At 44.3% G+C, this 57671-nt stretch carries 50 protein-coding genes, 2 tRNA genes, 1 pseudogene and 1 riboswitch (1 of these 54 only partly in view); of the genes and pseudogenes, 30 read left to right on the top strand and 23 right to left on the bottom strand.

The window, feature by feature from the left end; translation table 11 throughout:
• Positions 1 to 291 precede the first annotated feature (291 nt).
• Positions 292 to 1581: an LPS export ABC transporter permease LptF gene (locus JMX03_RS00550; RefSeq protein WP_201597668.1), complete on the top strand. Its 1290-nt coding sequence runs from the start codon at positions 292 to 294 to the stop codon at positions 1579 to 1581.
• Positions 1581 to 2807 carry an LPS export ABC transporter permease LptG gene (lptG, locus tag JMX03_RS00555; protein ID WP_201593827.1) on the top strand — a complete coding sequence of 409 codons (1227 nt, stop codon included), beginning with the start codon at positions 1581 to 1583 and terminating at the stop codon, positions 2805 to 2807. Before JMX03_RS00550 ends, lptG begins: the two co-directional genes overlap by 1 nt.
• A gap of 215 nt (positions 2808 to 3022) precedes the next feature.
• On the opposite strand, the gene JMX03_RS00560 is transcribed toward lptG, so the two are convergent.
• The 8 genes from JMX03_RS00560 to recN all read right to left on the bottom strand — a co-directional run bounded on the left by JMX03_RS00560 (position 3023) and on the right by recN (position 10156).
• On the bottom strand, positions 3023 to 3643 hold the full coding sequence (locus JMX03_RS00560) for a class I SAM-dependent methyltransferase (RefSeq protein WP_201593828.1): 621 nt from the start codon (positions 3641 to 3643) through the stop codon (positions 3023 to 3025).
• A gap of 240 nt (positions 3644 to 3883) precedes the next feature.
• Entirely contained in the window at positions 3884 to 4822 is a 939-nt protein-coding gene (gene xerD, locus JMX03_RS00565; protein ID WP_201593829.1) for a site-specific tyrosine recombinase XerD, read from the bottom strand.
• 24 nt (positions 4823 to 4846) lie between these two features.
• Entirely contained in the window at positions 4847 to 6064 is a 1218-nt protein-coding gene (locus tag JMX03_RS00570) for a methyltransferase (protein WP_201593830.1), read from the bottom strand.
• A gap of 58 nt (positions 6065 to 6122) precedes the next feature.
• Positions 6123 to 6449, bottom strand: coding sequence for a sulfurtransferase TusA (gene tusA, locus JMX03_RS00575; protein ID WP_201576349.1), 327 nt, complete (start codon positions 6447 to 6449; stop codon positions 6123 to 6125).
• Positions 6450 to 6530: 81 nt separating this feature from the next.
• Entirely contained in the window at positions 6531 to 7010 is a 480-nt protein-coding gene (locus tag JMX03_RS00580) for a hypothetical protein (RefSeq protein WP_201593831.1), read from the bottom strand.
• 105 nt (positions 7011 to 7115) lie between these two features.
• Positions 7116 to 7625, bottom strand: coding sequence for a Holliday junction resolvase RuvX (ruvX, locus tag JMX03_RS00585; RefSeq protein ID WP_201577653.1), 510 nt, complete (start codon positions 7623 to 7625; stop codon positions 7116 to 7118).
• 191 nt (positions 7626 to 7816) lie between these two features.
• Positions 7817 to 8380 carry a YqgE/AlgH family protein gene (locus JMX03_RS00590; RefSeq protein ID WP_201576342.1) on the bottom strand — a complete coding sequence of 188 codons (564 nt, stop codon included), beginning with the start codon at positions 8378 to 8380 and terminating at the stop codon, positions 7817 to 7819.
• A 96-nt stretch (positions 8381 to 8476) separates the two neighbouring features.
• A complete protein-coding gene (recN, locus tag JMX03_RS00595; protein WP_201593832.1) occupies positions 8477 to 10156 on the bottom strand; it encodes a DNA repair protein RecN in 1680 nt (559 codons plus the stop codon).
• Between the two features lie 768 nt (positions 10157 to 10924).
• Here recN and ppnP point away from each other — a divergent pair.
• On the top strand, positions 10925 to 11260 hold the full coding sequence (ppnP, locus tag JMX03_RS00600; protein ID WP_201576334.1) for a pyrimidine/purine nucleoside phosphorylase: 336 nt from the start codon (positions 10925 to 10927) through the stop codon (positions 11258 to 11260).
• Between the two features lie 242 nt (positions 11261 to 11502).
• On the top strand, positions 11503 to 12273 hold the full coding sequence (gene rlmB / locus JMX03_RS00605) for a 23S rRNA (guanosine(2251)-2'-O)-methyltransferase RlmB (protein ID WP_201593833.1): 771 nt from the start codon (positions 11503 to 11505) through the stop codon (positions 12271 to 12273).
• On the opposite strand, the gene coaE is transcribed toward rlmB, so the two are convergent.
• The 4 genes from coaE to pilB all read right to left on the bottom strand — a co-directional run bounded on the left by coaE (position 12236) and on the right by pilB (position 17019).
• Positions 12236 to 12919 (bottom strand): dephospho-CoA kinase, encoded by a 684-nt coding sequence (gene coaE / locus JMX03_RS00610; RefSeq protein ID WP_374220378.1) that lies wholly within the window; start codon positions 12917 to 12919, stop codon positions 12236 to 12238. The two genes, rlmB and coaE, sit on opposite strands and share 38 nt — an antisense overlap.
• Positions 12920 to 13084: 165 nt before the next feature.
• The gene (locus JMX03_RS00615) at positions 13085 to 13984 is read right to left on the bottom strand and encodes a prepilin peptidase (protein ID WP_201593834.1); all 900 of its coding nucleotides are present in this window, start codon (positions 13982 to 13984) and stop codon (positions 13085 to 13087) included.
• A 37-nt stretch (positions 13985 to 14021) separates the two neighbouring features.
• Entirely contained in the window at positions 14022 to 15245 is a 1224-nt protein-coding gene (locus JMX03_RS00620) for a type II secretion system F family protein (protein ID WP_201576322.1), read from the bottom strand.
• Between the two features lie 67 nt (positions 15246 to 15312).
• Positions 15313 to 17019: a type IV-A pilus assembly ATPase PilB gene (pilB, locus tag JMX03_RS00625; RefSeq protein WP_201593835.1), complete on the bottom strand. Its 1707-nt coding sequence runs from the start codon at positions 17017 to 17019 to the stop codon at positions 15313 to 15315.
• 400 nt (positions 17020 to 17419) lie between these two features.
• Between pilB and tpiA the strand changes: the two genes are divergently transcribed.
• The 17 genes and pseudogenes from tpiA to JMX03_RS00710 all read left to right on the top strand — a co-directional run bounded on the left by tpiA (position 17420) and on the right by JMX03_RS00710 (position 33529).
• On the top strand, positions 17420 to 18250 hold the full coding sequence (gene tpiA, locus JMX03_RS00630) for a triose-phosphate isomerase (RefSeq protein ID WP_201593836.1): 831 nt from the start codon (positions 17420 to 17422) through the stop codon (positions 18248 to 18250).
• Positions 18251 to 18490: 240 nt separating this feature from the next.
• On the top strand, positions 18491 to 18799 hold the full coding sequence (secG, locus tag JMX03_RS00635) for a preprotein translocase subunit SecG (protein WP_201576312.1): 309 nt from the start codon (positions 18491 to 18493) through the stop codon (positions 18797 to 18799).
• Between the two features lie 243 nt (positions 18800 to 19042).
• Positions 19043 to 19127 (top strand) — tRNA-Leu (locus JMX03_RS00640).
• A 138-nt stretch (positions 19128 to 19265) separates the two neighbouring features.
• A tRNA-Met gene (locus JMX03_RS00645) sits at positions 19266 to 19342 on the top strand.
• 455 nt (positions 19343 to 19797) lie between these two features.
• Positions 19798 to 20298: a ribosome maturation factor RimP gene (gene rimP / locus JMX03_RS00650; protein WP_201576309.1), complete on the top strand. Its 501-nt coding sequence runs from the start codon at positions 19798 to 19800 to the stop codon at positions 20296 to 20298.
• Positions 20299 to 20476: 178 nt separating this feature from the next.
• Positions 20477 to 21961, top strand: coding sequence for a transcription termination factor NusA (gene nusA / locus JMX03_RS00655; RefSeq protein ID WP_201576306.1), 1485 nt, complete (start codon positions 20477 to 20479; stop codon positions 21959 to 21961).
• Between the two features lie 190 nt (positions 21962 to 22151).
• Complete coding sequence (gene infB / locus JMX03_RS00660) at positions 22152 to 24884, top strand: translation initiation factor IF-2 (protein ID WP_201593837.1); 2733 nt, start codon at positions 22152 to 22154, stop codon at positions 24882 to 24884.
• Between the two features lie 159 nt (positions 24885 to 25043).
• Complete coding sequence (locus tag JMX03_RS00665) at positions 25044 to 25433, top strand: ribosome-binding factor A (protein WP_201576300.1); 390 nt, start codon at positions 25044 to 25046, stop codon at positions 25431 to 25433.
• A gap of 9 nt (positions 25434 to 25442) precedes the next feature.
• The gene (gene truB, locus JMX03_RS00670; protein WP_201593838.1) at positions 25443 to 26489 is read left to right on the top strand and encodes a tRNA pseudouridine(55) synthase TruB; all 1047 of its coding nucleotides are present in this window, start codon (positions 25443 to 25445) and stop codon (positions 26487 to 26489) included.
• Positions 26490 to 26838: 349 nt separating this feature from the next.
• Positions 26839 to 27363 carry a type 1 glutamine amidotransferase domain-containing protein gene (locus tag JMX03_RS00675; protein ID WP_201576296.1) on the top strand — a complete coding sequence of 175 codons (525 nt, stop codon included), beginning with the start codon at positions 26839 to 26841 and terminating at the stop codon, positions 27361 to 27363.
• A gap of 71 nt (positions 27364 to 27434) precedes the next feature.
• Positions 27435 to 27596, top strand: a complete 162-nt coding sequence (locus JMX03_RS00680) for a hypothetical protein (RefSeq protein WP_201576295.1) — start codon at positions 27435 to 27437, stop codon at positions 27594 to 27596.
• A gap of 110 nt (positions 27597 to 27706) precedes the next feature.
• Entirely contained in the window at positions 27707 to 27880 is a 174-nt protein-coding gene (locus JMX03_RS00685; protein ID WP_201576294.1) for a hypothetical protein, read from the top strand.
• Between the two features lie 319 nt (positions 27881 to 28199).
• Positions 28200 to 28466, top strand: coding sequence for a 30S ribosomal protein S15 (gene rpsO, locus JMX03_RS00690; RefSeq protein ID WP_201576293.1), 267 nt, complete (start codon positions 28200 to 28202; stop codon positions 28464 to 28466).
• A 636-nt stretch (positions 28467 to 29102) separates the two neighbouring features.
• Positions 29103 to 31217, top strand: a complete 2115-nt coding sequence (pnp, locus tag JMX03_RS00695) for a polyribonucleotide nucleotidyltransferase (protein WP_201597670.1) — start codon at positions 29103 to 29105, stop codon at positions 31215 to 31217.
• Between the two features lie 492 nt (positions 31218 to 31709).
• A complete protein-coding gene (locus JMX03_RS14860; RefSeq protein ID WP_227695062.1) occupies positions 31710 to 32234 on the top strand; it encodes a hypothetical protein in 525 nt (174 codons plus the stop codon).
• Positions 32235 to 32375: 141 nt separating this feature from the next.
• Positions 32376 to 32465, top strand: a pseudogene (locus JMX03_RS15385) (transposase); the annotation flags it as partial.
• 143 nt (positions 32466 to 32608) lie between these two features.
• Entirely contained in the window at positions 32609 to 33529 is a 921-nt protein-coding gene (locus JMX03_RS00710) for a glutaminase (protein WP_201576276.1), read from the top strand.
• An 85-nt stretch (positions 33530 to 33614) separates the two neighbouring features.
• Here the strand turns inward: JMX03_RS00710 and JMX03_RS00715 are convergent, their stop codons facing one another.
• The 5 genes from JMX03_RS00715 to JMX03_RS00735 all read right to left on the bottom strand — a co-directional run bounded on the left by JMX03_RS00715 (position 33615) and on the right by JMX03_RS00735 (position 38061).
• Positions 33615 to 34169: a hypothetical protein gene (locus JMX03_RS00715; RefSeq protein ID WP_201593839.1), complete on the bottom strand. Its 555-nt coding sequence runs from the start codon at positions 34167 to 34169 to the stop codon at positions 33615 to 33617.
• A 150-nt stretch (positions 34170 to 34319) separates the two neighbouring features.
• Positions 34320 to 34895: a hypothetical protein gene (locus tag JMX03_RS00720; RefSeq protein WP_201593840.1), complete on the bottom strand. Its 576-nt coding sequence runs from the start codon at positions 34893 to 34895 to the stop codon at positions 34320 to 34322.
• A gap of 28 nt (positions 34896 to 34923) precedes the next feature.
• Positions 34924 to 35466 (bottom strand): ATP synthase subunit B family protein, encoded by a 543-nt coding sequence (locus JMX03_RS00725; RefSeq protein WP_201593841.1) that lies wholly within the window; start codon positions 35464 to 35466, stop codon positions 34924 to 34926.
• 133 nt (positions 35467 to 35599) lie between these two features.
• A complete protein-coding gene (locus tag JMX03_RS00730) occupies positions 35600 to 35857 on the bottom strand; it encodes a YheV family putative metal-binding protein (RefSeq protein WP_201593842.1) in 258 nt (85 codons plus the stop codon).
• Positions 35857 to 38061 (bottom strand): M3 family metallopeptidase, encoded by a 2205-nt coding sequence (locus JMX03_RS00735; RefSeq protein ID WP_201593843.1) that lies wholly within the window; start codon positions 38059 to 38061, stop codon positions 35857 to 35859. The genes JMX03_RS00730 and JMX03_RS00735 overlap by 1 nt, the downstream gene beginning before the upstream one ends.
• Positions 38062 to 38630: 569 nt before the next feature.
• Between JMX03_RS00735 and JMX03_RS00740 the strand changes: the two genes are divergently transcribed.
• From JMX03_RS00740 to JMX03_RS00755, 4 genes are all read left to right on the top strand, one after another.
• Positions 38631 to 39743: an AOC03_06830 family ribosome hibernation factor gene (locus tag JMX03_RS00740; protein WP_201593844.1), complete on the top strand. Its 1113-nt coding sequence runs from the start codon at positions 38631 to 38633 to the stop codon at positions 39741 to 39743.
• A gap of 285 nt (positions 39744 to 40028) precedes the next feature.
• Positions 40029 to 41177 carry an IS200/IS605 family element RNA-guided endonuclease TnpB gene (gene tnpB, locus JMX03_RS00745; RefSeq protein WP_201593845.1) on the top strand — a complete coding sequence of 383 codons (1149 nt, stop codon included), beginning with the start codon at positions 40029 to 40031 and terminating at the stop codon, positions 41175 to 41177.
• Between the two features lie 218 nt (positions 41178 to 41395).
• On the top strand, positions 41396 to 42169 hold the full coding sequence (locus tag JMX03_RS00750; protein ID WP_227695073.1) for an endonuclease/exonuclease/phosphatase family protein: 774 nt from the start codon (positions 41396 to 41398) through the stop codon (positions 42167 to 42169).
• An 84-nt stretch (positions 42170 to 42253) separates the two neighbouring features.
• Positions 42254 to 43261, top strand: a complete 1008-nt coding sequence (locus JMX03_RS00755) for an NADP-dependent oxidoreductase (protein WP_201593846.1) — start codon at positions 42254 to 42256, stop codon at positions 43259 to 43261.
• 11 nt (positions 43262 to 43272) lie between these two features.
• Here JMX03_RS00755 and JMX03_RS00760 read toward each other — a convergent pair whose 3' ends face one another.
• The 3 genes from JMX03_RS00760 to JMX03_RS00770 are packed head-to-tail and all read right to left on the bottom strand — an operon-like array spanning position 43273 to position 46746.
• Positions 43273 to 43890: an alpha-ketoglutarate-dependent dioxygenase AlkB family protein gene (locus tag JMX03_RS00760; protein ID WP_201593847.1), complete on the bottom strand. Its 618-nt coding sequence runs from the start codon at positions 43888 to 43890 to the stop codon at positions 43273 to 43275.
• An 8-nt stretch (positions 43891 to 43898) separates the two neighbouring features.
• Entirely contained in the window at positions 43899 to 44798 is a 900-nt protein-coding gene (locus JMX03_RS00765; protein ID WP_201593848.1) for an alpha/beta fold hydrolase, read from the bottom strand.
• Between the two features lie 31 nt (positions 44799 to 44829).
• Positions 44830 to 46746 (bottom strand): ABC transporter ATP-binding protein, encoded by a 1917-nt coding sequence (locus tag JMX03_RS00770; RefSeq protein WP_201593849.1) that lies wholly within the window; start codon positions 46744 to 46746, stop codon positions 44830 to 44832.
• Positions 46747 to 47093: 347 nt separating this feature from the next.
• On the opposite strand from JMX03_RS00770, the gene JMX03_RS00775 reads away from it, so the two are divergent.
• Positions 47094 to 47972 carry an EamA/RhaT family transporter gene (locus tag JMX03_RS00775; protein ID WP_201593850.1) on the top strand — a complete coding sequence of 293 codons (879 nt, stop codon included), beginning with the start codon at positions 47094 to 47096 and terminating at the stop codon, positions 47970 to 47972.
• A 350-nt stretch (positions 47973 to 48322) separates the two neighbouring features.
• Positions 48323 to 49213 (top strand): fructose bisphosphate aldolase, encoded by an 891-nt coding sequence (locus JMX03_RS00780; protein WP_201576245.1) that lies wholly within the window; start codon positions 48323 to 48325, stop codon positions 49211 to 49213.
• Between the two features lie 92 nt (positions 49214 to 49305).
• Here JMX03_RS00780 and thiC read toward each other — a convergent pair whose 3' ends face one another.
• The 3 genes from thiC to argH form a co-directional block, all read right to left on the bottom strand.
• Positions 49306 to 51423: a phosphomethylpyrimidine synthase ThiC gene (gene thiC, locus JMX03_RS00785; RefSeq protein ID WP_227695076.1), complete on the bottom strand. Its 2118-nt coding sequence runs from the start codon at positions 51421 to 51423 to the stop codon at positions 49306 to 49308.
• Between the two features lie 244 nt (positions 51424 to 51667).
• A riboswitch (TPP riboswitch) is annotated at positions 51668 to 51812 on the bottom strand.
• Positions 51813 to 51933: 121 nt separating this feature from the next.
• Positions 51934 to 52224 (bottom strand): oxidative damage protection protein, encoded by a 291-nt coding sequence (locus tag JMX03_RS00790; protein ID WP_201576241.1) that lies wholly within the window; start codon positions 52222 to 52224, stop codon positions 51934 to 51936.
• Positions 52225 to 52581: 357 nt separating this feature from the next.
• Positions 52582 to 53955: an argininosuccinate lyase gene (argH, locus tag JMX03_RS00795; protein WP_201577640.1), complete on the bottom strand. Its 1374-nt coding sequence runs from the start codon at positions 53953 to 53955 to the stop codon at positions 52582 to 52584.
• Positions 53956 to 54140: 185 nt separating this feature from the next.
• Between argH and JMX03_RS00800 the strand changes: the two genes are divergently transcribed.
• The 3 genes from JMX03_RS00800 to hemC all read left to right on the top strand — a co-directional run.
• Positions 54141 to 55214, top strand: coding sequence for a histidine kinase (locus JMX03_RS00800; RefSeq protein ID WP_227695084.1), 1074 nt, complete (start codon positions 54141 to 54143; stop codon positions 55212 to 55214).
• 507 nt (positions 55215 to 55721) lie between these two features.
• The gene (locus tag JMX03_RS00805) at positions 55722 to 56459 is read left to right on the top strand and encodes a LytR/AlgR family response regulator transcription factor (RefSeq protein WP_201593852.1); all 738 of its coding nucleotides are present in this window, start codon (positions 55722 to 55724) and stop codon (positions 56457 to 56459) included.
• Between the two features lie 298 nt (positions 56460 to 56757).
• On the top strand, positions 56758 to 57671 hold the 5' portion of the coding sequence (hemC, locus tag JMX03_RS00810) for a hydroxymethylbilane synthase (protein WP_201593853.1). 94 nt of this gene lie beyond the right edge of the window; the window shows 914 of its 1008 coding nt (coding positions 1-914); the start codon lies at positions 56758 to 56760; its stop codon lies off the right edge, out of view.

Below are 57671 nucleotides of genomic sequence, written 5' to 3' on the forward strand. Positions count from 1 at the left end.
ATTTTCTAAAGAATAAGTGCTTAACTTTATTTATTTGATTTCAGGGGTTTATGTGTTTTTTTTGTCTTATTACTTTCCATTTAATAATAGCTGACGAGTAAGATTTAGGTAATGTTTTCAAACACATTTCACAGCCATTTTTTACAAAAACATGCTAGCATTAGCGGTTACGCCTAAGCGTCTATGAGAGCCGAAAACTCAACTAAATTTTCTGATACATGCCGCGACCCTTGCAATGAGCGCGCGACTGCCAACTGTGAAGAGTACTTATTTGTGATATTACGCCGTTATATGACCCGTCAAGTTGCCTCAACCACTGCTTTGGTATTGGGGTTTTTGGTGGTGATGATGCTCGGTGGTCGCCTGATACGTTACTTTGGTATTGCTGCTGAAGGAAATTTGGATATTGGTTTGTTATTTACCATTATTGGTTATAATTTGCCGTATTTTTTGGAGCTTATCCTACCGTTAGCGTTTTTTATTGCCTTAATGCTGGTGTTTGGTCGCCTCTATGTTGATCAAGAAATGGCCGTTATTAATGCCAGTGGCGTCTCGCGTGGTAAGCTTGCCCGGCTGATGACACCATTAATACTGGCATTATTTGTTGGCGAAGCAGCATTGTCAGTAGTAGGTAAGCCGTGGGGTGTGCGCTCATCGGAGAGTGTCTGGCAGCAACAAGCATTGACCAGTGCCTTTGATTTGATTCGTCCCAAGGAGTTTATCAGTAGTGGCAATTACCATCTCTATGTCGGTAGTCTCAGCGATGACAAAAAACAACTGCAAGATGTGGTGCTGATTCAAACTGAGCCTGCCAAAAAAGGCAGCGCTCCTAAAAACCCTCCTACTACAGATGTAAACGTCTCAAGCACTGCAAATAACTCTGAATCACTTGATGAGCTACCCATCCCAGAGCTGCCCAAAGCGTTAATCGATACGGGCAATGAAAAAGTCAGTAAAGATACCATTACCCTCGCTAAGCGTGCCGTGCAAGTAGACAATAGTGGCAGCGGCGTGACGCAGTTGGATCTGTTCCAAGGTCGTCGTTATGAAGTGGGTGCAGGCAGTCTTAAGTATAATCAGGTGGGCTTTGAGCGTTATCGTATTACCTTGACTGAATCTTCCAAAGAGATCGTCACTGAAAGTAATATCGAGACCCAAAAGATAGGCGCACTTTGGCAAGTGGCGACTGGCGGCGTGCCAGATAGCAGTATCGATACCTTGCGAGCAGCACAAGGCGAGCTTGGCTATCGTTTTGCCCTGCCTTGGCTGATGATTATCGCTCCTATGTTGGCAGTGCCGCTCGCGCAAGTGCGTCCACGGCAAGGGCGTTGGTTGCGTCTGTTTCCCTCTATTTTATTATTTGTTAGCTGTGCGCTAGGGATTATCTCTCTTAAAAACGCCGTGAGCAAAGGCAGCGTCAGCGTGTGGGCATATGCATGGTTGATAGTAGGATTCATGGCATTGGCACTATATATGAACTGGGGCAGCCGATTCCAGCATCGATTACGCGTGAGCCTAGAAGACAAGGCATTAGGATCTAGCGATCATCCAGCAAAAGACTCTCATGGAGGTCAAGCATAATGCGCTCCTGGACATCTAAAGCCCAATCCTCGCAAGGCCAATCTACTGCCAGTCGCTCAGCCAACCTAAAAGTGCTTGGCTGCTATGTAAAGACCAATGCACTGCTGGCGATCATCGCTGCCGTCGTTGGGCTGTGGGCATTACAGATCCTCTTTACCTACTTATCTGAGCTTGAAGATCTGAGCGACAGCTACACCATGTCAGATGCGCTCAGGTATATTCTTTATCGTTCACCTTATTTTTTAGAGCAGTTTATCCCGACTGGGGCGCTACTTGGTGCGGTCGTGGGTTTGGGGCTACTGGCCAATAAAAGCGAGTTGGTAGTCATGCGCGCCGCTGGGGTTAGCATCTATCGCATCGTCGGTTGGGTGCTGCAACCTGCGCTGATTTTTGTGTTATTGGCTCTAGGCATCAATCAGTTTGTACTACCGCATTCCAATCAGTTAGCAAAAGAGATTAATGACGAAGACAGTAGCTCATTGGTCACCTCTGTCCGTGGCTATTGGACGGTGCAGCCGCGTTTTCAAAGTACAAATGAAGGTAGTATAGGTGGCGATGCTCAGCCTGATGGCAGTGATATCTTGTACATTGATTATGCCGATGTACAAGGCAATATCGGCACTGTGAAGCGTTGGCACTTAGACAATGATGGCAGATTGCAAACGGCGATTCGTGCCGAAGGCGGGCAATATAGTGGACGTGTCGCAGCGCCTACCGCCAGCACCGAGCCAAGTGAGCAATATCGTTATGAATGGCAGCTAAACGATATGACTGAACTGACAATCAATCAAGGCTTTGAGAGTAGCCAAACCAAGAGCGCCTCAGACACTTTGAGCTTGCCATTCGCGCCCGAGTCCGTTTATCTGCTGACTCGTGTGGCGGAGGATCTATCTCTAACTCAGCTATATGATCATCGCCAATTGATGCGCCAACAGGGCAACCGCTCCTTAGAGCATGAGCTGTCATTTTGGCAAAAGCTGCTGTCACCTTTGTCTATATTATCGTTGGTTATTGTCGCTTGTTCCTTTGTCTTTGGCTCGCTGCGTACCCATAGCTTGGGCTTGCGAATCGTGGTGGCATTATTGTTTGGTTTGTTATTCAGTTATATCCAAGACTTGGTTGGTTTCGTCTCATTGGCGACAGGCTTTTCGCCACTGCTGATGGTGCTGTTGCCGATTATCGGTAGTGCGATTTTGGGTGGGTACTTGCTTAAGCGGCAGATGTAAGATGATTTTATAAGTTACCTGCAATGTGACAATATTTGATGGTGTCAGGTGACATATATCATTGCGCAATATGATAAAAAACATTCGACTCCGATTGTTCGCAAGCTCACAAAGTCGCTCATTTATTTTTATCATGTTGCAAATGTTTATAGAAAATAAAAAGCACGCTAAATCTGATTTAGCGTGCTTTTTCATGTCGTTTTAAGGATTAAAATCTAGTCTTTAACCGCCATAGTAATGGTATAAGTTTTGCCTTGTTTGACCTTTTCGCTATTGCCAAAGACCTCAGTAAACGAGCGTTTCATAAACTGGCGCAAGCCATTAATCGTCACTACATAAAAACGCCCACCTTGACGCATACGCGCATAGGCATCGAGGAAGTATAGATAATGCTGCTCTTTACCTACTTTGGCTGGCAAGTTGGACATCACAAGGCTAAAGTCTTTGTCTTTTGCCACGTGATTAAAGCCGTTTGATAAATGCACATCGACATTTTTTAGACCGTTTTTCTCGCAATTCAGACGCGCATATTCCACCGCCATAAAGTCTTTATCGATTAACGTATGCAGGCCATTCGGACATTCACGCGCCGCTGTCATACCAAGCACACCATAACCACAGCCCAAATCTATCGAATCATCATCCGCTTGAAAGTCCACATAATCAAGCAGCATCAAGCTGCCGTCATCGAGCTTTTGCGGTGAAAATATGCCCCAGGTGGTGGTAAAGTCAAACGGCTTGCCCAATACGTCTTGGCGAAAATGAATGTCTTCGCGCCAGTGTTCAGCGTTTTTTAATAGCTCAGCAGGGGGGCGGTGATTTGTAGAATGGCTCATGGGATTCTCGGATATTGGATAAATAAAAAGGTTGATATGCTATGGCAGGTATTGTAGCGAGAAAAGGGCAGGTTTGCAGCTAGGGATTGATAGAATTTTAGCGAGGTTTTAAGAAGAGTAAAGAGAGGGTGCGCTCAGCGCACCGATAAACGAAGTAAGTTTGGTACAAACATCGTTGGGTCTCGTTCCTCGACGCCAACCTGCAAAAATCAGGTTAGCAGTGCTTCGTTTTAACGATTCTTACCCTCTAGGATGATGCTCGGCATGTAATTTTTGCAATCTTGCTGTCGCCACATGAGTATAAATCTGCGTGGTGGATAAATCACTATGTCCTAGCAATAACTGTACGCTACGAAGATCAGCGCCATGATTGAGTAGATGAGTAGCAAAGGCATGGCGTAAGGTATGCGGTGATAACTCTTTATCAATACTGGCAACTTTGGCGTACTTCTTTAATAGATACCAAAAGTTTTGCCGCGTCATATAACCGCCTTGCGCGGTCAAAAACACCGCTTGGCAATTCCCAGATTTTAAATGAGCGATTAAATCACCACGGCCATGAGACAGATAATCCTCCAGCGCATCCGCAGCATATTCACCTAATGGCACTAGACGTGTTTTATTACCTTTACCCGTGATTTGTAGCCAACCAGAATTTAGATTGACTTGTTCTAATGACAGATTAATCAACTCGCTAACACGCAGACCGCACGCATAGAGCACTTCTAGCATAGCTTTATCACGCAGGCCGAGCGCCGTGCTGGTATCAGGCGCAGCGAGTAAATTATCGACATCCGCTTCGCTTAAATCCTTTGGCAAGGGGCGTCCAAGCTTCGGGCTTTTGATACGCTCGCAAGGATTGTCTTCACGCAAATTACTGGCAATCATCCATAGGTAAAACTGCCGCAAGCTTGAGAGCATGCGTGCTTGAGTACTTGGCGTTTTGCCATCTTGGATGAGGGTAGAGAGACAGTGCAGCACGTCATCAGGCTGCCATTTCGTCAGGGCAATAGGACTGGTGAGCTCGCAAGAACGCAGGTCGCGGACATAAGCGTTACGCGTACGTGTTGCCAGACCGCGCGCCAGCATTGCTTGCCGAAACTCAGTGATATAAGCGGGTTCGTCATCGACGGCTAGCGCTTTAGGTTGTCGCTGTTGTACGGCACGGTCGCGGCTCATAAAACGATACTCAATGATTGAACGTTAAACACGCTGCAAGCACCATAACGAGGTGACTTCCGCACTTCGTGCTGCAAACAATGGATCAGTGTTGTCTTGGCTGCGACCATGCTTAGGTTTGGTATCGAGACGGTATTTTACTGCTAAATCGCTATCCGCAAACCAACCCAATAACTCATCACGCGTACGCAGTTGCAAATGCTCAGCCAAGTCCGACAGAATCAACCAGGCTTCTCCTTGCTCGGCTAAATGAGATTTCGCGCCCTGCAACAACCCACGCAGCATTGCACTATTGGCATCATAAACGGCGTACTCTAAAGGCGAGCTGGGCTTAGCAGGCAACCAAGGTGGGTTACAAACGATCAGATTGGCGAGTGGCGCATCAGTCGGATACAAATCCGCTTGTTGCAACTGGACGTTAGATAGCCCTTGGCGAGTAAAGTTTTCATTTGCACAGGCCAAAGCACTCGGATTTAAGTCCGTCGCAATCACCTGATTTATACCGCGCTGCGCTAAGATAATCGCCAGCAAGCCAGTGCCAGTACCGATATCGTAGGCGATATCATTAACTGCTGGTAGTGGCGCATCGAGGAGCAGCTGTACGTACTCATGACGGGTTGGTGCAAAGACACCATAATGCGGGTAAATCGATATACCTAAGCTTTCAATTGGTACACCTTTTTCGCGCCACTGCGCTGCACCAAGCGCCCCTTGTAGATCACGAAACGACAGCACGCACGACTCATCCATCGCCTTATCTAACTGGCCAAAAGCCGCCATACAGGCCGCACTGACCTCCGGGGCGCGGCGTAACTTACTGACATAATCAGCATCAAGCTCTAATAACAAGCGGCTCAATATGCGCGAACGCTGGGCTTGGATTTGGCGCTGTTGATGAAATAGGTTAGGTATGGCTACCGAATCAGTCGTGGATTTGGCAGACTCATTAGCCTTAGCAGCTTTTTTCATTTTGCGCTGCTGGGAGCGCTCATTGGTACGCTCGATACGCCGTTTGAGTGCTTGTAGTAATTGCCGAGCATTATGAAAATCACCGCGCCACAGTAGTGACGTGCCTTCGCACGCTAAGCGATAAGCTTCATCCGCCGTCGTTTTATCATCGACTAATACAATCCGCGCAGGCGGCGTATGATTGCTTGCAGACAACCAGCGGACTGTATATAAGCTTTCGCTGCCGTTTTTGTTTTCGAGCCACTGCACATACTGCTTTTCTGTTTGTAACACGTAGCCTACCTTTTATGAAAATATGTTCTCTATAAAGTACTGAGTCTTGGCTGTCTTATTAAGCGCTCTTTTTCTTTACTAAATAACGATAAAGTGTGGCGCTTATTGGCGCATTATCATCGTCAGCGACAGTGATTTCGTCAGGATCGACGTCTAAAATCACATTTTCAGCAAGCGTCTCTTGTTGGACAAGCGTGTGCCCCAGATGACGACAAAAATTAGGAATGTCACGAGTCGTTGCAGGGTCTGTGGCGAGTATTTCAATCACTGCGCCCGCATCGGCTTTACGAATGGTTCGATGTAGCATCATGACTGGCTCGGGGCATATCAGCCCTTGGGTATCTAAATGATGTTGAATCGTGGTATCAGATATTGAAGGTGTCATAGTCTTAGTTTGAGTCGATAAAGTAAAGTTAAAGTGTTTGCTATACAGCCCATTAGTAGGGATGTTTACCGCTTAGCTGCTTTACGCCTCTTCAATAATGTCAGCTTCTGCTTCGGCTTCCAAAAAGTTAAAAAAGCGCTTAAAGCTCACCTTGAATAAGAAGGCCACACCTACCCAACAAGCCAGTCCCAGCCAAGCAGTATCAGCAAATAGTAGCCCGCCAATCAATACGACGGCGGAGACACCGATGCTTAGTGCAATCATCGATGGCTGATTTAAGCGATAGCGATAAATCACTAACGCATCATAAATGGCAATGGGAATGGTGAGTGCAATCAAGGCATATGGCAGATTATAAAACAGTTGATACAGCAGCTGATTGTCATGAAATGCTTTGATACTGGCAATGGTGCCAAAGACCATAAAGGCGAGAATAGCGGCATAAATGAGATAGATCGCTATTTGGTTGGCACGCTGTGCGCCTTTGATACGAGCAATAGCAAGCGGAGCAAAGCCATGTTGCGTCTTGCTTTGCAAGGGTTGGTCTGAGGCATTGATCATAACAGTCAGTCGTTTATCAGTATGTGATTATAAGTGTGCGATTAAAAAGCACTTGCTCGGATGCCATAGCGTTGCATAGTAAAACGGCCTGAGCTCAATGCTTGCTTACTCTGTCTTAATAGCACTAATCGCAACGGCGCTATTAGGATCAGCGAAGTAGGCGGACAGCAGGATACAGGCAGAGATGTCATCAATTGGGTCGCGAGGATCTTGGATCCAGCCTTGCTCCCATGCCAGCTCACGTGCTGCCACTGATGTCAGACGCTCATCACATAGCTTCACGGTCACAGGTAAGTGTTGCTCCATGATGCGATGTGCTAAACGGCGTGCAAACTTATGCGCACGTTTGGAGAGCATAGAGCTGCTACCATCCATGTTTAGTGGTAGTCCAACCAATACTTGCGTGACGCCCCATACTTTTATGATACCCAGCAGATTGTCCCAATCTGGTTGGCCGTTGTCCATCGCCAAAATATCAAAAGCGCGTGCGGTCTCGGTGATGGTATTACCAAGCGCCATCCCCATCTTTTTGACACCATAATCCAGCGCTAAAATCAGATGGTCTTTTGGTGTTGGATCCGTTTGACAAGTATTGGTAGCATGCTCAGCGGACATATCCGTCTCTGCATTGATATCTGTGTCTGTGTTAAAGGTATTGTTGACCATAGTAGCCGCTTTCCCTGTTGTCATTGAACTTATAGCGCTCAGTATGACGTTATGTGTTGGACTTTAGCAAAAGCAATAGATCTCATTAGCCACAGAATAACTGTCTGATATTGGTCGTGACTAATCATAGCTAGTCATAGTTAGGCATGACCAATATCAGTGCTTAAGTAGTCAAAGTTCACGCCGATTTTATCCGCCGCTGACTGCCAACGCTCTTCAAATGGGGTATCAAACAATAAGTTTAAATCAGCAGGGCACACTAACCAGTCGCCATTTTTAAGCTCGTTTTCTAGCTGTTTTTTGCCCCAGCTGGCATGTCCCAAGCACAGATGGTAATGACCAACGCCTTGACCAGCAGCGATACGCTTGAGAATGTCTTGACTGGTGGTAATACAGACGTTCTCTGATATCGCAAAAGAAGACGCCCATTCTGGTTGGCCAGTATGCAGCACAAAGCCTACTTCAGGGTACATCGGACCACCCTCTAGCGCCAAATCTTCCATCACTTGTGGATCAGTCACCTCAATGTCTAAGTCTTCTAATAGCTTGCCGACACGTGATTGCTCGATTGGACGATTCACCATCAATCCAAGTGCACCTTGTTTGTCGTGGCGACAGATATAAATCAGCGCGCGCTCAAACCGTGGGTCTGGCAGCTCAGGTGATGCAATCAAGAAGTGATGGGTCAAGTTAGCTTTAGACATAGATACAGGCACAGTTTAAAGGAGATGAGACACTACTATATGGTGATTGTCAGCAGAAAATCAACAGAGGTTTGATATTCGCGTCGCCGTTACCGATTATTTGATATCAATCAGTAAGCTGCGCGCGTGATCACGGGTGACATCAGTGATGGTCACACCGCCTGACATCCGTGCCAGCTCATCTACCTGGGCATCTTTATCCAATATCACCAACTCGCTTTGGGTTTGTTCATGATGATGCTTTTGTACCAAAATATGCTGATGCGCTTGCGCGGCAACCTGTGCTTGGTGGGTAATGGCTAATAGTTGCTGCGTCTGTCCTAGCGCACGCAATAGCTCGCCAACGACTTGCGCGGTGCCGCCGCTGATACCGACATCGACCTCATCGAATACTAGCATGGGTTTGGCGGCATTGTTATCGGCATTGGTCGCTTGCAATACTTGCATCACTAGTGCCATTCGTGACAGCTCACCGCCTGAGGCAATCTTATGTAGTGGCTGCATTGGCATGCCAACGTTGGCACTAAAGAGCAAGTCGATATCAAAGCAACCTTGGGCACTGTAGACGCTAGGGTCTGCTTTTTTGGTAAAGACGAACTCGCAGCGTGCATTGGGCAGGGCAAGCGGCTGCAATTGTTCAATAAGCTGCGCGCAGATACTCGGTGCGGCTTTTTCGCGCTTTTTATTCAGTTCAGTTGCTCGTTTGAGATATGCTTGCCAAGCGTCATCAATTTGTGCCGCCATTGCATCGCTACTGGGCTCGTTCTCTAATTGTTCTAGCTGTTGTTGCCAAGCTTTCGCTTCAGCGATTAAGTCGACTGCTGGCAAGCTATGCTTGCGCGATAAGCGGTGACCAAGGCTGATAAGGTTGTCTAACTCTTGTAAGCGTTCAGGGTCTGGCAGTTGCTGCTCAGCATAGTCCGAAAGTAGAGCAGTCACTTCAGTAATTTGCTGCTGTGCCAAATGCAGTTGCTCAGATGCTTGCCCAAAGGTTTGACTGACACCGATTTGATGGTTACACAACTTGATGGCTTGACCAAGCAAGGTCATGACGTCAGGCTCATCAGTATCATTGTCAAGTAAATGCAGGCCATGACTGGCCTCTTGCATCAAAGCTTCAATATTGGACAGCTCCTCGTGCTCCGCTTCAATATCATGATAATCGACAGCCAGTAGCGGTGCGATATCAGCCAGTTGACTTTGGAGTAGCTCGATACGGTCTTGGCGCTGCGCTTCTCGGCTGGCTAGCTCATCTGCTTGGCGTTTGAGCTGTTGATAGTGTTGATAGCTACTGGCTGTTTGTGCTGCTAATGTCGTCAGCTGCGCCATTTCATCCAGCCATTGCACCACGAACTGCGGCTTGAGTAGCGCCTGCTGTGCGTGTTGGCTATGAATGTTGACGAGTAGTGTGCCAAGACTTTTTAGCTCAGCCAGACTGACTGGCGTACCATTCAGCCAAGCTTTTGAGCGACCATTGCTACTTAATTGCCGACGAATCAATACTTCTGGCTCATCCAAAGAGCGATCATGCGCGGCAAACCACTCTGCCACCACAGTATTGTCTGCTACATCAAATTGCGCGTAAATATCTGCATTTGCAGCACCATGTCTTACCATCGCGCTGTCTGCTCGGTCGCCTACACATAGTGCTAATGCATCGAGTAGTAGTGACTTGCCAGCACCAGTCTCACCGGTAATGACATTAAAGCCCTCAGCAAAGCTCAGCTCATGCTCACTAATGAGTGCAAACTGGTATAAGGTTAGTGATAACAGCATCAAAGCCTCTCATGGCAGACGGTTAATATCGGATAACAGGTGTTTAAATGTGGTTTAATCATCTAGTCATCGTTTAAATAGAGCAATATAAAAAGTAAAAATGGATTAAATAGCTATGGATATTAGTAGTGGCTGCTATAGAGTTAGTGTATAGCTAATCTATAACTAACGCTCAGTATATAGTATCAAAATCTGCTTAATATAAATTTTATCGCGGAAAAAGTCTATTTGCTCTTGGGATAAACCAGTTTTCAGAAACGTTATACTATTGATCAAATCCATCACGATAAGATGAAAGATAACCATGGTGAAGCGTATATTCTGTAAAGGTTTGACGATTAAGCTGAAGTAGATACGCTAATTAATTAGTAATAATAGCTGTATTAAGCGCTGTCTAATAAGCTATAGTTAAGCACACTGACCCCAAATATTAATCATGATTTACAGGCGTGCTGTAACAAACTTTACAGATATAATGTGGTAGCATAATCTCACCTAATCGTAATATCTGGCCACACTGAACACACATATTAACGCATGCGCTAATGGTTCAATCACGATAAAGTGGGATTTTATCATAAGATTAGGCAGTAAAATCAATATTTTAGGAGTCGGGTGCCACAATAGCAGCTCTTTAAAAGACCATAGCTATAGTGAGGATTCAAGAGTGTCCATAGTGCTTTGATGTGACTAGTGAATCTCTTAACCTCCCTAAAATAAGTCACTTATTTTTTAGTTTTGCAATAATTATTTGATAAGGAAGCCACTATGTCAGCGGCACAGTTTACCAATGTGACAGTCAATGCTCAGGCGACGATATCTTATGATGGTCGCTGCTCCAGCCATACCATTATGTTTGAGGATGGTCGACACAAGACTTTGGGTGTCATTCTACCGTGTGATAATACCATCGAGCAGTATCAGTTCAGCACCAATACCTCTGAGCGTATAGAGATCATTAGCGGGGAGTGTGAAGTTAAGATTAGTGGTGATGAAGAGTTTAGCTACTACCGTGCTGGCCAGTCTTTCGTAGTCGAAGGTAATAGTAGCTTCAATTTACGTACTGATGAGATCGTGCAATATGTCTGCCATTTAGAAGGCTGATAATAGCGAATATATAGGGTATTAACTTATTGACTGTTAAAAGGATTATTCCTTCAGTTAGACAGTAATCGTTAAGCTAACTCATCAAGCAGGCTAGCTCATCAAGCAGATAGTCACACAGCTAAGCACACTACAATCAAGAAACAAATAATATCCTATAGATTTTATTTGTTTCTTTTTTTGTTCAAAATTGTTTTATTCACGCTTCTTTTATTCGAACGTTTCTATTAGGTTTATCTATTATGGCAAAACCCAGTTACTTTTATGGTATTCATGCGATTGAAGCCTTACTTGCGCATCGTCCACTGGATGCACTGAGCTTATTTGTGCAGCAAGGACGCGAGACCGACAGCCATGTGCAAGAGATTATGGCCGCTGCAAAAGCGAATGGCGTCAGTCTACAACCAACGCAAAAAGACAAGCTCACGCAATTATGTGGTAGCCCGCAGCATCAAGGCGTTGTCTTACATGCTCGCCCATTAGGCTTTGCTAATGAAGGCTTATTAGACACCCTCACGGCCAATGACCATTGTCTATTGTTGGTACTCGATCAGATTACCGATGCCCACAACTTCGGTGCTTGCCTGCGTACAGCAGTGGCGATGGGCGTGGATGCGGTTATCTGTCCGAAGCACCATGCCGCCAGCTTGACACCGACGGTTGCGAAGGTCTCTGTAGGAGCCGCTGAGATGATGCCTATTATCAGCGTTACCAACCTAGCACGGACGTTATCGCAAATTAAGCAAGCGGGCGTCTTTGTATTCGGCACCGCACTGAGTGCAGATGCCAAACCAATACATGCTGCAGATATGACTGGCAAGACTGCTTTAATCATGGGGTCGGAGGGCGAAGGGATGCGACGCTTGACTACTGAGAGCTGCGACGAATTGGTGTATATCCCCATGTCAGGTAATGAGCATGGGAATCTACAAAGTCTGAACGTCAGTGTCGCTACGGGAATGGCGCTTTATGAAGTTAATCGACAGCGTACTTTATCTGCTGGGCAAGCGTAAGATAGTTTTGGTGCAGTGGCTCTAGCTGTTGATGTAAAGCTGCTAGATCTGCGTTATTGACCACGATGTCATCAGCATGATGATTACGCTCATTACGATCAAGCTGATTGGCCATGATGGCTTTGATTTTGACCATACTTAGCTCATCGCGTAGACTGGCACGCTGTAGTTGGGTGTCTTCACTGGCATCAATCACCAAGATACGTTGACATAAGTTAGCCAGCCCTGCCTCGGCCGCTTCAATCAATAACGGTGCTGACAAGATGACATAAGGTGAGGTACTTGCTGCCAGCTGTACTTTTGCCGCCTCACGGATAGCGGGGTGCGTAATTTCCTCAAGCTCAATCAGAGCAGCGGGATTGGCGAACACATGCGTGCGTACAGCAGCACGGTCCATATGTCCTTCTGCATTAACCACCCAATCTCCAAGCTTTTTTTGAATTTTGCGCAGGGTGGGGCTGCCTTTGGCAACAACTGCGTGAGCAATCACATCAGCGTCAATGATATCAATCCCTTGCTCTGCGAACCAATCACTAGTAGCAGACTTGCCACTACCGATACCGCCTGTCAAGCCAACGACCAAGCGTCTGCTTTTGCTAGTATTGATGGTTTGTGGACGATCGTTAGTAAAGACAGACTGAGACATTGAATCGGAGTTTGTTGACGCATCATTTATTGACATAATAGTGACTTATTTGGCTGATAAAATAAAAGGGGGTTGGCATGCTTAGTGACATTAGTAATAATGTATCACTAACTAAACAGTCGATAAAGCGCTTATTGAGTAAGTGCTAGTCGTTACATCGACAATCTATATGTACATTGCCAAATACCAGTTAATAATATCTGAACCATATAATAAAGCAATGATGCCTGCAATGGCGATATAGGGACCGAATGCAAAAGGCTTGCTCTCACCTTGCTTTCTCATCAAGATAATACCGACGATGGAGCCTAGTAAGGAGGAAAGAAGGATGATTAATGGCAACATCATCGGGCCAAGCCACGCGCCCATGACAGCCAACAGTTTAAAGTCGCCTTGGCCCATACCATGCTTTTTGGTGATGAGATAAAATATCTTAACCACCACCCATAACGATAAAAACCCTAATAATAATCCCCAAATAGACTCAGTGGGCGATACAAACCAGCTTTGCGAATTGACCGCTAATCCCAAGCCTGCGAGTGGAAAGGTCAAGCGATCAGGTAGCAGCTGAGTGTCAAAATCAATGCCGGTGAGCGTAATCAAAGTCCATACCAATACAAGCGCAGAAACCCCTGCAGCCGTAACGCCAAACTGGTAGATGACCAGAGCCGATAGCAGGGCAGTGACAAACTCTACGATAGGATAACGAATGCTAATCGGCGCTTGACAGTCTGAGCAGCGTCCTCGCAGCACTAGCCAACTTATCAGCGGTATGTTTTCATACCACCTGATTTTATGAGCGCAGTGCGGACAACGTGAAGCCGGCGTGCTTAAAGTAATCGGTGCGTCGCCTGAAACTACTTGCGTTAGCACTGAGGTATGTTCGAGCGGCATATCTGCCTGCTGTGACATAAACTGGCTACATTCTTGGCGCCAGCTGGCGACCATCATGAGCGGTATGCGGTGAATAACCACGTTCAAAAAACTGCCCACACAGAGCCCTAGTAGTGCAAACACGACCAAGGCTATTGTCATATTGTCTTGTAATAACTGTATCAATTGCATTAAGTAGCAATCCTAATATTTGAATGTTCAACAGAGCCTAGCCGACCACTGAGCCCATCTGGAAGATCGGCAAATACATGGCAATGACTAAGCCACCGATTAACACCCCTAGTATCGACATGATTAAAGGCTCCATCAAGCTGGTTAAGCCATCGACCGCATTATCTACCTCGTTTTCATAATAGACAGCGACCTTATCGAGCATCTCTTCCAAGCTACCTGACTCCTCGCCAATACCGACCATTTGAATGGCCATACTTGGGAACAGGTTGGTTGAGCGCATAGAGAACTGCAGCTGCTGACCGGTTGAAACGTCGTTTTTTATCTGCTGAGTGGCATTGTAAAATACCACGTTGTTGGTCGCGCCTGCGGTGGAATCCAAAGCATCGATTAAGGGAACACCTGCTGCAAAGGTAGTAGACAGTGTGCGGGCAAAACGAGCGATCACTGCTTGATAAGCAATGTTGCCAAATATGGGCGCTTTTAATGTGGCACGGTCCAAAAAGTCACGAAACTTTTTCGAGCGTTTTTTGGCTTCAGAAAAGCCAATGACAGCACCACCAATGGTTATGATCAATAAAAACCACCATGACTGCATCCACTCTGACATACCAACGACCATTTGCGTAAAGGCAGGTAGCTCTGAGCCGAAAGATTCAAACAAATCTGCGAATACAGGAACTACTTTAATTAACAGGATAATGGTCACAATAATAGCCACCACAATGACCGCAATAGGGTATTTCATGGCTTTTTTGATCTTCGCCTTAAGTAGCTCGCTTTTTTCTTTATAGGTGGCCACCCGCTCTAGCATGGTTTCAAGTGCACCTGCTTGCTCACCAGAGTCAACCAGTGAACAAAACAGATCGTCAAAGTAGCGTGGATGCTTTCGTAGCGCAGAAGCAAAGGTACTGCCAGATTCGATATCGGCTTTGATCTGTAGTACCAACTCTTTCATACTCGGATTATCTAAAGAGTCAGCTACAATCTCAAACGATTGGGTCAGAGGCACTCCAGCTTTCATCATGGTCGCCAATTGCCGCGAAAATATCGCGATATCCATCGGCTTAATCGATTTTTTAAAGGCAAATAGAGGCTTGGGTTTCTTCTTAATGCTTTTAACCGTGATACCTTGTTTACGCAAAGTGGCTTTTGCTAGCTCCAAGCTACGGCTAGTGGTCTCACCTTTGACTTTTTGTCCACGTCGATTGACTCCGTCATAGACAAAGTCTAGTAGCGTGTCAGTTTTCACTTGTGCCATACTCTCACCCTCAAGTTTTTCCCAATTTATACATTTTTATATCATTGGCTGCTATTTATGTTGGCTATTATTCAGAAGTTACTCGCATCATCTCTTGAATACTGGTCACACCTTGTAAGACCTTTAAGATACCTGAACGTCGCAAATCGCGAAAGCCGTTTTTTAGCGCGGCATCTTTGATATCAATGGCATTACCGTCTTCCATAATAATACGGGAAATATCAGGGCTGACTTTCATCACCTCATAAATACCCACACGGCCTTTATAACCTTCACGGCATTCACTACAACCAACAGGCTCATAAATCACGTTGTCTGGGTCGTCCAAATCTGCATCAGTAAAGCCAAGCTCGAGCAAGCTTTGCCTAGGAATATCGATAGGAGTTTTACAGTTTTTACATAAACGCCGTGCCAGTCGCTGCGCGATGACTAAGTTTACTGAGGTGGCAATGTTGAATGATGCCACCCCCATGTTGCGCAGACGAGTCAGGGTTTCAGGAGCGGAGTTGGTATGCAGAGTCGATAGCACCATGTGTCCTGTTTGCGCGGCTTTGATAGCAATCTCAGCGGTCTCAAGGTCACGAATCTCACCGACCATAACGATGTCTGGATCTTGACGCAAAAATGACTTTAGAGCATTAGCAAAAGTTAAGCCTACTTTGGGGTTTACGTTGACCTGATTAACGCCTTCAAGGTTAATCTCAACAGGATCCTCGGCGGTGGAGATGTTGGTCAGACCAGTATTTAATATATTGATACCTGTGTATAGAGATACCGTTTTACCAGAGCCGGTGGGTCCCGTGATCAATAGCATGCCTTGTGGCTTATTGAGAGCCTCCATAAACATCTCTTTTTGATCCGGCTCATAGCCTAGAGCATCAATACCGAGCATCGCTGAGGAAGGATCTAAAATACGCAGCACGATTTTTTCGCCAAACAGCGTAGGTAAGGAGTTTACCCGGAAGTCGATGGCTTTGTTCTTTGAAAGCTTTAATTTGATACGGCCATCTTGTGGTATGCGCCGCTCTGAGATGTCCATCTGCGACATAACTTTTAGACGCGCGGCAATTTTGCTGGCAAGTTGTATGGGCGGGTTGGCCATTTTTTCCATCACACCGTCGACCCGAAAGCGTACACGATAGGATTTTTCATAGGGCTCAAAATGCAAATCAGAGGCTCCCATGCGAATTGCTTCAACCAGCATTTTATTAACGAACTTCACCACAGGTGCTTCATCCACACCGTCATTAAGTTTGGTTTCGTTATCTTCTTCGGTTCCTTCCAAATCAACGTTGAAGTCACCGTCAGAAAAGCTATCGAAGTTTTGCATGCTATCAGCATAGACACTGTCTATACGCTTTTTTAGCTTGTCTTCCTCGACCACCACGGTTTCAACCGATAACTGCGAGTTAAAGGCGATGGCATCAATAGCATCGACTCTGGTAGGATCGCTTAGCGCAACAAATAGCCGTTGTCCACGCTTAAAGATAGGCAGAGCATTGAACTTGCGTACTACTTTTTGATCAACCAAGTCTTTGGGGATATTATCGTTATCTAGTACATTAATATCGAAAAGTGGATCGCCAAACGCTTGCGAAAGCAATTTAGCCACCTGATAGGCATTGGCCATTTTATTGTCTACTAAATACGAAACCAAGCTTATTTGTTGTTGTAATGCTTCGGCTTGCGCTATTTTCATATGCGCTTCGCTAACCACACCAGCATGGATAAGTTGCTGTGATAAACTTCCGAATTTATTGGTCATGCTAGACATAGACCATCTCCTTAATACCGAACATTAGTACCGAATATATTAAAAATCTTACAATAACTTTAAATCGGGTTATCGCACCTTCTAAAGAACACTATAAAAAAGAAGGCCAGTAGATTGATTAATTACTTATACTCTAATTTATCTGAGTTGTTATAGTAAAACATGCAAGAATCATGACAGTTTGAGGTGACTGCTGTAGCAAGTCAAATACTGTAAAAATAATTATTTAAGTCTTAGGTCATACTGAGCATTAATTAGCAGAAGCGGCTTAATGATAGACAGCGTAAAGGCAACGACTATAAGGTTGTTGCGCTATACTATAGCACTTGATGAATATTTGTTATACTTGACCGCATATTAGCCATCCTGGCAATGACAAATGATAGAAGGTAGATGAGCCATGCAAGCTTGGGTAATTGGAAATTGGAAACAAAATCCGGCAACGATTAGCGATGTAAATACATTAATAGAAGCATTATTAGCTGCTGTCGGCGATGACAAGGCTGATAATGACAAAGACAGCGCATTTGATCGTAGCAATGGCTGTCAGCTAATGGTGGCACCAAGCTGTATCCATCTTGCTGCTGTGAGTGAGCGTTTGAAAGATATGCCAATACTCACGGCCGCTCAGGACATCAGCGCTCACAGTGATAGCATTGGCGCTTATACTGGAGATTGCTCTGCACAGCAAGTAGCAGATGCTGGCGCGTCATGGACTGTATTAGGTCACTCTGAGCGTCGTCAATATCATCAAGAGTGCAATGACTTACTGGTACAAAAATTAAGCAACGCCCTTACTCAGGATTTAGGCGTGATATTCTGTGTGGGTGAGACGCAAGCGCAGTATGATGAGCAGCAGACATTAGAAGTACTGGATGCACAGTTGGAAGCGATCAAAACCCTATTAGATGATCAGGCGCATCTAGCCACATCGATAGCAAAGCACTTGATTGTTGCTTACGAGCCAGTCTGGGCGATTGGTACGGGCAAAGTTCCCACAGTAGAAGAGGTGAGCGCAACTCATCAGCATATTAAACACACCTTAGCTGGATATGCTGAACCTTTGTCTCAGACTGCTGTACTATATGGCGGTAGTGTCAACGCAGACAATGCTGATAGCTTTGCCGCCAGCCCTGTGATAGATGGTGCATTGGTTGGTGGTGCCTCTTTAAAGGCTGATAGCTTTTTAGCGATTGCTGATGCTTTTGGCCGAGCCAAAAAATCGGGCTAAGTGCAGGCATTATGAATAAGTAATAAACCTTATATCTGATTGGCACGGGAAGTAACCTATAAAAAGTGCTGATAAGTTGCTAGAAGTGGGTTTAACAGTACCCTTGCAATCGTGTACAATGCGCCTTATTTACTGTAATGGTTTGATATAGATGGTTTAATCTGCATCAAACCATCTATATCAAACCCTGAGATTTAATTTTTCGTTATTAGTCGTCATTACACGGCAAAAGAGGCCACCATGTTTACGTTTATATTAGCCCTGCACATTATCGTGGCGATTGCCATGATTGGCTTGATCTTGATACAGCATGGTAAAGGAGCAGATGCAGGGGCTTCTTTTGGTGCCGGTTCTTCTGGTACGGTTTTTGGTGCTGCAGGTACGGCCAACTTTCTAACCCGTGCCACTGCTGTATTAACGGTGATCTTCTTTATCACCAGTATGACGCTCGCTGTGCAAGCTCGTGAACAAGCCGAAGACCAGTTTCGCTTAGATGCGCCTGTCTCAGCACCGCAGTCACCGCGTCCTTTAACGCAAAATCCACAGTAAAAGTTGTGTACGGCTATCTTGCAAAAGTCGATGGTTAGACGGTTTAAAGGTTTTTTAGAGAGTAGTAAGCGCGTTCTTTGTAGTAGCCCTTGCTATTTTGGCGCGTAAGTCTTACAATACTTGCCTGTTTTTATGATGCTGAAATTAATGCCATTGTCTGCCTCAGGACATAAAGCAATACATTGCAGTAAAGCAAAATAAAAATAGTCTAGTAAAGAAGGTTGTATTAAGACGTAACAACAAGCGATTGTGGTGGAATTGGTAGACACGCCATCTTGAGGGGGTGGTGGCGCAAGCTGTGGGGGTTCAAGTCCCCCCAATCGCACCAAGTTATATGTTACGTGATGCGTTATGCTGCACAGTGTTAAGTTGGTTATTGTAGATATGAGATTTCTAATTTAAAGTTTATTTTAAATAAAGATTGACAGGTCTATAAAAATCACATACAATGTGCATTCTAAATTGATGCGGGGTGGAGCAGTCTGGTAGCTCGTCGGGCTCATAACCCGAAGGTCGTTGGTTCAAATCCAGCCCCCGCTACCACTTTTAATACTGATTTTTGATACACTAAATTATCAGTGTAAATTAGCCCACCATTATGTTTGTGGGTTTTTTTGTATCTGATTGTCGGTGTTACCACGGTATCTATCCTACTTATGCTAAGCTCTACGCCCATAGTGTACGATAATATCGGTCACATGCGCAGTTATTTATGAGCGACATTGTCTGTTATTCTGCACTCCTTTAGTGATAATCTTGCTTTAAAAAACAATAATAGCATTCATGGTTTGAGGTTCAAGGCAAGGGTTGTACCCTCATATATAAATTCGTATGCACAAAACGGATATGGGGTCTTGCTCAGCAAGTTGTCGCTATATCGACAAGCAAAGCAGCGAATATTGTGGCTAGCTATGCATAACTGATAAACAATACCAATAAACAATGCGCGCATTATATTAAGTACGATAGATAAGTGAATAGGAAACGATAAATAGATTATGAAACTTTCGACCAAAGTTGCAGAGCTCACTAATATTATTGCCCCTGCGGTAGCTGCTTGTGATGTGGCACTATGGGGTATAGAATTTGCACCACAGGGCCGTCGCTCTTTGCTGCGTATTTATATTGAATCTTTACCTGAAGAAAAAGCACAAGACAAGCAAGTAACGATTGAAGACTGTGCTGCAGTTAACCATCAAGTTAGCGGTATTCTTGAGGTTCATGATCCCATTGCAGGTGAATATATTTTAGAAGTGTCCTCACCTGGTTTTGACAGAGTGTTTTTCTCAGATGAGCAAATGCTGGATTATGTGGGTCAAACGGTTAGCCTACGCTTGATACAAGCGATCGGGCAAGGCGATAAAAAGCGCCGAAAAGTGACGGGAAAACTGGATGGTATGGACTCTACGACTCTCAAACTAACGGCAACAGATGGCGAGCAGTTTGAGATTGCACTTAGTAATATTGATAAAGCTAACTTAGTTTTTGAAGATGCTTAGTGGTTGCTTAGACGCTTATTATAGTGTCAAGCATGCGTTGTGCTCACAACTAAATCAGTGTTGTTCATTGTTAGCTAATTAATTAATGAACTCACTTATAAATAGCACGTAATTTAACTTAGAAAATAACGCTAATACATAAATGACAAAATTTAAGCAAGTATAGGACAGGTATAGCATGAGTCGTGAAATCTTAACGGTAGTTGAAACCGTCAGTAATGAAAAGGGCTTAAATCCTGAAGATATCTTTGAAGCAATAGAAGAAGCTTTAGTGGTTTCGACCAAGAAAAAAGTATACACCGAACAGCCAGAAGTGGCAGTACGGGTAGCCATTGACCGCACGACTGGTGATTATGATACTTATCGTTACTGGACTGTCGTTGCAGACGAAGATCATGAGATGCCTGCTTGTCAGCTTGCTATTACTGATCTTGACCAAGAAGAATGGTCGATCGGTGATGTCAAAGAAGAGCAAATTGAGTCCATTGAATTTGGTCGTATTGCTGCCACGCAAGCCAAACAAGTCATCATCCAAAAAATCCGTGAAGCTGAGCGTGCGCTTGTAGCAGACGCTTTTGAGCCACGCATTGGCGAGATGATGTACGGCGAAGTCAAAAAACAAACCCGTGATGGCTATATCATTGATTTAGGTGATAATGCTGAAGGCTATTTGTCTCGCGACCACATGTTGCCGCGAGAGCAGCTGCGCGTTAAATCACGCATCAATGCTATCTTATATCATGTAAACCGTGAAAATCGCGGTGCACAATTGCTTTTATCACGTACTCATCCTGAAATGCTTTCAGCACTTATGCAAAAAGAAGTGCCTGAGATTGCTGAAGAGATAATTGAAATTCGTAACGTCGCTCGCCTGCCGGGTACTCGTGCTAAAATATCAGTGAAGACCAACGATCATCGTATTGATCCCGTTGGTGCTTGTATTGGTATGCGTGGCACACGTATACAAGCGGTACAGCAAGAGCTTGATGGCGAACGCATTGATGTGGTGGTATGGTCAGATGATCCTGCACAATATATCATCAGTGCGCTTGAGCCTGCAGACGTTAGCAGCATTATCTTAGATGAAGATACGCACACAGCAGACATTGTATTCAGCACTAATGATCAGCTCGCACGTGCTATTGGCTCACAAGGCCAAAACGTACGTTTAGCGTCAGAGCTCACAGGTTATAAGCTAAACATGATGCTTGAAGAAGAGTATCAGCAACGTCAAGAAAATGAGACCAAAGTATTTGTTGAGCTTTTTTACGAGCGCCTAGAAGTAGATCAGGATCTAGCGCATGCTCTGGTTGACATTGGCTTTACCAGTATTGAAGAAGTTGCTTACGTACCTGTCGAAACTTTTTACGATATCGAAGGTTTAGATGACGAAGCGATTGATATGATTCAAGAGCGCGCAAAAGAAGTGGTCATCGCCGATGAACTGGTCAAACAACAAAACATGAAAGAGCCAAGTCAAGAACTGCAAGATCTTGAAGGTATGACTGTCAGCTGGGCCTATAAAATGGCACAAAAAGACATCGTTACTGTTGATGATCTAGCTGAGCAAGCGGTATTTGACTTAGAGGGTATCGAAGGCTTAGATGCTGAAACAGCAGGTCAGCTGATCATGAAAGCTCGGGAATCTTGGTTCAATGAATAGGTATTAGGAGCATATCACTGTCTTTTAGTGATATGCTATTAATAGTAAAGGGTCGATAAAAATCGTTATTTAGCATGCTAATATAATAATCAGCTATCATAAACAACGCGCGTATCAGCCCAAACCCAATCATTTGTAGCCAACAACTGAATTGAACATATAGCAAATAATAGACAGTAGGTGATAATAAATGGCAGATAAGACCGTCAAAGAACTGGCAGAAATGGTAGGCAAAACCGCTAGTGCTGTACAACAGCAATTGCAGGATGCTGGGCTGCCTGCGCGCGCAGAGGATGACATGGTCACCGAACGTGAGCAAGAGAAGCTGGTAGCGTATTTAAAACAAAGTCATGGCCAGCAGGAAAAGCGCCGTATTAGCCTCAAATCTAAGACGACAAGCACTGCGCGTGTGACTGGCTCTTCTGGTAAATCGAAGAGTGTCAATGTTGAAGTGCGCAAAAAGAAAGTTTTTGAAAAGCCTGATCCAGAGAAAATCGCTGCAGAATTAGCGGCTCGCGAAAAGGCCATGGTTGAGGCGCAAGCTCGTGCTGCTAAAGAAGCAGAAGAGCGTGCCGAAACGAAGAAAAAGTCAGAAGAACGTCAAGCAGCAACATTGGCTGCTATGCGTGCAAGTCTGGGCTCAGGTAAAAAGTCAGACGGCAAAAACGACGATGTCTCTACATCTGTGGTGGTCAAAAAAGGTGGCAAAGCTGCTGTTGAAGTCAAAACCAAAGAAAAAGAGAAAGAAAAGAAAAAAGTTGCACCTACTAAGCCAAAAGTGGAGACGGCAGCTGAGCGTAAAGCTCGCGAAGTGCGCGAAAAAGAAGAAGAGCGCCTACGTCAAATCGAAGCTGAAACACGTCGTACCCAAGCTGAAGAAGCACAAAAACGCACGCTTGAGCAAATGCGCAAAATGGCTGGTAAATATACTGACCGTGAGCCAGTGGCTGAAGTTCGTAAGGACGAGCCGTTAGCTGAAGGTTTGGTTGGTGATGCTCTAGAAGAGTCATTTGAAAAAGAACGTCGTGAGATCAAGCGCGGTGCAAGCAGCACAGGTGCTCGTGGTCGTCGCCGTAAGAATCAAGATGAGCGTGAGTTCAAAAACCGTAAAAACGGTTTGCGTTCAACACAAGCGTCGCAGCATAAGTTCGAAAAACCTGTCGAAAAAATTGTTTATGATGTTGAGATCAGTGAGCAAATTACAGTAGCAGATCTTGCTCAGCGCATGGCTGTTAAAGCTCGTGAAGTGACCAAGTTACTCATGAAAATGGGTGAGATGGCTCGTGAGTCAGATACGATTGATCAAGCGACAGCGAGCTTAATCGTTGAAGAGATGGGTCACAACCCAGTACCAGTAAGTGATACCAAGGTCGAAGATGATCTGCAGGATGCTGTTGATGAGCGTAGTAGTAACGTGCAAACGCGTCCACCAGTAGTGACCATCATGGGTCATGTTGACCATGGTAAAACTTCACTACTAGATAAAATCCGTGAGACCAAAGTTGCTACGGGTGAAGCTGGCGGTATTACTCAGCATATCGGTGCTTATCATGTGAAGACCGACCGCGGTGTTATTACTTTCCTTGATACTCCAGGTCACGCCGCCTTTAGTGCCATGCGTTCACGCGGTGCTCAGGCGACTGATATTGTGGTATTGGTCGTTGCAGCAGATGACGGTATGATGCCGCAAACTGAAGAAGCGATTGACCATGCGCGCGCTGCTGGTACGCCACTTATCGTTGCTATCAACAAGATGGATAAGCCAAGCGCAGATCCAGATCGCGTGTTGAACGAATTAACAGCGAAAGAAGTGGTATCAGAAGAGTGGGGCGGTGATACGCCAATGGCGCGTATCTCAGCCAAGACTGGTGATGGTATCGATGGCTTATTAGAACTTATTAGCTTACAAGCTGAGCTAATGGAGCTAGAAGCGCCATTAGACGGTGCTGCTCAAGGTGTGGTCATTGAATCAAAACTTGAAAAAGGCCGTGGTCCAGTCGTTAGCGTATTGGTCAAAAAGGGTACGCTAAAACAAGGTGACTTAGTATTGGCTGGTGAGCACTACGGTAAAGTCCGCGCCATGATTGATGAGCGTGGTCAGCGTATCAAAACAGCTGGTCCTTCTATTCCTGTTGAGATCTTGGGCTTACCTGAGACGCCAGCGGCTGGTAGTGAGTTCCTAGTTGTCACCGACGAGAAAAAAGCACGTGAAGTGGCAGATTTCAGAACCAACCGTGAGCGTGAGCAGCAACTTGAGCGTCAGAACAAAATGCGCTTAGAAAGTATGTTTGAGCAGATGGGTCAAGGCGACGTATCTTTCCTAAACATCGTTCTAAAAACAGACGTTCGTGGCTCGCTTGAAGCATTACTTGCGGCATTGAATGAGCTTTCTACTGACGAAGTCAAAGTGAGAGTTATTAGTTCAGGTGTGGGTCCTATCTCTGAATCTGACGTCACTCTTGCAGAGTCAAGTGAAGCAGTCTTATTAGGCTTTAACGTCCGTGCAGACAGTACCGCACGTCGTAAAGCAGACGCTGCTGATATGGATATTCGTTACTACAGCGTCATCTATGGCCTGATCGATGATGTGAAAGCAGCCATGAGTGGCATGCTGGCACCAGAGCATCGCGAGAAGATCTTGGGTATTGCTGAAGTCCGTGAAGTATTCCGTTCAAGCAAGTTTGGTGCAGCCGCTGGTTGTATGGTGGTTGAAGGTACTATCTATCGTAACAAACCAATCCGTGTACTGCGTGATGATCAAGTCATCTTTACTGGTCAGTTGCAGTCATTACGTCGCTATAAAGAAGACGTTAATGAAGTGCGCACTGGTATGGAATGTGGTTTGGCCGTCCGTGGATATGATGTTGAAGCAGGCGATAAGATCGAAGTCTTTGAAATCCAAGAGTTTGCACGTACTATCTAAGCGTATTGCTAAGTATGCTATATACTTAGCAAGTTGATCTTAGATTAACGTTATAACCGTGTACAGAGGTCTAACAGGTTCATCCTGCTAGGCCTTTTTTATCGTATATTTATACCATCAGATACTATTGATTCATTAATATTAAAAACAGGAAATAATATGAGCCAACGTTTACAACGCTTAGCCGATCAGATTCAGCGTGAGCTAGCCGTTCTTATTCGTGATGAAGTCAACGATCCACGCCTGACAGGCTTTGTCACTATCTCTAGTGTTAAGGTGAGTCCAGACTTAGGTTACGCAGATATTTACGTGACCATCATGGAGCCTGAGCTGAACGATGCTATGACTAAGAGTAGTCATGAGCAAAGTGTGCAAGTCCTTAATAAAGCGGCAGGTTTTTTGCGTACTGAGCTCAGCCACAGCCTAAAAACACGTACCACTCCACGTCTACGCTTTCATTATGATGAAGTAACCGCTCGTGGTAACTATATGATGGACTTGATCAGCCAGGCCGTCACAAAAACTGAGCAAAACGAAGCAGACGAGTAATTTTCCATTATGTCGATATCTCCAGTTAAAAAAAGAGTCTCGGGTGTCATTTTAGTAGACAAACCCATAGGCATGACTTCACAACAGGTGGTGTCAAAAGTTAAGTATCTGTTTAAGTCACCCATACATGACAGCAAAAAAGCGGGTCATACAGGGACGCTCGATCCCATGGCGACAGGACTATTACCTGTCTGTTTGGGTGAGGCAACTAAGTTTAGTCATTATCAGCTTGATGCTGACAAATCTTATCAAGCAACTATTTTACTGGGTCAGCAGACGGATACTGGTGATGCAGATGGGCAGGTAACTGCGCAAGCGGCTGTACCAGAGCTTAATGAAGCGCTTTTGGACAGTATCGCTCAGCAGTTCTCAGGGGCTCAGCAGCAAACTCCCCCCATGTATTCTGCTTTAAAAAAAGACGGAAAGAAGCTTTACGAGTATGCGCGTGCTGGAATCGAGATTGAACGTGCAGCTAGAGATATCGTCATTAAGGATATCTCCTTAATAATGGTTAATGCGCAGCAACTGCAGCTAACAGTTACCTGTACTAAAGGCACTTATGTACGTGTGTTGGCAGAAGATATTGCCAAAGCGCTGGGTACATTAGGCCATTTAATTGCTTTACGTCGTCTAAAAACAGGTAAGTTTTTAATAGATGATGCCATTACTTTACCGCAGCTAGAGGCGTTGACATTGGAAGATCGCCTGTCGCAGCTACTGCCCATAGATGCCTGTGTTGATATCGAACCAAAACTTACTTTGGATGCTGAGCAGTGTGCACGTGTGAGGCAAGGTCAGCGACTAAACGTCATTAATCAATTGACAGATAGCTTGCAACACTATATCTCAACCACTGTTGCCCAAGAGCTAACTGCTGCTGAAAACAACACTAATCAACAAAGCAGCACGACTGATGAGGAAACTGCTGATAGTCAGCCAGTGCTACATGAGGTGCCTGTCGATATTCGTCTGATTGATGAGAAAGGGCAATTCATTGGCTTAGGTGCAGTCAGTTTGAACGGTCGCTTACAACCTAAAAAGTTAATTCAATTATAGCTTATGACTAAGGTCTAGGCGTTACTATCGTTAACAGTTTGAGAGCATTTATCCTAACTCACTAAGTTTGGGTATAACTTACGGGCTCATTACATTAATCACATATCGTCACATTTTATTGCAGGTTTCGCCTATGGTGAAACCTGCTTTTTTTGTACAGTGGTTAAGTCAGCCAGGGAAAGCTGGATAATAATAATAACTAACTACAATAATTACCTATAACAAAAAAATCTCAGAGGAAGTCTTACCGATAACTTATGAAGAATAATAAATATCCATAAAATAAAAATTAAGCTATGAAGAAAGATTTGTATACAACTTATTTTTCTATAACAAGAGAAGGGATATCATGAAAACAATTGCTTTTTTATTACATAATAACTTTGAACAAGCAGAGTATGAAGACGTCAATGACCAATTGAAAGCCAAAGGTTACAAGACAGTACTGATCACCACTAACGAAGAAAAAGACGTCCAAGCGATGAATCAGGACGTCAATAAAGGTGCTACCTTCACTGCTGACATCTTTGCAAAAGACGCAAACGTTGCTGATTATGATGCCTTAGTTTTACCAGGTGGCACGGTGAACGCTGACACCATACGTGGTAACGAAGAGGCTCATAATATAGTGAACGCGATCAATGATGCTGGTAAGCCGTTAGCTGTCATTTGCCATGCGCCTTGGATTCTTATTAACACAGGTATCGCTAAAGGCAAAACGCTTACGGCTTATCATTCACTACAGTTGGATCTAGAAAATGCTGGTGCAAACTTTGTAGACAAAACCGTACAAGTAGACGGTAATTTGATTACTTCGCGCAATCCAGATGATATTAATAATTTTGTAGCAGCTATAGATAAAGCCTTATCATAATTTAAAAAAATTAACACCTCACGCTTACTTACAACCCACCATCAATCATGACAACAAAAAAGGAAAAAACTATGACACAGCCTAATCCCAATGATACTAAGTTTGAACAGCAGAAGTCTGAATCAGAGATTTCATCACTAAAAAATCAAACTGAAGACAATTATGATAAAGATACAGACGCTGCTGCAGAGCGTATTGCAGACAACTTAGAAGAAGCTAAAAAAGATAAGTAATATCGATCGGTTGATACTGACCAAATAGCTTCGATACAATAGTAATCAGATAGGTGCCAGCTGATATGGCTAGGGCTTATCTTTATTAAATTCATAAAAGGGAAGATATTATGGACAAGTCAAAACAAGATATGGATGCGCAAGAACAAAAAATACAAAAATTAGCAGAAGACATCAATCCTAGTGAAGACTCAGTCCCTGATAGTGTCGCTGAAGCAACGACAGTGCCGTTAGATGATGATGCACTTGGCGGTAACGCTACTGAAGACGATGTCAAAAAGTGACACTAAAAAATAAAATTAAATAAGCTTTAAATCGATATGGCGCTTACTTAAGCCATGCTTTCAAAACTGTTGAAACTAATCGTGAAAACTGCTGTTAGTTCAGCAGTTTTTTGTTATAATCGCTGCCACGCTAATAGCATAAACTGCTAAGCTCAAACACTGTGCTCACTGTCCACTAGGTCAACTCTAGTAATGCAGGGTTGTCCCGAATGGCAGGTGAGCTATTTTATTTATTCTATGGTTTCAAAAGTGCTTAACTATGTTGAGACAACATTGCTTGAGCAAGCATTGAAACTATTAGCATTGCCGGAGAAAATTTATGCTAACTAATACTGATCGCGAACAAATCATTGCCCAATACAAGCGCAGCGAAAATGACACAGGTTCACCTGAAGTTCAAATCGCTCTACTAAGCGCGCGTATCAATGATCTACAAGACCATTTCAAAGCTCACAAAGCTGACCACCATAGCCGCCGCGGTCTTATCCGTATGGTTAATACACGCCGTAAGCTACTAGACTACCTAAAAGGTAAAGATCTTGGTCGTTATAGCACCATTATTAGCCAGTTAGGCCTACGTCGTTAATTTAACGATCGTTGATAGATAAGAGCCAAGAAAGGTTGTTGCAGCTTTGCTTAATAGACCACCTTGCTACCATCTATCATAAAATATGAGTTTTATAAAAACGGTGTGGAATAGTTTCACGCCGTTTTTTTATGCAAGTTCGTTCTCTCTTAGAGTCGATATCAAGTCAAAGTCAGGTAAAAGTCAGGTCGAAGACAAATTTTTGCATCTACTGTTAAAGAGTAAATGAATTTGAGCTAGTTTTGCAATTAATTGGTCAATACTCATAAATCACTGTAAAATAGTGCACTATGAATTTTCAAGGTTACCTGCTAATTATGGTGTGAGTGCTATGACTGCCTTACAATCATTGGTAGCGCCAAACAATATGGGTAATATCGAGATTTGTGCATTTTTTATCAGCAGTAATCACAACGATCGGTGATAAGGGATCAGTGATAAAAAGCTGAATGTAGAACAATCAAGAAGAAACAAAAGTACGACCAATAAATGTGTGCTCAAGAGCAAAGTGTGCAAGCCGGACTTGCAAGCCTCACTAAGCACACAACAGAATTTTTAACGACAGATATCGTGCATTATATGGCTGATATCAATTTCGTCATTCATCATTAGGAAAATTATATGACAGCTCCAACAATGTTTAATACCATTAAGCGTGAATTCCAATACGGCGACCAAAAAGTCGTGCTAGAAACTGGCCGCGTCGCTCGCCAAGCCAACTCTATCATAGTACATATGGGCGGTGTCACCGTATTAGTAGCAGCCGTAGTCAAGTCAGAAGCCCGCGAGGGACAAAACTTCTTTCCATTGACTGTCAACTATCAAGAAAAAATGTATGCTGCGGGTAAAATCCCAGGTGCTTACGGTAAACGTGAAGGCCGTGCCAGTGAGTTTGAAACGTTAACGTCGCGTCTAATCGACCGTCCGATTCGTCCATTATTCCCTGAAGGCTACCTTAACGAGATTCAAATCACGGCTACCGTTGTTTCATCAGATAAGACTCAACATGCCGATATCGCAGCACTGATAGGCGCCTCAGCAGCGCTTGCTATCTCTGATGCACCATTCAATGGTCCTGTCGCTGCGGCACGTGTTGGCTTTATCAATGGTGAATACGTCCTAAACCCAACGCTTGAGCAGCTCAAAGAAAGCGATCTTGATTTGGTAGTTGCCGGTACAAAGTCTGCAGTACTTATGGTTGAATCTGAAGCAGCTGAGCTATCAGAAGATCAAATGCTAGGCGCAGTACTATATGGCCATGAGCAGCAGCAAATTGTCATTGACAATATTATTTCAATGGCAGAAGAAGTTGGCACTGCAAAGCAAGAGTTCACTGCTCCTAAGCATGATGAAACGCTTGAAAACAACATGAAAGAACAGTTCGGTGTTCAGGTTGCTGACGCTTATACCACCACTGATAAGCAAGAGCGCTACTCTAAGCTTGACGAAATCAAGCAAGCTGCTATCGATGCGTTAGCCGGTGATCCAGAGTCAGAAACCTACAGTGATACTGTGGCTGAGCTAAAAGAGATCTATAACGATCTTAAGTACCGTACCGTGCGTGACAATATCCTATCTGGTAAGCCACGTATTGATGGTCGTGATCTTGAGACCGTTCGTGCGATAGACGTACAGGTTGGTGTCCTACCATATACTCATGGTTCAGCGCTATTTACTCGCGGTGAGACGCAAGCATTGGTGACCACCACGCTTGGTAACAGCCGTGATGTGAATATGATTGACTCACTAGCAGGCACTATCCGTGATCATTTCATGCTGCATTATAACTTCCCGCATTTCTCAGTCGGTGAGACTGGCCGTGAAGGCATTCCAAAACGTCGTGAAATCGGTCATGGTCGCCTAGCGCGCCGTGGGGTACAAGCGATGCTACCGGACAGCGAACGCTTCCCGTATGTCATCCGTGTGGTCTCAGAAATCACTGAGTCAAATGGCTCATCTTCTATGGCGTCTGTTTGCGGTGCAAGCTTGGCATTGATGGATGCAGGTGTCCCAATCAAAGCACCAGTTGCTGGTATTGCGATGGGCTTGGTTAAAGAAGGCGAGCGCTTTGCGGTCTTATCAGACATCTTAGGTGATGAAGATCATCTTGGTGATATGGACTTTAAAGTTGCGGGTTCTAAAGACGGTATCACTGCGCTACAGATGGATATCAAAATCGAAGGTATTACCTCAGACATCATGGAGCAAGCGCTTAAACAAGCTCATGCTGGTCGTATCCATATCTTAGAAGCAATGAATAAAGTATTGCCAGAGAGCCGTACAGAAATCAACGCTCATGCCCCGAACTACGCGGTTATCGAAATCAACCCTGATAAGATTCGCGATGTCATCGGTAAAGGCGGCGCGATGATTCGTCAGCTAACGGAAGAGACTGGTGCAGTCATCGATATCGACGATGCTGGTACGATTCGTATCTTTGGTGAAAACAAAGCCGCGACGAAAGCTGCTATTGGTAAAATTGAAGCATTAACGGCTGAAGTTGAAGTCGGCAAAACCTATGAAGGTACGGTTGCTCGTATCGTAGACTTCGGTGCGTTCGTTAACGTCTTGCCAAATACTGACGGCTTAGTACATATCTCACAAATCGCAGAAGAGCGCGTAGAGAATGTATCAGACTATCTAAAAGAAGGTCAGACGGTCAATGTCTTCGTCCAAGACGTCGATAACCGTGGTCGCATTAAGCTGACTATGAAAGGTATCGAGCAGGGTTCAAACTCAACTGCTGAATAATTAGTTTTGCTTGATATAAAAAACCGCCTTGAGTTGATGCTCAAGGCGGTTTTTTTGGTCTGTTAGATAATTGGAAGGTGGTTTTGATTGTGATCTTTTAAACATAACGTCCGTTATGGGAACTATTGAGGGTTTTGGGGTTCTTTACCGCTAATTTGAGACGGTAAAGAGGTCGTGTTATTGTGCGATATTTTGAAATATTGAGTAAGCTTCTAAAAGAATTGAACAGACCTCTAAGATCAGTGATAAGCATTCGTATATCGTCATGTGTTTGTCTCCTTATTTCATAAAACCGATTAAGCTAGAATCTCTTTTCTCTCTAATACGTCCACCTTCTAAATTTTCGTAGTGTTTTCAAGCATATAAAAAAAAGACCTTTAGTCGTGACTAAAGGTCTGATAAGTAGGTTATCTTCTGCATGTTCTGTTCACAGACGTATTCACAATAATTTGTTAAAATGTCTTCAGTCACTACAGCAAATATGAGTTTAATATGAGAATATATTTAGGGCTATTGCTAGCTTTATTTTCTTTCAGTACGAGTGCGAGCTCTTTAAGTGTGAGTAATACTGATACCAACCACAATCAATCAAATGTACCTAATAGGCTTATCAGTGATCAGTCAAGTCCAAGAGTGAGTTGGGGTGGTGCCGATAGCTTAGCCAATGCTTCAAAAGCTACTACAAGAAAAATGAATATTTACAAAGACCAAAGTGGTCAAGTTTTACTCACAAACATTAGTCCTAGTGGTAATTTTGATAAATTCACTAAGAAAAAAAAAGTAGTTTATAGAGATATAGAAAAAGAGAGAGAGGAAAAATGGGAGCGCCAATTAAATGAGAAACCAGCCGCCAGAATTGGTATGTCTCATAAACAAGTTTTGAGTGATACGAATTGGGGCAAACCTAAAGATGTAAGGACGACTATTGCTGCGTCAGGAACGTCAGAACAATGGATGTATAGCAGCACTCATTCCCTTTACTTTAAAGGCGGCAAGTTAATTAAGATAGAAAAGTAAGTCTTAAATACTGACCCAACAATCAAAGGGCGTTAGCTACTGCAAATAAAATCAGTTTGTCCGACACGAAAATTCTTTACTTTATGAGCCTTTCCTAAAAACTGTGTAACTGCTTATAATCCACCACCAGGAGAATAAGCAATGACTACCCAATCTGATATCAAGAAACTGGCCGAGCAGATGGCTGGTAGCATGAAAAGCTTCGATGACATCAAAGACTTCCAAAAGCAGACCGCTAAAATGCAGCTACTTATTTCAGACTTTATATGTCGTAATAAATAATAGTAAAATATAATTTCCACACCTTATCCCATGCATTCAGTTAAACTCATTATTACCCAACAACGCAGTAGAACTACGGTTACACCACTATTATGCAGCAGATTTTAGACGACATTGCCGCCCAGATGGCTCTTGAAACCGAGCGTGGGAAAGTGGCGGATTACATCCCGCAACTGGCTCATATAGACCCAAACCAGTTTGGTATTGCCGTCGCCACACCTGATGGGCAGGTATATGCAGCAGGGGATGCGAGCACGCTTTTCTCCATACAAAGTATCTCCAAAGTGTTTACCTTAACCATCGCCCTTGGCAAGTTAGGGAATGCGCTTTGGACACACGTTGGTCGTGAGCCATCTGGCGACCCCTTTAACTCCATCACCATACTGGAGTATGAATCTGGTCGACCGCGAAACCCCTTTATCAATGCTGGGGCGATTGCAGTGGTAGATGCGATTATGATGGGGCATGAGCCAAGAGAAATACTGGGGGAGATTCTGCAATTTGTGCACTTTGTGGCAGACGATGAATCAATTCGTTTTGATCATAAAGTGGCCGCATCGGAAATGGAGCATAGAGACCGAAACGCGGCGTTAGCACACTTTATGAAATCCTTTGGTCATCTCAAGCACGATGTGGATAAAGTATTAGGTGTTTATTTTCATCAATGTTCGATTGCGATGAATTGCCAGCAGTTGGCTCGTGCCGGCCTATTTTTAGTATCTAATGGTGTCAATCAACACACAGGGATCAGGGTCATCAATCCACAGCGGTCTAGGCGTATTAATTCGCTGATGATGATGTGCGGTCATTACGATGGCTCTGGAGAGTTTGCCTATCGTGTCGGCTTGCCAGGTAAAAGCGGGGTGGGTGGCGGTATTTTGACGATAGCGCCGGGTAAAGGATCTATCGCGGTTTGGTCGCCAGGACTTGATCCTGTAGGCAACTCCAAACTGGGACTAAAAGCATTAGAGCTGCTAGTAGAACAAACGGGCTGGTCTGTTTTTTCGGATTAGAGGCAATAAAAAATCCAATGCCAAACGCTTACTTCAAACGTCTAACATTGGATTGATGACACTACAAACTAGTTGGTGAGATTTTCTATTCCTGATCTAGTTTATCAATCATACCTTGATACTTTTCTTTTCTGCTAACAATCTTAGCGCGTTCTTCTTCTACGTTGGCTATGAGCTTTTTGGCGACTTCGACACTCTTGTCAAAGGCTGCCAGCTCCATATCTACCACAGCTATCAACCTTTGCAGAGTCATCGCCGCGGCTTTTTCTGTGACACCATTAGTAATGCCCGTAGCTTCGGACATAAAGTCTTCTCTAAGCTTGGACGCCCACTGGAACATACCAGCCATCGTCATACCAGATGCATCGTCTTGTTCTGACTTATCTCTTTTGTTAGCGTCTTCGTCTTTTTTTTGATCAGATTTACTATCTTTATCGGACTTGTCGTCTTTGTTAGATTTATTATCTTTTTTAGATTCATCTTCTTTGCTAGAGTCATCGGTATCATAGTTATGATCAGCGTTATAATCGTCAAAATCACCGTCTTCGTACACGACAGTATCGTCTTTTACGACCTCTACCGCTGTCACCGCATCATTTTCTTTCTTAGTGCTTTTATTGTTGGAAGTGTTGTTTGACATAACTGATTATCCTGTTTGAAGTTCTAAGTAAGAGATATCTACGCTCGATAATCTTCATACTCGATACTAGGCCGAAGTGATTTTTTAGTCAATGTGTCGACATAAATATACCTATTAAGACCTACAGGAAAAAACATTTGAATAGAAAGTTTAGTGGGTGTAAGAAGAGATGCTATTGGGCAGATGAATATCTATTCGAAGCTTAGGGAGATCTTGTAGTTGCCGAGTCAGCAAGGGCAGGGTGTCAGCATGCCAATCTAAGGGCACTGAGTTTGATGAGTCGAGAGCATCGGTCGCATCAGCTTGTGGGGTATGGTAAGAAATGAGAGGGCGTGCCAGTAGTGCAACCCTGCGGATGCCTTGATAGCGTATAAGAGGCATGAGCTGTTGCTGCAAATCAATCAATGAGGCGTTTAGCCAACGAGCTCGCGTTGGGTGATAAGGGTGGTCAGATGTGACAAGATTAGCAATATAACTGGGTTGGTTGCCATTACTGCTGATACCAAGACCGGCGTGCTCAAGTGTGCGTTTGTGCAGTAAGCAGCTGCCGACCTTTAAGCTATTATCACGACAGGCGCGATAATAGCGCTGATGGTTGTCAGGGAATAAAGTTTTTGTGCGCATGAGCACAGGATCTAAGAGGATGCCTGCTGTGTTTACTGGCAACACCAGTATTTGCGCACTGCTATTCAATATAGGAGTATGGGTAAGCTCTAAAGTTGCCATCGTACATACTCCTTTTGATAGCATGGCATCACTCAGCCTTAGCTTCAGCTTGTTTGCTTGCTTCAAGCTGAGCAATTTGCTGCTCAAGCAAGGCGATTTGCTCAGCTTTCATATCCGTTAGCTGTTTATTCATTGCGATTTGTTCAGCTGCCAGTTTTTCTTGTTCGGCTAAACGTTTACGCTCATCCTCTAAGCGATCAATCTCTTCTTTAGCTAGGCTATCGGTTTCTGGCAATGGCGCATTTAAAATAGCTGCAGCCTCAGGAAGCTGCAAGTCAGTCATATCGCTACCATCATCGACTACAGTACTACTATCAATACTGTCGGTATCACCGATGGTGTCTGTATTCTCTGTCATGGCAGCAGACTGTGCAACTTGAGTTTGCTGAGTTTCCGTTGGCGTCTCTCCTGTCGTTGCTGGCGAGCTTGGCAGCGGACGTGGCCAAACAAAGTAACCAATCACGATTATTAGTAATAAAATTATTAGGGCAATTAGCCCTTTTGAGCTCATGCCTGCTGACTCGGACTTTGAAGTTTTGGTCAAGATAGGACGGGGTTTTTTGGAAGACATAACATGGCCAATATAGGTTAGAAGCAAGGTTCTATACTATAGCAAACCCCACAACAAAAACCTATCTGTTGATAGGTTAGTGGTCGTTCTGAGACTATAGTATAGAAATTATCCGCGGTACGAATAGAGCTGACTACGTTTTAAACTTCACGGTTCCGCTAGTACCTGTGGCCATTGCATCTCGAGTAAGCTGATCTTCGAGATGGTTTTTGGCACTAATTGCGTCAGGATCGGGTCGACGTTCGCTGTGGTCGCACTGAGTACACTCAATGTACTCATCAGGCTCAGGCGTGACTACAGTTATCTGTACGACTGCATCTAAGGCCTGGCATTTTGGACAGCGTACGCCAGCCAAAAACTGCCGCTTCGGACGGTTGGACTGATAACGCATTAGCTGACCTCGCGATTTGATGGGGTATTAGCTGCTTTAGTGCTTCTTATGTCGCTAAAGCCACTGTGACGCAGCAGAGCATCGATACTGGCACTACGGCCGCGGAAATTCTCAAAGTTAGTTTTTGCCGGTAAGCTGCCGCCAACCGATAAAATGGTGTCGCGGAAGGCTTTACCAGTGATGGGGTTAAAGATACCGTCTTCTTCAAACTTACTAAAGGCATCTGCAGACAACAGCTCCGCCCACTTATAGGAGTAATAACCTGCCGCATAGCCACCAGCAAAGATATGACTAAAACCATTCGCAAAACGGTTGTAATCTGGCGTTTCCATAATAGCGATATCACTGCGTACTGTATTTAGCGTGTCGAGAATGCCCTCATAATCAAGCGCTGGCGTGTGAGCATGAATGAGTAAGTCAAACAGCGCAAACTCAATTTGACGCAGTGTCTGCATGCCACTTTGAAAGTTTTTAGCGGCAAGCAAGGCATCAAGTTTGGCTTTTGGTAGAGGCTCACCCGTCTCGACATGACTGCTAATGAGTGCAATGCCATCGCTCTCCCATGCCCAGTTCTCCATAAATTGACTGGGTAACTCGACTGCATCCCACTCAACGCCATTGACACCAGCGACATCACCGACAGTCACTTGAGTGAGTAAATGATGCAGACCATGACCGAACTCATGGAACAAGGTGAGTACCTCATCATGTGTCAGCAAACTTGGCTTGCCGTCTAATGCTGGCGTAAAGTTACCCACCATAAAGCAGACTGGCAGTTGCTGATAGTTTGATTCGTCATGACGATAGCGCGCTTGGAAACCGCTCATCCACGCGCCGCCACGCTTGCCGCTACGCGCAAATAAATCAAAGTAAAAACCACCGAGCAACGTATCGTTTGCATCAAATAGTTGGTAAAAACGGACATCATCATGCCAGCGTGACACTGTTTGGGCTTTATTCGTGGCAGCTGCATCATCATTTTGTTCGCGAACCTTAATACCATAGAGACGTTCGACAATATCAAAAAGGCCGTCGATGACTTTTGGTAATGGGAAGTAAGGACGAATGGCTTCTTGCGATAAGCTGAACTTATTTTGTTTTACTTTTTCGGCAATATAAGCACTGTCCCATGGCTGCAGCTCGGTAATGCCATAATCACGGGCACACTCTTGTAGCTGTGCCAAATCCTCTTTGGCAGTAGGTGTCGCTTTGGCGGCTAAACTGCGCAAAAACGCTTCAACCTCGGATACGCTGTCTGCCATTTTGGTTGATAGGGACACTTCAGCATAATTCCTAAAGCCTAGTAAGTGTGCTTTTTGTTCACGCAACTGCAGGATCTGACTCATGATGTCAGCGTTATTGAGCGACTCACCTTTGGCATTGGTATGAGTATCAAACTCTGAAGCGCGGGTGACATAGGCGCGGTATAGAGTCTCGCGTAGCTGGCGGTCATCTGCATGGGTCATCACTGCTAGATAAACGGGGATATTCAAACTTGCGACATAATAAGGCGTTGGTAGTGCATCGATCTCAGCTTGTGTGAGTGTACCGTTAGCAAGCTCTCGAGCTTTATATTGCTTGCCCGCATCTGCCAGAAGTGCAAGTCCACTTTCAGTCAAACCCGCCAGTTGATCGGACTTTAAGGGTAGGGCAAACGCTTGCGTGGCATCTAAAATATGGTCAGAGAAGGTTGCCGATAAGGTTGAGAGCTTACTTTGAATCTCCGCAAAGGTGTCTTGCTCAGCTTTAGGTAACGCCACCCCTGATAGCTCAAAGCTTTGCAGTGCCAACTCAATAGCACGTGCGCGCGCAGGTTCAAGCGCTGCAAAAAAGTTTTTGTCATTGACGATGGCTTGATAACGACTGAATAGCGGTTGGTGCTGACCGACACGCGTGCCATAGGCTGAGAGTTTAGGTAGCAGCTCGTGATGTACATGACGAATCTCATCATTACTCATCACACTATTCAAATGCGACAAAATACCCCAGCTGCGATCTAACGCCAGATTGATATGGTCAAAGGCAATCACATCGTCTAACGCTTGCTGAGTGCCAATATCTGATGTTTTTGTATCTTCAGATACTGTTAGCTCATCTAAAAAGGCGTTGGCCTGATCGATGGCTTGATTGACTTTTACCTTCAAATCGTTTGGCTCTGTAGCGGTAAAGTCAACAAGGTGTAAATTTGAATCAAGTGCAGTCATATGGGTATCCAATGGTAATAAGTGTACAGTTATAAAATATCTATTATCTAAAATTGTGTAATAGTTGATTTTTTAAGCGTTTGCTTTATTTATAGAGTGAGTTAAACGGCTTTTGTTCTAGTTATTGCTTTAATACTTTAATCGAGGTTATCTAAAAGATGGGTATGGCATGATAGAAATACAACCCAGAGACTGGCAGCGTTGCTTTCTCGTTTATCTTACTGTGTTTGTTAATAAGTATGTAGGGAGTCGCCTCAGTAAAAGACAGTATTGGCGTGCCCACTTACAAAGAGCCATCATTCGCTTGCAAAATACCCCTACAGTGAGTAAGGTAAACTTGTTATGGTAGTACTAAAGGTACAACAAAGTAGTTAAAGATGTTTTTAATAAATGTATCTCAATAAAAGTGTTTATCAACAATAATGACTAACCAAAACACTGGCTATCTATAAAGATAATAAATCACAAATAAATACATGATTGAAGGGTATGAGACATCTTGCATGTGTTATTTTAATTGATGATGATTTCCCTAAAATCCAAAGATAATAAAATTAGGAGCACTATCTATGAAAGCAACGCTTAAGAGTTTACGTGAGACCAAAGCCAACCCAGCTGTCAGCGTCTTTGTAAAAACCCACCGCGCTCATCCTGCTAATGAGACTGACCCTATCGCCCTTAAAAACCAACTAAAAGTGGTCGAAGAGCGTCTGACAAATGAATACGATAAAACCACAGCAGCGACTATCTTAGATAAGATTCATGCAAAGACTAATGATCTGAATCATAACTATAACCTAGATACCTTAGCTATCTTTGCTAGTACTGATGATGTACAAGTACTGCGTTTACCTCTAGATGCCAAAGAACGGGTCATTATCGGTGAGCGTTTTGCAACCCGTGATCTGGTACGTGATATGGCGAGTGCCGTCCATTATTACACTGTGGTGCTTGGTCGTGATCATGCACGTTTGATTGAAGCGTCTAACGATCGTGTTGTCAAAGAGTTTGACAAAGATGATGATGCGCAAAAGAACATGGAGAGCATTCCGTTTCCTATCGAAAACAATAGTTTATATAAGACAGGTGATGGTGGCTCTGATCGTTCAGCCAACAACGAAAACAGCTATCTAAAAGAGTACTTCAATCGTATTGATAAGAGTGTACAAGAGCTGTGGGGCGAGCATAAAATGCCGCTAGTGATCGTTGGTGATGCTCGTAATATCAGCTATTACAAAGAAGTTTGTGACCGTCCAGAGAATATTATCGCTTCTGTATCGAATGTCACAAACCTCGAAGATGGTAGTGCCCAGCATATCGTTGATGGCGTACAAGAAGCCGTTGAAAGCTATCGTTCTTCATTGCATGAAGCGGCACTTGGTGAAATAGACAAGGCTCGTGGCGCAGAAATGTTACGTACCGATCTGCAAGAAGTTTACCGTGCTGCCTATCAAGGGGCTGGTGAGACGTTATACTTACGTCGCGGTTACATGCAACCTGCCAAGATTGACGAAAAAGCGCAGACACTCATGATCGCTGATGATGCAGCCGCAGAAGGCGTTACTGATGATGCGGTTGGCGAGATCATCGAGCACGTGATGCATAATGGTGGCGAAGTAGTCTTTATGCCGCAAGAGATCATGAGCGCAGACCAACCTCTTGCTCTGGTAACTCGTTACTAACTATTAGCTCGAAAATTATCAGTACGAAATAGTAAACATAAAAGCATTGATTCATTATGAGTCAGTGCTTTTTTTATGAGTTGTTTTTTTAGATTGGAAGTAGGTAAATTTGCCGTTTGCTAAGCGAGCAGTTATCCTATAATACGAAAGTGCCTTGTTTTTAACATTTCAGCGCAGAACTCCCCTACTTCTAAAGTAGTGGTATGAATGCGTTATTGATAACTACCCTTACTCCCTATGGTATTATAATTAATAATTATAACGCCAATTAACAACAAGCTCCTTATGACCAAGCAAATCCTAAAAGCCCATAAAGTCAGGCTGTACCCCAATGAAGAACAGCAAATATTCTTTGCCAAATCATTCGGCTGCACACGCTTTATCTGGAATAGGATGCTTAGTGACAAGATTGAGCATTATAAAAACACCAAGACCGAGCTTAAAAACACTCCAGCTCAATATAAAAAAGAATTTGACTGGCTAAAAGAAGTCGATAGCTTTGCACTGGCTAACGTCCAGCAAAATCTTAGAGCCGCTTATAGTAAATTCTTCAAAGGTTTTGGCTTCCCAAAATTCAAAAAAAAAGGACACCGCGACAGCTACACCACCAACAACCAAAAAGGCACAGTAGCGGTCACAAACAACACCGTCAAACTACCTAAAATTGGTCATATTAAAGCCAAATTCCCAAGTGTTATTAATGGCTTAATCAAGTCAGCGACCATCAGTAAAGAGCCTACAGGTAAGTATTTTGTCAGTTTACTGGTTGAAACGGTTGTCGAACCATTCACTAAAACACACTCAAAAGTAGGTATTGATTTAGGCTTAACCGACTTTATCGTCTTATCGGATGGCACAAAAGTGGCTAATCCTAAGTTTCTATCAAAGCTGCAAAATAAGCTTGCGCGGGAACAAAAGATTTTAGCCAAACGACGAGAGGGTGCTAAAGCCGCCAATCGCAAATTATCAGACAGTCGCAACTACCAAAAGCAAAAAATCAAAGTCGCCAAAGTCTACGAGCGTATCACCAATTGCCGAAAAGACTTTCTACACAAACTCTCATTCAATCTCATCAAAAACCACGATGTGATTGCCATAGAGGATTTGAATGTAAAGGGTATGGTCAAGAACAAAAAACTGTCCAAAGCCATATCAGACAGCTCATGGTCAGCCTTTACTACCATGCTGGCTTATAAAGCGGACTGGTACGGTAAAAAGCTAGTCAAAGTTGATAGATGGTATCCATCTTCTAAGACCTGCTCAGGCTGTGGGCACTTACTGACTAAGGCTGAGCTACCATTACAGGTGAGATCATGGAATTGCCCAAGTTGCTTGCAATCCAACGATAGAGACATCAACGCCAGTATCAATATCCTCAATGAGGGTTTGAGACTGGCAACACTCAAAACCGTCGGTGCGGCGGGGTTAGCTTAGTCAATTTACCTAACCGCTGATACAGAATATCGTATCAAGTAGGGGTATTACCTAAGAAACCCCCACCTCTATAGGTGGTGGGTAGTTCATACATTGTTTTTTAGGAATTATGTTATTTGCTACATGTTTAGCATAGCGATGGTCTATGATGGTCGGTAAGATAATAAGCAGGTTTTATACTATACTGCTATTAGTATCTGCTTTTAACCATCTACTTTATGAACGCCAAATCTATGAATAAAAAAGACTCTTTTATCTTGACCAGTTATAATATCCATAAGGGGATGTCGCCGCTAAATCGACAGGTCAAAATGCAAGGTATTGCGCAGGCGCTCGAAATAGTAGCTTCAGACATACTGTGCCTGCAAGAAGTGCAAGGACAGCATCTAAAGCGCAACTTACAATATAACGAGTATCCTGACCAATCTCAGCATGAGTGGTTTGGAGGATATCTGCAGCTGCAAAACAGTTATGGCAAAAACTCAGAATACGAAAACGGACACCATGGCAATGCGGTACTGAGCCGCTTCCCACTAGATCCCAAGCACAATGTCAATATAACGGTTAATAGACTAGAGCAACGCGGTGTATTGCACTGTGAGGTTCAGCCGCCGGGTTGGGAGATGCCAGTAGTCGTACTCTGCGCCCATCTAAATCTATTTGAGCGCGATCGCATCAAGCAATATCAGGCGATTAGTGACTATGTGCGTAATGTCATTAGCCCAGAGCAGCCACTGATTTTGGCAGGCGATTTCAATGATTGGAAAAAGCTATCGTGTGACAAGCTGGCAAGTGATCTTGGGATGATAGAAGCGTTTAAACATTGTCATGGTCAGCTGTTACCAACCTTTCCAGCGAAATTACCTGTCTTAAGCTTGGATCGTATCTATGTACGCAATCTTTCGGTCAAGGATGCTTGGGTACATACTGGCAAGCCGTGGTCAAAGCTGTCTGATCATCTGCCGCTTAGTGCTGAGTTGGGTTTACTGTAAAGTCTATTGTCTGTTAGCGACATACTTATATCTACGTAAGACATAAATCTTCAACAGACCCTAAATAATATAAGGATATATTACATGTCTCAATCTACTAATAATCAACAACTACCAACCACTCAACATGCCGTGCTCATTCGAGAGTTTGGCGAACCTGATGTCATGAGCTATCAAGAGGGTGTTGCGATTCCTGAGCTTAACGATGAGCAAGTACTCATAAAAGTCGCTTATGCAGGTATTAACCCCGTTGACTACAAAACGCGCCAAGGTAAAGGTTGGGGTGCGGACAATATCCGTCAAGTAAAATTTGATAATGACGAGCCAGCCATTTTAGGTTTTGATGTGGCAGGCGAGGTAGTCAATAGTAACAGCGATAAGTTCGCTGTTGGGGATAAAGTGGCTGCATTAAGCTTTGGCGGTGGTTGTTATGCCGAGTATGTGGCAGTAGACGCAAAGCTGCTCGCCAAAGTCCCAGAGTCGGTGTCATTAAAAGCTGCAGGTGCCTTGCCGTGTGTGGGACAGACCGCGCTACAGTTTGTAGAATTCGCAGACATCAAAAAAGGCGAGCATGTAGTGATGAATGCACCAGCAGGCGGAGTAGGTCACCTCGTTATCCAGCTACTCATGGATAAGGTGACACAAGACGATATCAAAGTGAGCGTTATCTGCTCACCTGAGAAGTATGACAAGCTGTCAGAGCTGGTCGATGTCGATAAGCTAGCAGGTTGGATTGACTATACAAAAGACGATGCCTTCCCTGACCTGCAAGCTGATGTACTGCTAGATCTGGTCGGAGATGAGGCGGGTGTCAGAGCGCTGAGCGTACTCAAATCGGGTGGCCGTATCAATGTACTGCCAACCATTTGGGTTGACAAGCTAAAAGAAGCAGGAAGCTCGCAAGATCTAAGCGTCGACGGCTATGCAGTCAAGCCTAATGGTGAGGATATGCAGCGGGTTTTACAACAGTTGGCTGATGGCAAGCTAGTGTTAGAGGTACAGCAGAGCTATCCACTGTCAGAGGTGGTTGCTGCCCACAGTGAGCTACAAAAAGGCGATGCTTTTGGCAAGATTGTATTGGAAGTAAGCTAAGCTGAATTTGATCAAACCGATAGCATACGACGAAAGGTCAGACTAATACGACCGTCATCGACCTTTTTGGTTTTAGTGATGGTGTGTTTCCAAAATTTTTGCGTATCACCGTGCATGACGATAAGCTGACCAGACTCAAGATGAAGCTCGACTTTATCTTGAGTTTTTTTGTGTTTGAAGACAAATTTACGCGTAGCGCCCAAGGAGAGCGAGGCAATAACAGGCTGAGCGCCGAGCTCTTTTTCATCATCCGCATGATAGCCCATACCTTCGCTACCCGAAGGATAATAGTTCAGCAAGCACGAGTTAAACTCAGCCATGATTCCTAGCTCTGCAAGATGCTTTTCAATACATTGTTTCACATGAAACACTACATCAGACCATGGAACGCTTTTGCGAGCATGACCAGAATAGTGATAGCTGATGCCTTTATCACCCATCCAAACGATTTGACGACTGGTGATATGAGTCTTACCAAACAATGTCACGATATCAGGTTGCCAAGGTAGCTCGGTTAATAATGTTTCATAGAGAGCATCAGCATGCTCAGTAATCACGCCTAAATCATTGACCTTACCGTCGTATGGCAATAGGTTTTCAGTGGGGGTGTGAGTAAAAAGGTCAGTCATGACTTGGCTTATTTACCACTCTGATGGTGCTCATGAATGATTTGAGCGCATAATTCAGGTGCTTCCATGGGTAATAGATGACCGTACTCAGGCAAGGTGATGATGTGCTTGTCAGGCACTATGCTTTGCCAGCTTTTGCGCACTTTATCACTATTGAATACAGAAGGCTTTGCGAGTATCAGCATGTAGGGTACGTTATTTTTATTCAACTTTTTTAGGGCACTAGTAATATAAGGCGTACCAAAATAACTGGCTAGCTCATGTTTAGGTTTAAATAGTAAAGTATAGCGAGCATCATCTGTTTTGACTAAGCTGTTATTTGCGAAGGTGGTTAGATGCTCATCGCTGATGCGTTTAAAAGCCCGATGCTGACGCAAGTATTGATAGTAATCATCGATACTCGTCCAGTGGCGCTGTTTTTTACGCGTGCTTTTAAATGGCTCTTGAGTCATCAGTAGTCGCCGAGGAATACGGCTATATAACAGTGTTTGCGGCTTGGTAAAGGTCACAGGATCAATAAGGTATAACTGCGAAAATAAATCAGGACGCTGTGCAGCGGCCATCACCGTCGCGCTTGCGCCTTGCGAGTGGCCAATACCTACAATGGGTTTGTCTTGGGTTTTCTCTAGATATTTAATCAGCATGGCGGCATCTTGCTCACGGGTCATCACTTTATTGGCCGGTTCATCGTACCAGTAGCCACGCATCGCCAGAGAGCTAAGATCAAACCCTGCTGTCAGCTCTGTCAATAACGGCTCATAAGTGCCGACTGTGAAACCATTGCCACCATAGAAATGTGCTGAAGGGCGCTGGTTATTTAGGGTTGCTTCTAACTTATTGAGCGAGCTTAGATCATAGTAGCGTGCTTGCTGGTCGTTAATACTGATGTTTTTTGCATATGCTTCCATGAGAATAATACTACCTTTTAATCTACATTAACTAACTGTCTTCACCTAAGAAACCACCACTTTGACGCTGCCACAAGCGCGCATAAACACCATCTACTGCTAATAGCTCATCATGGCTGCCTTGCTCAATGATATGACCTTGATCCATCACGACCAGTCTGTCTAGAGCGGCAATGGTAGAAAGACGATGAGCGATGGCAATCACGGTCTTGCCAGTCATGATGTCATTGAGACTTTCGGTAATCGCAAACTCAATCTCAGAGTCAAGTGCGCTAGTGGCTTCATCCAACAATAAAATCGGGGCGTTTTTTAGCATAACACGGGAGATGGCGATGCGTTGACGTTGCCCACCAGAGAGTTTGACTCCGCGTTCACCCACTTGTGTATCAAGGCCAGTGTTGCCTTTGTCGTCGTATAGATCTTTGATAAAGTCCCATGCCTGCGCTTGCTTGGCCGCATGGATGATTTCTTCGTCACTAGCGTCAGGGCGGCCATAAGCGATGTTTTCACGCACAGTACGATGGAGCAGTGAGGTATCTTGGGTGACCATACCAATTTGCCCGCGCAATGACTCTTGGGTGACCTCATCAATGGCTTGTCCATCTATCAGTATTTTACCTTTATCGACATCAAAGAAGCGTAATAGTAAATTTACCAAAGTTGACTTACCAGCCCCTGAGCGCCCGACCAAACCAATCTTCTCACCTGGTTTGATATCCAAATAAAAGTTATCTAATAGTTTAACTTGTGAAGCGTTCAGCGCGGTGGCGGCAGTCTCAATCTCGTCAACACGCTCACCTTCGACGTCGGTGTTTTCTTCGCCTTCATAACTAAAATCAACATGGTCAAACACAATATGACCATCAGTGACGTTGAGCGCTGGCGCATTGGGCTTATCAATGATGGTTTGCGGCGCAGATAAGGTACGCATGCCATCTTGCACCGTACCGATGCTTTCAAAAAGACTGGCGGTTTGCCACATAATCCAGCGCGTTAGGCCGTTTAGACGTAACGCCATAGCCGTGGCTGCGGCAATCGCGCCGACGCCAACGGCGCCTTGTTGCCACAAGTACAGACCAATACCCGCCGTGCTACTGACCAAAATAACGCTAATAAGGTGGGTTGATACTTCTAAATAACTGACCCAGCGCATTTGCGCATGCACCGTTCCCAAAAACTGCCCCATGGCGTTTTTGGCATAACCAAGCTCACGGCGTGAGTGGCTGAATAGCTTGACCGTCATGATATTGGCGTAGGCATCGGTGATACGCCCAACCATCAAGGCGCGGGCGTCCGCTTGGACGATTGCGGTACGTTTGAGCCTAGGAATAAAGAACCACATGGTCAGGCCAACCAAGACAAACCAAGCGATAAAGGGTATTAATAATAGGCTGTCTAAATTAAATAAAATGACACCAGTGGTAATAAAGTAAACCGTGACATACATGAACATATCAGTGACGGTCATCACAGTATCGCGCACGGCAAGCGCTGTTTGCATCACCTTAGCAGAGACACGACCAGAGAACTCATCTTGATAAAACTGCATCGATTGCCCAAGCATGCGCTGATGGAAGCGCCAACGCATTTGCATTGGGAACACGCCCTGTAGGGTCTGAAAGTGGATAAAGGATGATAAGGCAATCCAAAATGGACTGACAAGCATCACTGCAAACATCAGCAGCAACATATCCCCTTTTTCTGTCCATAGATTTTGCGGTGTATAGATGCCAAGCCAGTCGACTATGTCACCAATCCACGCAAACAGCATCGCCTCGTATATTCCAATACCTGCGGATAAAATCATAAACAGCAGGAGCCAGCCACGCAGACCTTTGGTACAGGCCCACAGAAACCTCAGCAGTCCATCACGGGGTGAGGGCAGCGGCATAGGGGATTCAGGAAAGGCTGGCAGGCGGTTTTCAAAAAAACGAAATAGAGCATTCATAGGCAATAGAAATACATCAAGATGACTGGCATCATTAAAAGTGACAGGCTTCTTGAGCCATTATTTATAGGGGTGCAACAGCACGCTAGTTTAGCAAAACTTAGCAATCACACCTGCATGCTAATTGTAATTTGAACGCAGTAGACACTTTGTAGGAACCAATATTTTGAGCGATTATAAATAGATTGCCATATGGGAAATATATTGTTACATTCTATAGTTTTATTTTATTTGCTTGAGATCAATTTTATTTTGCACTGATGATAGCGCCAACACTAGGGCGTGTCCTCAATCAAATTATATGAATAATAAACACGCAAACTTGCGGCTTAATAAGGTAGAAGCTAATGATGTATTTAACGATTGCGGTGCTTTGCAGCGTCGCTGTCTCTGTACTATTAAAAGTATTGCGTCAGAAGAATATAGACATTCGTCAAACCATCGTGGCAGGTTATCCTGTGGCATTTTTGCTCACTTGGTTATTGTTAAAGCCAGATGTTAGCAGTATTGGTACTTTGGGCAATGCGTGGGGTATTATCATTGCACTTGGCCTCTTATTACCTGCCGTCTTTGTGATCCTTGGACGAGCGATTGAGGCGGTCGGTATGGTCGCAACCGATGCCGCGCAGCGTTTATCGCTGATTATTCCTATCATCGCGGCATTTATGCTATTCGGTGAAGTACTAACAGGAACGCGAATATTGGGGTTAGGACTGGGCTTTTTGGCACTTGCGGCTTTAATCTACCGTCCGCAGCAAGCAGCTAGCACTCAAGACATTAGTAAAAAAGCTACTACTCCTAACCGTACACTACGAACTCCATTATGGCTATTTGGGGTATGGGCAGGCTATGGCGTTATTGATATTTTATTTAAACAAGTTGCCAAGCAAGGAGCTGCGTTTCCGCTGACTTTATTTGTCAGTTTTGGGATGGCAGGACTGCTCTTGTTTATCTACTTGCTCATCACTCGCGTGCGTTGGCAGGGTAATGCTCTGATAGCAGGGCTGCTACTCGGTGCACTAAATATGGGTAATATCTATGCGTATGTGCGTGCTCATCAGGTTTTGTCTGAGTCGCCAAGTATCGTATTTACGGGAATGAACGTCGGTGTTATCGCGGTGGCGACTATCATTGGTGTAGGCGTATTCAAAGAGCAGCTTAATCGTATAAACATGCTTGGGATAGTACTCGCAGTGAGCTGTGTGGCGGTTCTGTTTTTGGCTTAAACAGTTTTTATGCGCTTAACTGCCATTGAGTTGGATGTTGCAATAGCATAATCAATGAAAAAAATAGCTGATGACACGATATTTGCTCGTCAATTAACGGTTCAGTTTGTATATTCTTCTCGCGGTATATATACTAACTCCTAGTGATGGTCTACAAAATACCAACAATTGTTCTAGGAAGGTGCTTATTCTTAACTGACTGAATATAGGCACAAAGCATGGTGTGTGGTAAAGTTGTCTATGATTCGATGACGTATAAACGCTTATAACTCATCTAATATACAACATCTAATGTACAACGTATCACAATAAAAACTGACCCTTATTAATAAGTATAGGATGAACACTTAATGGAATACCAAAAGCAATTACAACGCATAAAAAACGATTCAGGCTTTATCGCTGCACTTGACCAAAGTGGCGGTAGTACGCCCAAAGCGCTTGAGAACTATGGTGTGAGCGGCGATGAATACGATAATGACGAAGCCATGTTTGATTTGGTACATGAAATGCGTGCTCGTATCATGACCTGCGATACTTTTGATAATGAGCGCGTCCTTGGTGCGATTTTATTTGAAGATACGATGGATCGCGAAGTCAATGGTAAGCCAACGGCTAACTTTCTATGGGAAGATAAAAATATTGTCCCATTTTTGAAAGTAGATAAAGGCTTAGCAGAACAAATGAGTGGCGTGCAAGTCATGCGTCCCATGCCAGATTTGGATGCCTTATTAGATAAAGCCAAAAAGTATCCAGTGTTCGGTACCAAAATGCGCTCAGTGATTTATGAGCCTAATGTCGATGGTATTGAGCTGGTGGTGCAGCAGCAGTTTGACGTTGCCAAACAAATCCTTTCAAAAGGTCTCATGCCAATTGTAGAGCCAGAAGTAGATATCAATAGTGCTAAAAAGCATGAGTGTGAACTACTGCTCAAAGCGGATATCCTACGTAACCTTGAGCGTCTAAGCGATGACCATCAAGTGATGCTAAAGCTCACCCTACCTGAAGAGGCTGGCTTTTATCAAGAACTGATTGATCATCCAAAAGTGCTCAAGGTAGTTGCACTGTCTGGTGGCTATAGCCGTCATGATGCGTGCGATAAACTTGAAGAGAATCCAGGTATGATTGCCAGTTTCTCACGTGCTTTTACCGAAGGCTTGAGCAAACAGCAAAGTGATAAAGAGTTTGCTGATACGATTGATGCTTCTATTGATGAGATTTATAAAGCGTCGAAGGTTTAACGAAATTTGTTACTGATATAAGCCATCTAAAAGCAAAAAGCTCTACTATTAGTAGAGCTTTTTTATTCTAAATAAGAAATAAACAGTTTACCCTAAACCTCTTTATATAATTGACGACCCTCAGAGTGATATTTCTCAGTCATCTTTGCCATACCTTGACGAACTTCATCTAAGCTCGCTTCTCGGGCTTGTCCAACCAGCTCGGTATCAACTTGCTTGATGCGATGATTATTATCTTTTAGATCACCGCTACTTGGCGTCACTTTACTCTCTAAACCCTTCGCATATTCGCGCACGTTTTGAGTGATTTTCATTGAGCAAAATTTCGGGCCGCACATGGAGCAAAAGTGCGCCGATTTGTGCGCGTCTTTGGGCAAGGTTTCATCGTGATATTCACGCGCGGTATCAGGATCGAGTGCCAGATTAAACTGATCATCCCAGCGGAACTCAAAACGTGCTTTGGATAATGCGTTATCACGTGCCTGTGCACCTGGATGACCTTTGGCGAGGTCGGCAGCGTGAGCGGCAATCTTATAAGTGATGATACCGTCTTTGACGTCCTTTTTATTGGGCAGACCGAGATGCTCTTTTGGTGTCACATAGCAAAGCATCGCCGTACCGAACCAGCCAATCATGGCTGCACCTATGGCGCTGGTAATATGGTCATAACCAGGAGCAATATCTGTCGTTAATGGCCCCAACGTATAAAAAGGCGCATCTGCACAAGTCTCAAGTTGCAAGTCCATATTCTCTTTAATACGATTCATCGCGACGTGGCCTGGGCCTTCAATCATCACCTGTACATCGTGCTGCCAAGCAACTTGCGTGAGCTCGCCAAGCGTACGTAGCTCGCCAAACTGCGCTTCGTCATTGGCATCTTGTAAACAACCAGGACGCAAGCCATCACCTAAGCTAAAAGCCACATCATACTGCTTCATAATCTCACAGATATCTTCAAAATGCGTGTATAAAAAGCTTTCTTTGTGATGGGCGAGGCACCACTGCGCCATGATTGAGCCCCCACGCGAGACGATACCTGTGAGTCGGTTAGCGGTTAGAGGCACATAACGCAAAAGTACGCCCGCGTGAATGGTGAAGTAATCTACGCCTTGCTCCGCTTGTTCAATCAGGGTATCACGGAATATTTCCCAAGTGAGGTCTTCTGCTACGCCATCGACTTTTTCAAGTGCTTGATAAATAGGCACCGTACCGATGGGTACTGGCGAGTTACGAATCAACCATTCACGGGTCTCATGGATATGATTGCCCGTGGATAAATCCATGATCGTATCGGCGCCCCAACGCGTCGCCCACGTCATTTTCGACACTTCTTCATCGATAGAAGAACCGAGCGCCGAGTTACCGATATTGGCATTGATTTTCACTAAGAAATTGCGCCCGATGATCATCGGCTCGGATTCAGGATGATTGATGTTATTGGGAATAATTGCGCGTCCAGCCGCGACCTCAGAGCGTACAAACTCAGGGGTAGTTATTGTAGGCGTATTAGCACCGAAGCTTTCGCCGTCGTGCTGACGCATATCAGTCAGTTCATGCTGCTTTTGCGTTTCGCGAATGGCGATATATTCCATCTCAGGAGTAATGATGCCGCGGCGCGCGTAGTGCATCTGCGTGACATTACCCGCTTTGCCATTGACTTTTTTGGCACGGCGCGGCTTATCAATATGGGCAAAACGTAGATTGGCCGTGGTGATATCACGCGCACGCGCTTGCCCGTATGAGCTGGACAAGCCATCTAACTGTTCGGTATCGTCGCGCTCAGCTATCCAGCCTTCGCGTAGTTTTGGTAAACCTTTGGTTAGGTCAATTTGGGCATCAGGATCGGTATAGACGCCTGAGGTGTCGTAGACATAAAATGGCGGGTTTTGCTCCCAGTTAGCCTCAGCCAAGCCCTGAATAGGCGTTGGAGCCAGCTCAATCTTGCGCATTGGTACTTGAATATCGGGTCTTGAACCTTCGATATAGACTTTTTGAGAGGCGGGGAGGATGCGGTGTAAGTCGCGAGCGTCTTCTTCAAAACGGGCGTCGGTAGACGTGCGGTGGGCAGGGGTTTTTAGCGCGTCCGCTTTTTTGTCAGCTTTGCTATTATGCGCATTATCAATAGAATTATTGACGGGCGTATGAAAATTAGCAGAGGTGCTTAAAGTGGAGTTAGAGTTGGTACTTGAGCTGTTTTCTAGAGTAGTCATGTGCTGTCCTAGCGTGTTGGTTTTTGAGTAAAAGCAACACCGCCAGTAGCTGCGGGGGTAAGCGTTGGTTATCAATACAAGATCAGTCTTATAAAAACCATCTACTACTAACCCTAGTAATAGATAGTTTTAAAAAATCAGTGGACGCAGCTTAATATTAACCGTCACCTTTGAGCGCTTAACAAGCGACATAAAATAATAACGGTAATATAAAGGCATTTCTGCACGCCCTTTGTATCGGTATAGCCAGTGCTTAAGACTTCCCTGCGTCGGTACTAACCGCATCAGGTTCGGCGGGTGATCTCTCAGCGAATGTATAAAGGCAGATACTTTAATAAAGCAAGTTCAGTAAAGCGAGCCTTTAATACACCGCACCCCGAGTCTGTCAGTGTTGTGAATCAGCTTTATACTAACAAAAATTTATGATGAAACCTAGCCATCTATTGATAATTAATAAACGATAAGTTTGCTCGTATTAAGTTTATTAGTTTAAGCTGTCACAGGAGTGTGTTATGTCTCAGGTGTCCAGCCTTGCGGGCGTTCGTAGTCTTCATTGTCTAAAAACTTGTTACGCTGCTCAGTTAGAAACTTTTTGGCTTCAGGATCCATCATGCTCAGATGGTTTTCGTTAATCAGCATGGTTTGCAGCTCAAGCCAGTCGTTCCATGCTTTTTCAGAGACTGTCTCTTGCAGCGCTTGTCCTGCTTTGTTAGGAAAAGGAGGATGCGGCATTTTTGGCAAGTCTTTTTGGTATTTGCGGCAAAAAACTGTATTGGCTTGCGGATTAAAAGTCTCAGTCATGAGGTAGTCCTTATTAGTGGTATTAAGTCGTTATTATGGTACTGATATGGTACTGAATCGAATATTCATATCCACCTATAGTCGATGCACTTTAAAAAGAACATAGCGCTACTGGGGTGAATTTTGCGCAGCCTCTGTGATAACAGCACGCAAGTAAAATTTATACCAGTAGCGCGCTTAAATTTATGTAAGAGTTTTATTTTCAACTGACTATATGATAACGGTCTTGGGAGATTTAGCAAAGGCTATCAAGTGTATAGACGGTAACAGCTGCCATTCTTGATAAAACTTACAAAAACACCCGCATGGATGGCGGGTGTTTTTATTTGATAAACTATGCAGTGGTAAATCAGATACTTATGCAAACACTTTTAGACGCGCGCGACCGTTAGCTACGGCTAGCTTAACCTGATTGGGTGCAGTACCGCCTAGATGATCACGGGCGGCAAGTGAGCCTTCCAAAGTTAAGAAATCAAACACATCATCACCAATCGCGTCACTAAACTGCTGCAGTTGAGCAAGTGATAAATCACTTAAATCAACGCCTTCTTTAATACCCAATGCAACCGCATTACCGACCACTTCATGCGCATCACGGAATGCCACACCTTGGCGAACCAGATAGTCTGCCAAGTCGGTCGCAGTCGCATAGCCTTTCATGGTGGCTTCGCGCATGGCATCGATGTTTGGCGTGATGTTTGGTAGCATATCAGCAAAAGCGAGTAGCGAACCCGTTAAGGTGTCAACGCAATCAAAGAGAGGCTCTTTGTCTTCTTGGTTGTCTTTATTGTAGGCCAGTGGTTGGCTCTTCATCAGGCTTAATAAGGTCATCAGTTGTCCAAAAACACGCGCCGCTTTACCACGTACCAACTCTGGCACGTCAGGGTTTTTCTTTTGCGGCATGATAGATGAGCCAGTACAGAAACGATCTGGAATCTGTACAAAGTTAAACTGCGCCGACATCCACAAGATGATCTCTTCACTCATGCGTGATAGATGCATCATTAGGATGGAAGCCGCTGAAGTAAATTCAATAGCAAAGTCACGGTCAGACACCGCATCGAGTGAGTTTTGGCAAATACCTTCAAAGCCAAGCAGCTCAGCGGTAATGGTACGATCAATTGGAAAGGTCGTACCCGCAAGGGCAGCGCTGCCAAGTGGCATCTGATTGATACGGCGACGGGCATCGACCAGACGCTCGGTATCACGATATAACATCTCAAACCATGCCATCACATGATGGCCAAAGCTGACTGGCTGCGCCGTTTGCAAATGGGTAAAGCCAGGCATGATAGTATCGGTATGCTGCGCTGCCAAATCAAGCAGGCCGCTTTGTAGACGTACCAACAGGGCGATGATATTGTCAGTTTCTTCGCGTAACCACAGACGAATATCGGTGGCGACCTGATCATTACGGCTACGTCCCGTATGTAGTTTTTTGCCGACGTCGCCGACGATATCGGTCAAGCGTGACTCGACGTTCATATGCACGTCTTCAAGCGTAATGGACCAGTTAAACTCGCCCGCTTCGATCTCGCTGAGCACTTGCTGTAGGCCATCGATAATGGTTGCGACTTCCTCGCTAGTCAGAATCTCGCACTCTTTGAGCATGGTAGCGTGGGCGATAGAGCCTTCGATATCATGACGGGCAAAGCGTTGATCGAAGCCGACTGACGCAGTGAATGCGGCAACGAAGCTATCGGTTGCTTCACTGAAGCGTCCACCCCACATTTGCTGGCCTTGGCTATTTGATTGGTTATTTTGTGCGGTGTTTTTAGCTGCGTTTGTGCTAGAATCGAGCGCACCTGAATGATTATTTGGCTGGGGATTACTAGAATTTGAAGAGTTGGCGTTCATATTGGTCTAAGACAAGTCAGGAGAATAAGAGCTTAAGTATAGCAAAGGATGAGGTTGCCTTGCTAGCTGAGCGCTTAGAGTTTTTTATTCCCAAACTCATGGAGGTCATGAAGCTTTGGCAGTGGCTGCTATACATCGTTTTTTGGTCGCTGTTTGTCACCGTTATTGATCGTCATGATCTCGTAACTTGGTCAGAGTTCTTGATTGGTTTTATAAGCCGAGTCGTTCAAAATATTCTATCGATTATTCCTCCGTTATATTTGATTGATTATCTGCGTCCTATTCTGAAGCGCATGAGCATCCCTAAAGCCAGTATGTCTATATTACTACTAATGATCATCAGCTCTGTGTTAATGATGATTTTGGTGATGCTGGTTATGATCAACGTTGGCTGGCTTGAATATAATTATCACGCTTTTGTATTAAATGTATTGTTTGATGGCGTGATTTCTGGTGGTTTTACGTTAGTGTTTTTAATATATTTTTTACATCGACATCGTGAGTTGGCGGCACTTAAGCAGTCATTTGAAAACAAACTCACCGCTCAAAACTATTTAATCAAAGCGCGTATTGCCCCGCATTTTTTGTTTAATACTATTAATACTTTAACCTCACTTATTGAGTCTAACCCACCGCGAGCGGCAGATCTTTTGCAACATGTGTCAGCACTGTTTCGTGCCAGTTTTAATGGTCCACGTGAGATTAGCTTTGAAGAAGAGGTTGCTCTGTGTGAGCATTATTTGGCCATTGAGTCGAGCCGTTTGACGGATAAGCTGGTTGTCAGTTGGGATCTTCCTGACGATGATATTATGTATGATATGGTGATTACGGCATTAACCTTACAAAGTGTACTCGAAAAGATGTTACTCAATGTGGCTGAGATGACCACTGAAACTATCTATATCGATATTGTGGTAACGTGGCAAAAGCACGTTGTTGCCATTACCATTACTGTGCAATTACCTAGCAAGACCTTGATGATTACGCATGATTTGCGCCGCCAACTAGATCTGCATGGGCAAGCTGAGCGCTTAAAAACCTATTTTGGAGAAAGCTCAGAGATCGAAAGTACGGTGACCAGCGAACGCATCAGAACGGTCATTAAGTATCCTCTATATGACGTCGGGTTTTAAATCATATCTTTCATATCTGTAAATCAATAGCTTCATCCTGTAACGTTTGTTAAGCCTAATTTTAAGCTATTTCTTAGCTATGGCATGCTTATTGCATCGCTTAGCTAAGTAGCTATTTTAAAAATGCTAACCCATGGTAGTCATACTAAAAGTAACTGTTTATTTCTAAAATATCTTTAAATTTTTATGGGTAAAAGGCGATAAATTATTATTAAGACGCCTGATTGTTTGTTTAAATCTAAAAATTAAGATAACAAATAGAAAACAAATGTTTTTTAGTTTAAGCAGCCTACGCTTTAGGTTTACAGTAGAATGTGGCGAAAATAACAATACCACATGGACTAAGACTTTTACTTTATAACATTTTTATTTGCAAACGAATCAACAGATTAGGTCTTCAGACGTAGGATGAGAAGTATCAGTGAGCAATGCAATTCCTCCTACTGTCAGATAAAAATTGTTAATAATATTAATATAGCGTTAAGATGCTAAAAGAGAGGAGTTGACATGCGTATTGTCGTTTGTGACGATGAACCACTCGCTCGTGAGCGTTTGGTCAGGATTGTACAGGAGTCAGGATATGAGGTGGTCGCACAAGCAACGACGGGTGCAGAAGCCGTTACTGCGGTAAAGCTAAAGCAACCTGATGTTATCTTATTAGACATACGCATGCCGGAGATGGACGGAGTGCGTTGTGCGCAGTTACTCAATGAGCTTGAGCATCCGCCAGCGATTATATTTGTCACGGCTTATGATCACTATGCTATTACTGCGTTCAAAGCCAATGCTATTGGTTATCTATTAAAACCTGCCAACAAAGATGAGCTATTGGATGCACTGAGTAAAGCCAAAAACTTAAATGCGGCTCAGCTAAACCAAATCCGTAAGCTTGAAGACCCGACGGCTCGACCTGTACGTGAGCATATTTCTGCGCGTACCCATCGCGGCGTTGAGTTAATTAAGCTTAAAGATATCTATTACTTTACGGCAGATCAAAAGTACGTCAAAGTCCGTCATAAAAACGGCGTCGTGCTGATTGACGAGACCCTAAAAGAGCTTGAGGAAGAGTTTGGCGAGCGTCTATTCCGCGTTCATCGCAATGCTATTATCAATCTCAGCTATTTAGATTATCTAGAAACCATAGACTCAGGACAGTATCAGGTTCGTTTTAAAGGGATTGAAGAGGCTTTAGCGGTTAGCCGTCGCCATCTACCGGCATTGCGTGATAAAATACAAAGTATGTAACTTTGTATTTTATCACGCAAGGCCGCTGAAAAGTAGATATTGATAAAAAGTAGCGTTTATTATTCAGACCTCTACATTCAAATCTTTAAAGGTTCCCACCGCTCTCGCGACTTACTCGGCAGCTTTCGCAACTTATTATAATTATTAACCCTCTTAACGAAAAAGTATGCGAACACAGATGCCATATCATCAGACCCTTATTTATGCTTAAATAGGGGTATTTTTTTGCGTCTTATAGACGTCCTAACAGCAGTAATATTGAATCAACAATATCGAACCCATTATATTGAGGCCACTTATGAGCACCACACAGCAACCTACTTTGAAGACGTTAAACATCGCCACTCGTCAAAGTCCTCTTGCTTTATGGCAAGCAGAGCACATTCGTGACCGACTTTTAGCGTTATATCCAGAGATGACCATCAACCTTCTAAAAATTGTCACTAAGGGTGATAAGATTTTGGACACGCCTCTAGCAAAAATCGGGGGTAAGGGTTTGTTTGTCAAAGAGCTTGAGCAGGCGCTGTATGACAAGCAGGCAGACATTGCCGTACATTCATTAAAAGATGTACCGATGCAGCTACCTGAAGGCCTGACGCTTGGGGTTTATTGCAAACGCGCCGCGCCAACAGATGCGTTTGTGTCTAACACTTATAGTAATATCGATGAGTTGCCAGAAGGCGCCGTCGTTGGTACCTCAAGTTTGCGTCGTCAATGTCAAATCAAAGCCTACCGTCCAGACCTACAAATAAAAACCTTGCGCGGTAACGTAGGGACGCGATTAGGAAAGCTTGATGCGGGGGATTATGATGCGATTATCCTAGCGACCAGTGGTCTGCAGCGTATTGAGCTGACGGAGCGCATTCGTGGTGAGCTCGATATCGACACCTGCTTGCCAGCAGTCGGTCAAGGGGCATTGGCAATTGAGTGCCGTGAAGGTGATGCAGAGGTAATGGCATTGCTTGCACCGCTTAATGATAATCAAGCGCGTATTCGCCTAATCGCAGAGCGTGCTTTGAACCGTCATTTAGAGGGTGGCTGCCAGGTTCCTATTGCAGCTTTTGCCGTGCTGCATGCGGCAGACGCGACAGATTTTGACAACGATGATGCGGGTGATCAGTTATGGCTGCGCGGCCGTGTCGGACAAGCGGATGGCAGCGAACTGCTAAAAGCTGACAAGCGTATTACACTAACAGGAACGCAAGCAGAGCA

Origin of the sequence: Psychrobacter fulvigenes, from assembly GCF_904846155.1 — a bacterium.
GTDB lineage: Bacteria > Pseudomonadota > Gammaproteobacteria > Pseudomonadales > Moraxellaceae > Psychrobacter > Psychrobacter fulvigenes.

Excerpts from the sequence above, each read along its gene's own strand:
- argH (WP_201577640.1), bottom strand. The coding sequence starts at position 53,955 with ATGTGGGGTGGACGCTTCAGTGAAGCAACCGATAGCTTCGTTGCCGCA.
- tusA (WP_201576349.1), bottom strand. The coding sequence starts at position 6,449 with ATGACACCTTCAATATCTGATACCACGATTCAACATCATTTAGATACC.
- JMX03_RS00750 (WP_227695073.1), top strand. The coding sequence starts at position 41,396 with ATGAACGCCAAATCTATGAATAAAAAAGACTCTTTTATCTTGACCAGT.
- JMX03_RS00725 (WP_201593841.1), bottom strand. The coding sequence starts at position 35,466 with ATGTCTTCCAAAAAACCCCGTCCTATCTTGACCAAAACTTCAAAGTCC.
- JMX03_RS00590 (WP_201576342.1), bottom strand. The coding sequence starts at position 8,380 with ATGTCTAAAGCTAACTTGACCCATCACTTCTTGATTGCATCACCTGAG.
- JMX03_RS00790 (WP_201576241.1), bottom strand. The coding sequence starts at position 52,224 with ATGACTGAGACTTTTAATCCGCAAGCCAATACAGTTTTTTGCCGCAAA.
- pnp (WP_201597670.1), top strand. The coding sequence starts at position 29,103 with ATGTTTAATACCATTAAGCGTGAATTCCAATACGGCGACCAAAAAGTC.
- infB (WP_201593837.1), top strand. The coding sequence starts at position 22,152 with ATGGCAGATAAGACCGTCAAAGAACTGGCAGAAATGGTAGGCAAAACC.
- JMX03_RS14860 (WP_227695062.1), top strand. The coding sequence starts at position 31,710 with ATGAGAATATATTTAGGGCTATTGCTAGCTTTATTTTCTTTCAGTACG.
- ppnP (WP_201576334.1), top strand. The coding sequence starts at position 10,925 with ATGTCAGCGGCACAGTTTACCAATGTGACAGTCAATGCTCAGGCGACG.
- JMX03_RS00615 (WP_201593834.1), bottom strand. The coding sequence starts at position 13,984 with ATGCAATTGATACAGTTATTACAAGACAATATGACAATAGCCTTGGTC.
- rimP (WP_201576309.1), top strand. The coding sequence starts at position 19,798 with ATGAAACTTTCGACCAAAGTTGCAGAGCTCACTAATATTATTGCCCCT.
- JMX03_RS00685 (WP_201576294.1), top strand. The coding sequence starts at position 27,707 with ATGGACAAGTCAAAACAAGATATGGATGCGCAAGAACAAAAAATACAA.
- JMX03_RS00560 (WP_201593828.1), bottom strand. The coding sequence starts at position 3,643 with ATGAGCCATTCTACAAATCACCGCCCCCCTGCTGAGCTATTAAAAAAC.
- thiC (WP_227695076.1), bottom strand. The coding sequence starts at position 51,423 with ATGACTACTCTAGAAAACAGCTCAAGTACCAACTCTAACTCCACTTTA.
- JMX03_RS00760 (WP_201593847.1), bottom strand. The coding sequence starts at position 43,890 with ATGACTGACCTTTTTACTCACACCCCCACTGAAAACCTATTGCCATAC.
- JMX03_RS00805 (WP_201593852.1), top strand. The coding sequence starts at position 55,722 with ATGCGTATTGTCGTTTGTGACGATGAACCACTCGCTCGTGAGCGTTTG.
- JMX03_RS00665 (WP_201576300.1), top strand. The coding sequence starts at position 25,044 with ATGAGCCAACGTTTACAACGCTTAGCCGATCAGATTCAGCGTGAGCTA.
- lptG (WP_201593827.1), top strand. The coding sequence starts at position 1,581 with ATGCGCTCCTGGACATCTAAAGCCCAATCCTCGCAAGGCCAATCTACT.
- ruvX (WP_201577653.1), bottom strand. The coding sequence starts at position 7,625 with ATGTCCGCTGAGCATGCTACCAATACTTGTCAAACGGATCCAACACCA.
- JMX03_RS00740 (WP_201593844.1), top strand. The coding sequence starts at position 38,631 with ATGAAAGCAACGCTTAAGAGTTTACGTGAGACCAAAGCCAACCCAGCT.
- recN (WP_201593832.1), bottom strand. The coding sequence starts at position 10,156 with ATGCTGTTATCACTAACCTTATACCAGTTTGCACTCATTAGTGAGCAT.
- JMX03_RS00775 (WP_201593850.1), top strand. The coding sequence starts at position 47,094 with ATGATGTATTTAACGATTGCGGTGCTTTGCAGCGTCGCTGTCTCTGTA.
- JMX03_RS00620 (WP_201576322.1), bottom strand. The coding sequence starts at position 15,245 with ATGGCACAAGTGAAAACTGACACGCTACTAGACTTTGTCTATGACGGA.
- JMX03_RS00735 (WP_201593843.1), bottom strand. The coding sequence starts at position 38,061 with ATGACTGCACTTGATTCAAATTTACACCTTGTTGACTTTACCGCTACA.
- secG (WP_201576312.1), top strand. The coding sequence starts at position 18,491 with ATGTTTACGTTTATATTAGCCCTGCACATTATCGTGGCGATTGCCATG.
- JMX03_RS00710 (WP_201576276.1), top strand. The coding sequence starts at position 32,609 with ATGCAGCAGATTTTAGACGACATTGCCGCCCAGATGGCTCTTGAAACC.
- JMX03_RS00680 (WP_201576295.1), top strand. The coding sequence starts at position 27,435 with ATGACACAGCCTAATCCCAATGATACTAAGTTTGAACAGCAGAAGTCT.
- nusA (WP_201576306.1), top strand. The coding sequence starts at position 20,477 with ATGAGTCGTGAAATCTTAACGGTAGTTGAAACCGTCAGTAATGAAAAG.
- rlmB (WP_201593833.1), top strand. The coding sequence starts at position 11,503 with ATGGCAAAACCCAGTTACTTTTATGGTATTCATGCGATTGAAGCCTTA.
- pilB (WP_201593835.1), bottom strand. The coding sequence starts at position 17,019 with ATGTCTAGCATGACCAATAAATTCGGAAGTTTATCACAGCAACTTATC.
- rpsO (WP_201576293.1), top strand. The coding sequence starts at position 28,200 with ATGCTAACTAATACTGATCGCGAACAAATCATTGCCCAATACAAGCGC.
- JMX03_RS00730 (WP_201593842.1), bottom strand. The coding sequence starts at position 35,857 with ATGCGTTATCAGTCCAACCGTCCGAAGCGGCAGTTTTTGGCTGGCGTA.
- JMX03_RS00720 (WP_201593840.1), bottom strand. The coding sequence starts at position 34,895 with ATGGCAACTTTAGAGCTTACCCATACTCCTATATTGAATAGCAGTGCG.
- JMX03_RS00715 (WP_201593839.1), bottom strand. The coding sequence starts at position 34,169 with ATGTCAAACAACACTTCCAACAATAAAAGCACTAAGAAAGAAAATGAT.
- JMX03_RS00675 (WP_201576296.1), top strand. The coding sequence starts at position 26,839 with ATGAAAACAATTGCTTTTTTATTACATAATAACTTTGAACAAGCAGAG.
- tpiA (WP_201593836.1), top strand. The coding sequence starts at position 17,420 with ATGCAAGCTTGGGTAATTGGAAATTGGAAACAAAATCCGGCAACGATT.
- JMX03_RS00580 (WP_201593831.1), bottom strand. The coding sequence starts at position 7,010 with ATGATCAATGCCTCAGACCAACCCTTGCAAAGCAAGACGCAACATGGC.
- tnpB (WP_201593845.1), top strand. The coding sequence starts at position 40,029 with ATGACCAAGCAAATCCTAAAAGCCCATAAAGTCAGGCTGTACCCCAAT.
- JMX03_RS00770 (WP_201593849.1), bottom strand. The coding sequence starts at position 46,746 with ATGAATGCTCTATTTCGTTTTTTTGAAAACCGCCTGCCAGCCTTTCCT.
- JMX03_RS00765 (WP_201593848.1), bottom strand. The coding sequence starts at position 44,798 with ATGGAAGCATATGCAAAAAACATCAGTATTAACGACCAGCAAGCACGC.
- coaE (WP_374220378.1), bottom strand. The coding sequence starts at position 12,919 with ATGTCTCAGTCTGTCTTTACTAACGATCGTCCACAAACCATCAATACT.
- JMX03_RS00755 (WP_201593846.1), top strand. The coding sequence starts at position 42,254 with ATGTCTCAATCTACTAATAATCAACAACTACCAACCACTCAACATGCC.
- xerD (WP_201593829.1), bottom strand. The coding sequence starts at position 4,822 with ATGAGCCGCGACCGTGCCGTACAACAGCGACAACCTAAAGCGCTAGCC.
- truB (WP_201593838.1), top strand. The coding sequence starts at position 25,443 with ATGTCGATATCTCCAGTTAAAAAAAGAGTCTCGGGTGTCATTTTAGTA.
- JMX03_RS00780 (WP_201576245.1), top strand. The coding sequence starts at position 48,323 with ATGGAATACCAAAAGCAATTACAACGCATAAAAAACGATTCAGGCTTT.
- JMX03_RS00550 (WP_201597668.1), top strand. The coding sequence starts at position 292 with ATGACCCGTCAAGTTGCCTCAACCACTGCTTTGGTATTGGGGTTTTTG.